The organism is Streptomyces sp. NPDC037401 (assembly GCF_055602345.1).
On record NZ_JBVJWO010000016.1, the window covers coordinates 1 to 54,255 of the forward strand.

Consider the following 54,255-nt stretch of genomic DNA (forward strand, 5'->3'; position numbering starts at 1 on the left):
TCCCCGCGCTCGGGGGACACCCCCCCCCCCCCCCCACCCCCGCGCACGCCCCCCCCCCCCCCCCCCTCCCCCCCCCCCGGGCCGGCGCCCGCTTCGCGGGCTTTGGCCTCGGGGTCTTCCGCTTCGCTCCAGACCCCCACCTCCCGCACAGAGCGCGGGAGGTGACCCCGCTTCACGGGGTCCAGGCCTACGGCCTCTTGGGGTGTCCGCTCCGCTCCCACCCCGGCCTCTCGCCCAGGGCGGGTTGTCTACTGCCGATTGAGCATCTCTGCGTATTGACTTGGCAAGGTGATGAGGGAAGTACCCGTGTCCAGAATGGCACCAGTCGACTCAAGTTCAGCGGTTTCATCCCCGAAGGTAATAGAGTTGAGCTCTACCTCCCAGTAGGCCTTGCGGGAGGTAAGGGCCCCACCCTGGTCGAGAGCCGTGGCCGATGAGGCCATCAGAACGGGAAGGCCGGCTGCAAGAACGGCGGCAGCGAGCAGAGATCGAATATTCATAGCTTGCCTAACCCACTCCGACCCGGTTTGGTCACACCACGACCGGCGACGTCGTCCGCGCCGCCCTCGACCGGGTGCTCGGGCAGTAGGCAGGGGTGCACCTTTGGCTTGTTGGGGTGTCCGCTGCGCTCCCACCCCAGGACCGCCCCTTGATGCACTGTGTTGAATCACGAGACCACCCACCGGATCTGACGAGTAGCCAGCTTCCGTCCTTCGCCAGAATTCGAGGAGAATTCTCGGGGGTTATCGAATTCCGCGTCCGAATAAATTCTCACTCCGCCGAAATTGGCTTCTCCGCCCGAGCCGGATATTAGTCCGCGCACGCCCAAATGGAATGCGGGGCCTGCGGGTTCGGCGGAACCAGGAGAATGGACGGATGAACGAACGTCGTGTCCTGGGCACCGGCCCGCGCCCCGCCACTCCCCCAGCACAGCCCACAGCCGGCCGCCGGGCCCGCCTCGCCGCCGAGCCGACCGAGGCACCGCAGGCGGGCGCCGATGGGTCCGCGGCCGCGCCCCGCTCCCCCGGCCGGCGCCAGCTCGGCACGGGCCCGGACGCCGCCGCGCGCTGACCACACGTCACCGGCCGAGGCCGGCTGTCTGCTTGGGGGGCGGCCCGGCGGTACTGCCCCCGGGAACCGGGCGCCGGGCCTCGCCCGCGCACGCCATACCGGCACGGGCTGAACCCGACCCTAGCCGCCCCTGGCGCGCGCCCTTCACCTCCCGGATACGAGCTCCAACCGTCAATCCCAGGGACGAGTGATCGTTTTTGCGGTGAACTTCCACACCCTCCTGGGTGAATGCCTGAGCGGCGGCGAACCAGGGATCCCCACAGGCAGCTACGACTCATGCAAGCGGAACCTCTGTGCGAGCGAGGAACCTGAGCCAGCCGACTCCCACAGTCGGCGGGACCCGTAGACGGAAGACCCACCCACCGAAGAAATGAGAAGTGATCATGACAAACACCACCAAAAGTACGCTCGGCAATGGGGAATGGCTGATGACCGGCAACTCCCTCTTCTCCGAAGACGGGAGCGTCGAGTTCAAGTGCCAAGAGGACGGGAAAGTTGCCATCTACTGGGGCGGACAATGCCGGTGGCAGAACACGAAAGAGCAGCGTTACGACGTTAAGGGCCTGATCATGCAGGGTGACGGAAACTGTGTGCTGTATACCAAGGATGGCACCGCCGTATGGCACACAAACACAGCGGCACCGTCAGGAAACGACACGTGCGCCGCGACGATCCGGAATAACGGACTGTTCACCATCTACAAAGGCACCTCCCTAAGTGAGACCGGACCCAAAAAGAACTGATCGCGCCTACCAGGTCCTCGACACCGAACCGACCGCATCAAGCCGGGCAAGGAACTCCGAGACCGCGCGCAGGTCTAACTGATCGTTTCAGAATGAGCTGAGCCGTGGGTCTTGCGCTCGACGATCTTGGTCGGCGGGGTGTCCGGCGTGCGTGCTGATCTTGTTCCTGACGACCTGTGGGAGCGGGTGGCCCCGCTGCTGCCGCCCGCCCCCGAACGGCGCCATCGCCACCCGGGGCGGCTGCGTGTTCCCGATCAAGTGGCGCTCGCCGGCGTCATGTACGTGCTGCGGACCGGTGTCGCGTGGCGTGACGTCCCCGCGGAGGCGGTGGGCTGTTCCGGGGTGACGGCCTGGCGCCGACTGCGGGACTGGACCGAGGCCGGCGTCTGGCCGCGCCTGCACGCCGCCCTGTTGACCGAGCTTCGTCGCGCCAGCCTGCTGGACCTGGACGACTGCTCCGTGGACGGATCGCACGTCCGGGCGCTCAAAGGGGGACCACGTCGGACCTCGCCCGTCGATCGGGCCCGCTCTGGCTCGAAGCACCACCTGATCGTCGACCGTCACGGAACCCCGCTCGCCGTCACGCTCACCGGCGGCAACCGCCACGACGTCACCCAGCTCCTGCCCCTGCTCGACGCCGTTCCGTCGATCCGGGGACTGCGGGGGCGTCCCCGCCACAAGCCCCGGCGTCTGTATGCCGACCGGGGCTACGACTTCGACAAGTACCGCCGCCTGCTGTGGAAACGAGGCATCAAACCGCTGATCGCCCGACGCGGCGTCGCTCACGGCTCCGGACTGGGCAAGGTGCGCTGGGTGGTCGAGCGCGCCTTCGCCTGGCTGCACCAGTTCAAACGGCTCCGCACCCGCTACGAACGACGCGCCGATCTCCACCAGGGCCTGCTCGAACTGGCCTGCAGCCTCATATGCCTCCGCCGCCTGCTCACCTCATCCTGAAGCGATCAGCTGGCGACGCTGAACCACCCCGGTCGCACCTCGGTCAGAAGCGGTTGCAGGGACCGCACGGCGGTCCGCAGGTCCTGATCCGTGACGTCAAGAGGCTCAGGCAGGCTCAGCCCGTACCGGCGCAGCCGCCAGAGGTCGAAGATTTCCCTCCCGTCGGGTGCGAAGTCGACATCGACCTCGGTGCCGTTGTCGCTGACGAAGCGGCACCCGGCCCCATGAACCGTGTAGGAGTAGGTGCCGACCTGCCCACTCCGGTTGATGATCCGGTGCGAACGGACCAGGCCGAGGACATCTGCGAGTCGCTCAAGCGAGGGGATCGCCGCCCTCATGGCCTCGTCAACCGCGTTCAGAGCGTCGACGTAACCGAGCGCGAGCCCCCGTGCATCCCCAACCCGTTCCATACGGCGTCATCCCCCCTGAGCCCGTGGCTGAAGGGGAGATTGTTCCATGGGCCGCAAGCGTCTCCGCAGGGCGGCATTCTGAAACGATCAGTAAAGGCCCGTTGGGCAGGTCCTTCCGGGTCCGCCTCCGGGACCAGCCTGCTCCGCGGGCTCCAACTGCAGGAACGTAGGCATGCTGCTGAGGCCGGCTCTGGTCTGCGGGGCTCCCGGGAGCCGGCTGAGCTGATGGCCGGCCCGTCCCTTGCCGGCCATCGAAGGTCCAAGGGGCGGCCGGATAGTCGCGCTGTCGCTGCCTACAGGATGTAGGACACCTTCGAGAAGAGGTGCCGCACCAGGCTGAACAGGTCCGGCCCCCCGTCCTTCAGCGCGGGCGCAAATCCGTCGGCGTGAGCCATCGGCCCGTCACGAGGAAGGCACTGGTCAGGATGAGAGTGGCCAGTGCTCGCTTGTGTGCGTTCATGACCGGATAAACGATCACTCCAGGAACCTGGTGACGATCATGAAACACGATGGAATCCAGATGGACCACCCCGAACGACCAAATGGGTACACCCTCGCGTTCCGCTTCGCTCCACCCGAGCGTGCCCGCTTCGCGGGCGGCCGGCTACGGAGCCCGGGCCTCGCTCCGCTCAGCGAAGGCCCGGAGGTCGGCCCTTCGGTGCCAGGGTCCTGCGCTGACCTCCGGACCCGCTCAGCGCCCGCAGCATCAGAGGACTCGCACCTGATCCGCCTGAGGCCCCCGTTGGCCCTGGGTGACCTCGAACTCAACCCGCTGGTTCTCCTGCAGCTCCTTGAACCCGGTGCCCTGCACAGCCGAGTAGTGCACGAACACATCCGGGCCGCCACCATCAACAGCGATGAAACCGAACCCCTTCTCCGCGTCGAACCACTTCACGATCCCCTGCTGAGGCATTCCCACAACCTTCCCGTACACCCGAAGCCGATCACCCCGGAGCGGCAAGAACCTCCCCCTCCGAGTTGCAGAGAAAACCCGGCCCCCACCTCAGCGAGAGCCGGCTCCCCAAGCAAGGCTGATGCGTTCTCAGGTTGTGAGATGGAGTAGCTCGCACGCGTGGGCGGGGCGTGATCGGTAATGGTCGGTGGCTGCAGCGAGGTTCGCCCAGCCAGCTTGGCGCATGAGGCCGATGGCGATGTTGCGCAGGGTTGCCATGGCGCGGGGTGCGGTGCCGGTGCGGATGCGGGAGGCGTCCTCGGCGAATGTCATGTCTCTGACGTGGTGCAGGGCCTCGACGGACCAGTGTCCGCGGATCAACACGGCGAGCTGGGTGGGACCGGCCTGCTCGGGGCCGAGGCTGGTGACCGCGTAGATCGTCTTCGTGCTGGTCCTGCCCGTTCGGCGGTTGGTTCGGCGGCGCTTGACCTCGATGGCCTGCACGGCATGAGGGAAGAGCAGGCCGGGGCGGACGGTGCAGACCTTCAGGCGGCGGATCTCGCGGCGGCCGTGGCCGGTGTCCCTCGTGCGGTCCTGGAGCGGTATCTCGCGCCACGGCAGCGTCTTCAACTGCTTGCGCAGCTTCTTCTGATTGCCTTTCACGATCAGGATGTAGTGGCCACCCTTGGCGAGGACGTATTCGGCGTGGTCGCGCTGGGTGTGCATGGCGTCGGCGGTGATCACCACGCCGCGCAGATCGAGCGGCTCCAGAAGCGGGGCGAACGCGGGGATCTCGTTGCTCTTGGCCTCGGCCTGTCGCTGGGCGATGACCGTCTGGCTGTCGTGCAGGGCGGCGGCGAGCAGGTGTACGGCCGTGCCGTCGGTGCGGCTCCCGCGCACGGTCTTGCCGTCCACGGCCAGCCCGGTCGGTGCGGGTGTGGGTTCCTCGACGGGGTCGGTGGCAAGTCGGGCGAGCCAGGCTCCCACAGCGTCGTCGAGGGCGTCGCCGTCCAGGCGGGCCAGCAGTCGGCCCAGGGTCGTGGCGGCCGGCGTGCAGGCCGCGAGCCCGAGACGTCGGCGCAGGTCCGGGCCGCTGTTGGTGGCGAAGCGCGCGATGCAGGCCAGCGAGGTTGCGCCGCTGAGCACGGCGACCAGGCACAACGTGAGCAGGACGCCGATGCGGTAGCGGCGACCCCGGACACGTTGCGGCTCCGGAACCCGGTCCAGGACCTCGGCCAGAGTGCGCAGTTCGGACAGCTCTGCAGGCGGGCACGGAAGTACGACGTCCTCGCGGTGGCGCACGAGGACGTCGATCAGGGAGGAGGGCATTCGAACGCGACCCCTGTTCATGATCTTTGGCTTCGACAACCTTGATCATCAGGAGTCGCGTTCGTCGTTTCCAGTCCGGCGGATCACCCGCGAATGACCGCACCTGGGCGAACCACTCATCTCGTCACCCGAGAACGCATCGGCCCTGGACCGCTACGCGCCCGGTGCCCGGTACTGGACTCGTTCGGCTTGGCGCAGGGCATCCATGGTTTCATCGACGGTCAGGAGAACTGTCGTCTCGAACGAGCTAAGCGCGCCGCCTCCACTAATCGCCAGCGCAACCGCGGCCATGGACGCGTTGTCGGGGGCCTCCCACAGGTTGTAGCCGTCGTGCGTGCCGAAGGCGTACCAGAAGCCGTGGAGCTTCCCGCCGACGGACTCGATGTACGCCTGAGCGGCCTTTGCGCGGTCCTCGGGGTGGACGATCAGCCTCGCCCAAGTCTCCGGTGTGTAGCTGAACCTCGATAGATAGAGCGGCATCATGTCTCCCTTTCGTTCCACCAAGGGATGCCCCGGCGGGGCGGGAAACGCGCCGGATGCGGCCCGCGTATCCCCCGAACGGCTGGGGACGATGACCGGCACGGCCACAGCCAACGGGTGAGCGACCTACCCGGGCGCTCTGGCCCTGCTTCGTACACGGTGGCTGATACGTCCGCGTACGGTTCGGTCCGCGTGACCACCACCGGAAACACCCTGCCCACGCGTGCGAGCTACTTCATCTCACAACCTGAGAACGCATCAGCCCTGGCTCCCCAAGTAGCGACAGAACGTGAACCCTTGCCCATGCATCAAAACACAATGCGGATTAACTTTGATCACCATGTGGTACTCCAACTCCCCGCCCGACGCGCGTTCCTGTCGCCGATCAGTGAAACTACGCACCCAACCAACCTGCACAGACACCTCTCACACCCCATGTGACCTGTGGGTTTCGCTGGACACATCAGTGACGCCGGCTACTGACAACACGTGACGCCACCCGCAGAATGTCGCGTCCAGCCAACAGTCCACGGCGGTGACTGAACCGCCCACCGTCCGGGTCAGCACGGGGGGCGACCCGCTCCCACCGGCTGCCCGATCCGTTCTTGCTCGATGAACTCACCGGCGGTATCCGCAAGGGACGGCCGAACGCCAATGACCTTGCGGCGGCCCGCGCGTTCGCGGACGGTCTGCGGTCAGCTTGATCCGGCCCTGAAAACGCCGAAACCCCCGCCGGCCGGGATGCTGACACGGGCATGGGCTTCCGCACTCCTACTCAGCCATCCCGTGACCGCTAAGCCACCCCCGTGCCCTGCGGTTGCCCCTCGCCAGCGTCAAGGAGCTTTCAGCCAAACCTCTCGCCCTGACGGGTGAACCGTTCCGGGTTCGATAGAGACCTCAAGGTCACCGACACAAACCCAGCCTCGCCCTTCCTGAGAGGTGACAGAGCCACTGCCCTGGCTTTGGCAGGGTGACGGCGAGGGGGTCGCGCCCCGGTTCTGGCCGGGGGCCGAGTGGGCTGGTAGTTTCCGCCTCGGCCGCATGGGGCGGCCCGCATTCAAAGGGGGCACTGTGGGGAAGCGGAGACGTCTTCTGGCACGGTTCGCGCTCGTGATGTCCGCTCTGGTATCGGGCGCGATCATCGCGCCAAGCCCGGCCAGCGCCGGGTCCTCGTGCAACTATCCCTACTGCTCGACCACCAAGAACGCATCAGCCACGTACGCCCTCGTCTCACACGACTGGTGCTCCGCCAACAACGGCCCGTGCTCAGGTTCGACGCCGAAATGGCTGGCGCCGAATCAGTCGACGGCCGGCACCGGCGACTGGGACGCCTTCCGGGTCGACGCAGGATGGTGCTACAAGGTCACCTGGTTCGTCCTGAACTCGGACATGAACTACATCCCATACTGGTGGAGCACCTACGACCAGGTCGGCAAGGGCGACCTGTGGAAGCAGGTCCACAACAACGAGATGGCGATGATCACCTCGCAGAGCAGCAGCCACTGCTAGAAGCGACCGAACGGAAATCAGGGGAACGGGGGCGCGCCTCTACAGGCCCGCCCCCTGCTGCCCCACCGTCGCCGCCAGCTGCGGGGGCGCCTGCCCCGGCGCAGCCGTAACGCAACCGACACGACCGACACGGCGGCCTCAAGCGCGCCGTCACGGGGCGGGCGTGAACTCCACACTCGTGCCGCCGCAGCCGGCCGCGATGTCCAGCAGCCGGGCCTTCTCCGCCTCGTCCACCGCCAGACCCCAGCGCAGCTTCGTCGCCGTCCACTCCGCACCGTACCGGCACAACGCATCCGGGGCCGGCGGCAGCCACTGCGCCGGGTCCTTGTCGCCCTTCGCCCGGTTCGACGCCGCCGTCACCGCCACCAGCGACGCCGGCGCACCCTGGTCGTTGTCGTAGGGTTCGCGCCTTTGTGCGGTCCACGAACTGGCGCCCGAATCCCAGCTTTCCGCAAGCGGCACCATGTGGTCGATGTCCAGCGCCCCGGCCGGCGTCACCTCCCGCTCGTCGTAGTACGACCACCACACCCCGCCGCTCAGGGTGCAGCCCGGCCCGATCTCCGGATACACGATCGCCTCGGCAGCAACACCTCCTGGCGGGTGTTGCAGCCGTCGGCGGGAAGGTCACCGGCGTTCCAGTGCTTGAAGGAGGTGCGCTGGTAGCCGGTGCGGCCCTCCGCCGCGACCGGCAGCGCGGACACCGCGACGCCGATCGGGAGGACCTGCGGCACCGCGGCACGCTCCTGGGCGGCGTGCGCAGTCGTGGCGGGCAGAGACAGCGCAAGGGCAGCGGTAGCCGCAGTCACGGCCCACATGAGCAAGATCATCACGCGGCGGTTCTACCGGCCATCCCCACACCGGCGACAGGGCCCGAAGCGGTAGTTCACTCCCCCGGGCCGTCCGATTCACCGCCGAAACGCCACTGCACCCCGCACGGGCCGCGGCTGCGGGCTCAGCCAGCAGCCGCGGCCAGCCCCTCCCCGAACCGGGGCACGTGGGCCACAGTCACGTCCAGGCGCAGCCGGACGAATCTGACCGGATGCCGGAACACACCCCCGTCCAGGGGTGCCCGGCACGGGCCGCGGCCAAGTCGCTCGGCGACCTGCCGGGCCACGTCCGGACGTAGCGGGACCGTGCCAGCTACTTCCGCGACGTCCTGCGCGCCAAGGCCACTGGGCGGCAGCCTTGAGCGAGCGCTACGTCAATGCCTTGCGGACCAGCCCGGCAAATCCGTACTGCGACGTGCTGTCGTCAAGCCGTCCGAGAAGGTCGGTCACGGCAGCCGCTTGGATCGCCGGCGCCCATCGCGATTGGAGCTCCATCAGGGCGGGCGCACTCTCGGCGTACAGCACTTCGTAGAAGCCGCTATTCGACAGGACGACGAGGAAGCAGGGTGCGTTGCCTTCCTTGTTTGTGCCCAGACGGTAGATCTCCAGCCACAGAGGACTGTCGTCACGACGACCAAGGCCGCCCCACCTGTAGTAGCCCGCGTTTTTGACTTCTTCGTCCCAGTCATCGAGGTGTCGGAAGGGAGCAAGCGGGTCGCTTTCCAGCTGAACCCACGTGCCTGCGGTGGTGAGCATGAGTGGCAGCGTCGTCATAGTCACACCGTGCCGCACGTCACCCGCCATGCGCTGGCGTTCTCAGACATCCGTTAGCCGGGCCGGGCCGCCTAAGTTGCCACCTCCGCCAGCAGCACCCAGTCCCGGCCCGGGACAACCGAGTCGAGGGCAGCGAGCGGGGAGCGGCTACCCGCACGAGCGACGTACACCGCCCGCCAGTCCACCGAGGGCCGGACGACGGGGAGCAGGGCGACGTCCTCGGCGGAGTACAGCGGGAACACGGTGACGCCGCCCTGTCGCTTGTAGTCGATCAACCGACCGGTCGGCGCTGACCTCCGCCACCAGCTCCGGCCGCACCAGGACCACGTCCAGGACGTCACGGGATCCCACGCGGAGGCGAAGCGGACCCCTGTCCACGGGTGGCCCGGCTCTGCGGCGGCCAGATGCCCGGCGACCTGCCGCGCCTGATCCGGGCGCAGCGCTACCGTCCGGCCGACCGCCCGGAGCCGGCCCGCCTGGTCGTGGCGGCCGAGGACGAGGAGCCCGCCCCAGCGGGACCAAGCCCGTGCGACGGATGGTGCGGGGTCGTAAGCTGCGGCCCCATGACCGCTCCCACGATCGGGGCAGGGCTCATGACTACTGAACTGAATACGTGATGTCGGGGTGGCGAGGTCTGCTGCCGATCCGCCAAGATGCCGCGTCGTTGGTCCCCTCGAGGTACCAGCCGCCCGGTACAGAGGGGTCTGCCGCACGATCGGGTGGGCGCCGGGTTCCACGGCTCCGGGCAAGGCGGTGCGGGTTCGTAGGGACGGGATTGTGCTAGCGGTGGTTCGTTGACGGCGGTTCAGGGCCGTAGTAGGCCAGCAGTAGAGGAACTTCGTCCTTGTTGCTGGAGGTTGTGATGACCCGTCGTGTGCCGTGTCCGCCCGCGCCGGGTCCGCTGGAGGCTTACGCCGCACAGTTCGATGACCTGTTCTCCACGCTGGCACAGCGTCGTGGGTTCCGGGAGTACCTTGCCGGGCTGTTGCGGCCGCGGGACCGCAACAAGACCCTGACCTGCCTCGCTGGGGTTGAACCCGTGGTCGGGGCCCAGCACCCGGCGGTGCAGCGGTTGCAGTTCTTCCTGTCCGAGTCGACCTGGGACCACGAGCGGGTCAACGCCCGCCGGGTGGAACTCCTGCCCGCCGACCCGGCGACCGCGCCCCACGCGGGCGGGGTGCTGGTGATCGACGACTCGGGGGACCGCAAGGACGGGAACGCGACCGCGCACGTCGGCCGGCAGTGGCTGGGCCGGCTGGGCAAGACCGACAACGGCATCGTCACCGTGACGACCTGCTGGGCCGATGAGAACCTCTACTACCCGCTTCACGCCGTGCCCTACAGCCCCGCCCACCACTTCCCCGCCGGCAAGAAAGACCCCGGCTTTCGCACGAAACTGCAGATCGCAGTCGGCCTGGCCCGCACCGCCAAGACCGCCGGGGTGGCCTTCCGGGCCGTGGCCGCCGACTGCGCCTACGGCGACCAGGACAGCTTCCGCAGGCAGCTCGGCGAGGCGGGACTGCCGTTCGTCATGGCCTTCAAGCCGAGCCACGGCACCTGGGCCTACGGCAAGGACGCCTACACCCCCGTCCATGCCGCCCGCGCCCTGACCTGGACAGACCCTGAGCATCCCGGCGACTGGACCCCGGTCGAGCGGACTTTCCGCGACGGACACGCCGAGACCTGGTGGGCCGCCGACGCCCGCCTCGGCTGGTGGGGCCCCGACGGAAACGTCCGCCTGGTCGTGGCCACTACCGACCCGGCCACCCTGCCCAGGCAGTCCACCTGGTATCTGGCTACCGACCTGCCCCGCCCCGGCAGCCCCCGCGAAGCCGACAGCCCAGAAGCCGCCGCCGATCTGGCGGAGGTGGTGCGGATCTACGGCATCAGGCACTGGATCGAGCAGAGCTACAAACAGATCAAGGACGAACTCGGCTGGGCCGACTTCCAAGTCCGCTCCGACACCGCGATCCGCCGCCACCAGACCCTGGTCACCTGCGCGTTCTCGTTCTGCTGGGACACCTGGTTCAACCCTCCAACCGACGCTGCGGCCGCAACAGCGACGCCGGAACAGCCCAGCGACCCGGGCCGCCCCGAGAGGGGGCCCAGCCAGACCCCACCAGCCTCACCCGACCAGCTGGCCCCGCGCGATCCGCGCCGTCCGGGCCTGGCTCGACCCCTGGACCAGCCTCCAACGATGCTGGCGAGCCTGGACGAACGCACCCCCACCACCAGAACTCCAAGCCCTGATCGACGCCCTCGGAGCAGACCACCAACTTGACCTCTACACCCCGGTTTAACAACCACCGCTAGTGAAGGTGCTCACAGGGTGGGCTGGCAAGGCTAGAAGGCGTGGGCGCCTGTTGTGCTCCACCAGCCTCCGTTGTTCCATTCGGCAGGGTGCAGGCCGCCTGTTCCCAGGCCCCGGTATTCGACGAGGAAGCCGTTGCTCCGCGCGAGAAGGTCAAGACGGCCGTCGTGCGACCAGTCTCCGACGGCGAGTAGCGATTCCATGGCGTTCCAGCCGCCGCTGCCGATCAGCTTTCGTGCCCCGAGGCTTCCGGCGCTGGTGCCCGGGTAGAGCCACAGCTTTCCTGTGGCGGCCTCGCGGGCGATCAGGTCGGGGCGGCCGTCGTTGTTCATGTCGCCGGCGCCTACCAGGGCGTTCATGGCGTTCCAGCCGCCGCTGCCGATCAGCTTTCGTGTGCCGAGGCTTCCTGTGGCGGTGCCCGGGTAGAGCCACAGCTTTCCCGTGGGCTTTTCTACGGCCAGCAGGTCCGCGCGCCCGTCGCGGGACAGGTCTCCGAACGCGACAAGCCGGCTCATGGCGTTCCAGCCCCCGCTGCCGACCAGCTTGCGTACTCCGAAGCTGCCCGTGCCGGTACCGGGGTAGAGCCACAGCTTGCCGGTGGCGGCCTCCCGGGCGATGACGTCCTCGCGGCCGTCACGGCTGAAGTCGCCGTGCCGAGTCAGGGCGTTCATCGCATTCCAGCCGCCGCCGATCAGCCGGCCGTTGCCGACACCGGAGAGGAACCACAGGCGTCCGGCCGTGTCGCGGAACAGGATGTCCGCCTGGCGGTCGCCGTTCAGGTCACCGAAACCAGCAGGCTTCGGCGACGGCGGCGCAGACCACCAGGGGTAAGCCGTGGACTCGCACTCCCGCCGGGTGAGAACGAGCTTCACCGAGCTGGCGTAAGCCGAAGAGGGAGCGGTCGGCCACGGTTCCGGCTCGAACACCCGGAAAGCACCGCCGACGTCGTAGTTCGTCTTGTCGTACAGGCACGCCACCTGGCTAGTGCGGTTGATGACCAGCCGGAAGCTGTTGTCCCAGGTCCCCAACGTCGCCCGGCTCGTGTTCGTCTTGAACATCGGCCCGGTGCCCGCGGAGTCCTTCCACGCACAGAAGTACCCCGACGGGCAATCGCCGACCGCCGCCAGTGCGGGCGCCGAACCTGCCGCAGCCAAAGCCGCCGAGGCCACCCCCAGCGCCACCGATGCAGCAGCCAACCGTCGAAACAGTGATGAACGCATTCCGGTTTCCCCTCCCTGCGGCGTGCACAGACTCCCGAACAGCGCCGTGAGGAGCACCGTATCCCTGCCTCCGCCCACCTCACTGAGGGGGGCATCAGGACCGAGCCCCCACCGACCCCTCCGCGCAGCCGCCGTTCCAGCTGTTACGGCCGTGAGCCCGATCCGCTCGTCCTTCCCGGACGGTGGGTGGGGACCGTCGTCAGCGGACGTCGACGAAGTCGCCGGGCGACGTGGCTGCGGAGGTGGTGCTGGTGCCGGCGAACTGCCACCGCCAGGTGCCGTCGGTGGACGCGGTGACCGTGGTCTTGAGGTCCCCGGTGCTGGTCGTGGTGAGTGTTTTCACGGTGGTGTAGGCAGTCGTGTTGTGCGGGCGGAACTGCAGGTTGACCTTCTGGCCCGAGTACCCGCGGTAGCTGAAGGTCTCCCAGTTGGCCCGGGTGAGTTTGCCGGTGACCGTGAGCTGCTTGCCGCGCGCGATGGGCTCGGGGCCGGCGTTTACCGTGAGCTGCGAGGCCCGCCGGATGGCGGTGGTGGCGGCGACGTCGTCGATGTAGTAGTCCTCGTCCTTGCCGTGGGCGGCGGCCATGAGCTTCCACTGACCGGCGTCGACATTGCGAAGCCAACCGGCTCCGAACCCGAACTCGTGCACGCACTTGGCCACGGTCCGGCTGACAGGGGTGCATACCCGGTCTTTCGCCGAAAGGCCAGCGGTCGGATCTTCAGCCGGGCCTCGGTACAGGAGGGCGTCGGCGTAGTCCACGCCTGCCGGATCCGATGCGACGACTTCGACCTTGAAGGCGGCTGTGCCGCTCGGGCCCACGACGATCGGCTTGCCGCCGTTGACGGAAGCGGAGATCACGCTGCTGTCGCCCTTGTGGGAGTCGGCCACCGCTGTCGGGGCGGCGATCCCCGTGGCGGCGATGGCGACGGCAACGACAGGAGCAATGCGCCTGGGCCTGGATGAATCCCCCACGGGATGACAAGTTGAGGTCCAAGCGTCGACCGGCTAAGCCGGGACGAGCCCCGCGACTTTAGTCGCATCACGTCGGCAGTCTCGCAGGTCGGGGGGCAGCACGATGCTAGCCGATCACCCTTGACCGCTGGCCAATCGCTCGAGCGCAGTGGCGTTGATCACCACCACCTCCCCGGTAAGGCGCGTTAGTGGCCGATTCCACCCTCGATAACTGGATTTGCTCACTCTGGCTGGGTCTAGATCGAGATGTAGGCGCCGGTTAAGGTCGCGTCGCCGATTACTGACCATTTCGGATTGTGAGACTTTCAAATTGCAGACGTATAGGCGCCGTCGGAGACCGGTGCGGGGGGTGGCTACGGCTGCAGCCGTACTGCTGACCGCTGCAGGCTTGACGGCGCAGGCCTTGCCGGCCGTCGCCTCCTCGCCCCCTGTTGCTTCCGATGATGAAGCTGACCGGGGAGTCTCGAACGCTCTGGCCGACCCGAGCACGCGCGGTAAGGCCTTCTGGGGTGATGATCCCCTTCCTGAGCCGTCCGCCGAGCAGAAGGCCTCCGAGCAGGCAGTCAAGGCCGGCCAGCGGGTTGAGGTCGCCAGCCTCACCGACGGGTCTACCCAGGTCTTCGCCAACCCTGACGGCACGTTCACCGCCGAGTCCTCTCCCGTCGTCGAGCGGGTCAAGCGCGACGGCGAGTGGATCCCGATCGACACAGACCTCACCAAGCGGGCCGATGGCCGGCTCGCCCCGGTAGCGGCGCAAGACGTCGTGCTGTCCGGCGGCGGTTCCGGAGCACCGCTGGCTGCCTTCACTCGCGAGGGCAAGTCGTATGAGCTGGGTGCGCCGTGGCCGCTCCCGGTGCCGAAGATCTCCGGCTCCCTCGCCGTCTACGAGTCGGTCCGGCCTGATATCGACCTCGTCGTGCATACACGCAAGGCCGCGGCGGACCCGGCGCTGAAGTCCATCAAGTTCCCCATCAAGTCGTCCGGGCTTTCCGTCACCACGCAGCCCAACGGCACGACCTCCATGGTCGACGGCAACGGCACTGTCGTGTTCTCGAGCAGCGCCGCACTCATGTGGGACACCGCACCGGAAGGAGCACCGGCCCCGCAGCCCGCGACCGTGCAGCGCACGGCCATGCGCGCTGCCTCCATGTCGTCCGCCGCCGCCGACGGGAGCGCGGAGGACGACAACCCCGTGCTGCCCGAACCTGGGTCCCAAACCGCGGTAGCGGCAGTGTCGATGTCCGCGGACGCCCTGTCGGTGGCGCCGGACCAGGCGTTCCTGTCCTCCGCGGACACCACCTACCCGGTCGTCATCGACCCGCCGTCCGTCGCGGGCACCCTGACGGTCGTCGCGGAGATCGTCAGCATTCCAGCTTGAGCCGTTGAGCAGGCGTTGCAGGCCATCGGGGGTGCGATGCCCAGCGAACTCGGCCAGTTGCCAGCCGTTCTTGCGGCCGACCGGGCCAAGCAGGCCACGGACGTAGGCACGCATCCGGGCGCGCAGGTCCGCACGCGGGAAGCGGTGGCCTATGCGGAGGAAGAGATCGTCGAGTTCCCGGGCCCAGACGGCGTTCGCCGAGTCGTCATTCATACCTGGGCACTGCCCGCACCGAGCTTCGAGCAGTGCCCCGACGGTCTCGTTGGTGGGGTCTTCCGCTGAGTTCCAGCCGGGCCCATCGCCCCGCCCCTACAGGCGGGCCCTGTCCCCCCTGTTCTGGACCCACGTGAACCCCTACGGCCGGTTCGAGCTGGACATGAACTCCCATCTCGCCCTCGCCGCCGCGGCGTCCATGGTGCCCGGCCCCCGCACCGCGCCCGATACCCGGACTCCCGAACCGGCGGCAGAGGGTGCGGTCGGGTCGGCATTCTGAAGACCCATTTGCCCCCGGCGTCGCTTTCCGGGCGGCTGGATCGTCACCGGGATGAGGTGCCGGGCCCGGGGAGGGACCGGCCAAGCGCGAGGAGGGGTTGCGGCGCATTCGTCAGGTGTGCGCTGCCGCCGCCACCGCGTCAACTCGGACTGCCCGCATATTCGTTTGTCATATGTGAGTCACGTCGGATAGGAAAGCTGCATGCTAAAGGGCAGCAAGATCGGGCTGAGGGCCCGGCACGAGGACGACATCCCCACCCTGCGGACCGAGCTTTATGACGACGTGGTCAACTCCGCGCGGGCCGAGGCCGGGCCGTGGCGGCCGATCTCACCCGGTTCGAAGGACCCTCGGCTCGTGGCGGACGACACGGCGCAAGGCAACGTCGCGTTCTCCGTGGTGGAGCTGGAAGGAGGCGCCCTGGCCGGCACCGCAACGCTGTGGGGCATCGACGACCACCACCGGTCCGCCCACATCGGCCTCGGGCTGCTGCCCGCGGCACGCGGCAAGGGCTACGGCACAGACGTTGTCGCGACGCTCTGCTACTACGGTTTCGTGGTCCGCGGCCTGCAGCGGCTGCAGATCGAGACACTGGCGGACAACTACGCCATGCTGCGCTCCGCCGAACACAACGGCTTCATCCGCGAGGGCGTACTGCGCTCCTCGGCGTGGGTGCTGGGCGAGTTCCTGGACGAGGTGATCCTCGGGCTCCTCGTAAAGGACTGGAAGCCGAATTCACAGGACTGAAGCCCAAGCGGTCCCGAAAAGGCTGTGCGAGCGGCCGGCTCCCAGCCCAGACGTCTGATGCTCAGCCGGGACGGCGACTGTTCCCGACCCCAGACGTGATCCGAGCCGGTCGAGAGAATCAGCGAACTCGTTCAGGTATTGCGGTGTCGACGGCGAGGGCCACAGGACTCCCGCCCTGTGGCCCTCGCCGTCGTACCGTCGGTTCATGCGCCGCCGCTCGGGCGCGCGGCATCCAGCATCCGTACGCCGTTCACTGCCCGTCCGGCGGTCAGCTCATCGACTGGATGCCGGTGGCCCAGCCACTCGGGGTCACCTCGGTCCTGGCTCCGTCGGTGGTGCCCTGCGTGGTGCCCGAGTAGAAGAGCAGCGCCCCGTCGCCGGTGGTCGCCCACATGTCGGCCTTGCCGTCGAGGTTCGCGTCGCCGCCGCTCGCGATCAACGGGCGGGCGAGCTTGGAGTAGCCGTGGCCGTACTCGACCCGAGCCGCGAACGGGAAGGTGCCCGTGCCGCTGCCCCGGTACAACCACAGCATGCTGTCACCCTCGTCGCGGGCCAGGAGATCGGGCCGGCCGTCGCGGTCGGAATCGCCCGGCGAGGCAGTCATCATGTCCTTCCAGCCCCCGGTACCGATCTCCACCGCCGCCTTCACGGACGGCGCCGTTCCGCGCACGCCGTCGTAGCGGTAGAGCTTGTCCCCGGACACGGCGACAAGGTCGGGGTATCCGTCGCCGGAGATATCGCCGGTGCCTGTGATCCTGGTGTCGTCCGGCACTCCGGTGGCGAGCTTGAAGTGGCCTACGATGGTGCCGCCGCCGTGGTTCCGGAAGAGCCTGAGTTCGCTGCCGACCCGGGCGACGATGTCCTCCTGGCCGTCGTCGGTCCAGTCCCCGCGGTGGGTCACCGACGCGCCGGACCAGCCGGACTGACCGATGACCGCAGGGGCTCCCACACCACCCTTGCCGTCGCCCGGGTAGAGGCGCAGCGTCCCGTCCTTGGTGACGCCGAGAAGATCGGGCAGCGCGTCGCCGCCGAGGTCACCGGGGGTTCCCAGGTAGCTGATGACCGGAGCGTGGTCCGAGACCCCGTTGGGGGGATTGGACAGTTCGGTTCCTCCCAGCTGTGTCGTGTCCATCAGCGACCGGTCGACCTGGCAGCTGGTGAAACGGGGAGCCGTTCGCCTGGTGGTGAAGACGTGGTCCAGCCAGTACTTGTTGGGGGCGGCCTGGTCCGGCGCCCAAGTCTGGTGGGTGTGGGAGTCATTCGCGCAACGGTCGAGCTTCCCCGTGAACGGCTCCAAGGTCGCCGATGCCGCGGTGGCGTTGAGATCCCCACCGAGGACGAGCCCCGTGCCGATGTCGGCGGCGAGGGTGGAGGCGATCTCGCGCGACTCGATCGTCCTGAGTGCCTCGTCCCTGTTCTTGTTGATCCCGCTGCTCCCGGCAGTCAGGTGAGTGGTGCAGAGCTTGTCCGGCCAGCCTCCGACACGGGCACACAGGAGCGGCTTCTGCACCTTCCCGAGCTCGGTAGCCTGCTCCGGCGTCAGCGCGTCGAACCCCGTCCCGCGGAAGTCCTCGACGGTCAGGTCGTCGGGGCGGAGGTCGGTGACCTTGACGTCCGATATTTCGCCCTTGACGGCGAGCAGGACGCCCACCTCGCCGCCGACCAGGTTCGTACCGGCGATCCGGTTGCAGTCCGCCGTTCCGTTGGACCGGGGGGTGGCCGCGTGAACCAGTTTCCACTGCTGTCCGAGCTCGGCGAACTTGTCGGCCAGCTTCCGCATATGGCTGAGCTCGGGCTGCGTCGATGGCGGCGTGGAGCCTTCGGTGTACCCGCAAGCCTCCTGAAGCATCAGCACGTTGGCCTGGTGCTTGTTCGCGAGGGCGACGATCGCGTCGACCTTCTTCTCCGGTGCGTTTCGGTACGCGCAGTAGCCGGTATCTGAGCCGTCCCGCTTGCCGCCCCCGTCACCGCAGATGTTCCACGAGATCACCCGCAGACCGTTCGCCTGCGGGGGCACCGTGGCCTCGGCCTGGGCCTGTCCGGCCGGCAGCAGGGCTGCGGCGGCGGCCAGCGCCACGACCACCCCACTGGCCCCGCGCCACGGTATCCATCCGGTAAAACGCTTCAAAATCCACCCCGTATCGTTCCCGACCACTTCGAAGAGCCCTGCCCGGTCCATGCCGGAGGCGGGAAGTGGTCTTCCAGGCGGCTGCTTTGCGCAGTGCTCTTCCTGGATCTCGACCAGCGTACGAGTAGCCCTCCGGCCCCCTTTGGGCGGTACCGCACCCCGCCGCTCCCGTTGAACTGGTCGACAGCCACCCGGCCCTGCGAGCACTCCTGTCATGGACGGCTCAGGAACAGGTACTCAACTTGTCTTTGAACCACTGACTGTGTGGTCATGGTGACGGCGGACGTTCCTGTGCCTGCTCGTCGGTGGCCTCGGCTTGTGTGAGTGCCCGACGCATGGTCTCGGCGTGCTCGCGCGTCATCTCGTGGAGAGTGGGCGAGCCGGTGGTTCGCTGGGCTGCGGCTTCGGCTGCCTCAGTCCACTTCCTCAGGACTTCGAGGGGACGCTGGTGTCCGCAGTCCACTTCGGTGCCAGTCTGGTCACGAACGACGGCCTCATACCCGATGTTCACCCAGATGCTGACCCCCTGGTCGTGGAAGACGACATCGAAGGGCACCTCGTCGGAGTCCCCGCTCTCAGCGGTCGTGGTGGCGATGGTGAACCTCTCCTCGGGGTTCATCCAGTAATCCTCGCCCAATGGCTCGACCCAGACCGCAAGTATCTGCTCGGTGTCGTTGTTCAACCTGATCTTCGGCATGGCCGCAGCGTAGAGCCACTGACGAAACCGTCACCCGCCCGATCCAGTACGACGGGGTTTGGTGCCGACCTTGTGGTGCGCGGGGCGGGAGTAGGACTCACCGGTTGCGAGGACGCGTCCCACTTCGTAGCGAGCGGCGGGCCGTCGGTTTGGTGATCCGGGAGGTCGTCCGGGGCCGGGCCGGGTGGGTTTCGGTGCACTGGCTGGCGTGCCGGTCTTCGCCCGCAGGCTCCTGAACCCGCGTCGGACCCGAGCGGGGGTGAGTCGATGCGGTTCCGCTGGGCGTTCCCAGGGCCGGCGGAGGTCCCGTGCGAGGGGGCGGGCGAGACGAAGTTGGGCGTGTGCGGCCAGGACAAGCCAGGTCCAGCGGTCGGCCGCTCGGGAGTCCCGCAGCCGCGGTCGGGTCCAGCCGAGGGTCTGCTTGAGCAGCCGGAAGGTGTGTTCCAGGTCGAAGCGCCGCAGGAAGGACTGCCAGCACCGGTCGACGTCCTGCATGGTGGCGTCGGTGCCTGACCACCACAGCCAGACAGGCTTGTTCACACCGCCGCCAGGCAGCTTCTCGACCGACAGGCGGATAACGGTGCCTTCGACGATCGGCAACGGGCCCTCGTGGTCGAGCCACGCGGCTCGCCGCGTCAGCCGCGGGTGGAGCCGGTCCCACGCCTGCGCAGTCGCTGCTCCGTACCGGTCGGTGTTGGTGACGGTGACCACGGTGGCCTCGCTCCATGTGGCCGGGTCACCGAAGACGAACTCACCGCCGTGCTTGGGCGGCCGACCTCCCCGCGGCGGGCAGATCCACGGTACCGGCACAGGCTTGCGCATCACGCGGTCCGAGCGGAGCCGCCCCAGGACCTCCACGGGCAGATCGGCCAGGAGGTGGGCGATGCGGGGCGCGTCATAGCCCGCGTCCAGTACGACCAGGATGCTCGGGTCGCCCGCCCGCCACTGCCCGGCGTCCACCAGCGTCCGACGACGTCGCGGACCTGTCTGGCCGTGACCGCGGCGACATCGGCGCCAGGGTCCAACCGGATCGCGTCCAGTAGCGCGGTCCACGACGTCCGCCCGGTTTCCAGCGCGGCGACGATCGAGTAGGGCCAGCCGGGGACCATCTGGTGCTTGCCCAGGCCCCGGCCGAAGGTATGGCAGAAGGAGCGGTCCGAGGAGGCGTCGACATCGGCCCGCAGCCACGGGGAGACGTCCACCGCCAACACCAGCCGGCCATCGCCGGCCCGGGGCAGCGGCACGCCAGCCAACGCCCGCCGCAGCCGGGCGACGCCGATCCGGCCCCGGTTGATCCCGGCGTACGGGGCCCCGTGGCCGCGCCGGTGTTCCGGGGCGAGCGCCAGGTCCACGAGGGTGCGAACTGGACCCTCGGTACACAACAGCGCGTCGCACAGCTCGAACAAGGCGTCGCTACGGGAAACCAGGCACGCGTACAGCTCCGACCGGAACTCCGCCACCACCGTCAGAGCGTCTCGTTGAGCACCCTGCTCGACCAGTCCCACGATTCCGGCCTCCGTGCTGCGTTGTCGCTGAGCACAGGATCGGGCCACATCCCCTCACGCGTCCGATGAACTGGGAAAACGCCGACCAAGTGCGAGTCTCGTTCGACGCCCGGTGTTAAACGTCAAGCTCAGAGGGCGTTTGATCTAGGCGGATTGCCGCTTATGCCCTAGTAGGTTCCTCGCCAGGTTGGTGTGATCTCGTCCGTTATGCGCTTGGCGAGGTTGTCGATGGAGGCGATGTGGATCATGGCTTCGGAGCTGGTAGTGAGGGTCTCGTAGTCGCGGGCCAGACGGCGGTGCATCATGATCCAGCCGATGCTCCGCTCTACCACCCAGCGTCTTTTCACGACGTGGAAGCCGCGCTTTTCCGGGTTGCGGTTGACGACTTCGACGTCGATTCCGAGGTGGGCGCCGTGTTCGATGACGGCGTTCTTGAAGCTGGTGTCGAATCCTCCGAACGACTCGGGAGGCGCAGGTGGGTAATCGAGCGGACCATGTCCTGGCTCACCGGCTACCGCCGACTCAACCACCGCTACGAGCGCCACCCCCGCAACTACCTGGCATTTCTCGGACTCGCCGCAGCCCTGTGCTGCTACAAGCGACTCGTCCGCCTCACCACATAGGACACGGTCTTAACTACCCGGCATTGGGTCAAGGCCCTACGCCCGACAGGGCTTGATGGGACACGGCCGCGCGGGCTGGTACGCCACGTCCAGGTGCTCCGCGCCTGCGCGCCGCCTATGCCTGCCGCAGCTGCCACTGCTCCTTCGTGATCTCGTACCGCACACCCCCGTGCTCGGAACCCTCGATCCCGCCATCATGTCGTCCGGCGTGGGGATGCTCTCCGCGAGCGTCATCCCCCAGCTTCTCCATGACGTTGCGCGAACGGCGGTTCACGGTCATCGTCTCCGCCCAGACCATACGAATGCCGAGCTCGGCGAACCCCTTCGCCAGCAGCTCCTTCGAGACCTCGGTGGCGTAGCCCCGGCCCCAGGCCGCCCGGCGCAGGCGGTAGCCGAGTTCGGCCTCCTCACGCGGGCCGCTGCGCAGCGGGCGCAGGCAGAACCAGCCGACGAACGCGCCGCCGTCCTTCTCGTGCGCGGCGAACTGGCCGAGGTCGTGATCCCAGCGTTCGTGGCCGGCGAGGATGCCGGGGATGGCGAGGTCGCGGATCTCCTCCGGCGGGGTCGGGGCACCGCCGGTCAGGTAGCGCATCACCGCCGGGTCGCTGTCCAGCTCGATCAGCAGGTCGGCGTCGGCAGCGGCCAGGTGGCGGAGGGTCAGGCGCTCGGACTCGAGGTAGGTGGTCACGTGAGGATCATGGCCGACACGGGTCGGACGGTCCACGGAGGTTTCGGGCCGCGGGCCGTGACCGGGTGGCGTGCTGGAGGAGGGCAGCAGCATGGCACGGCCGCCCGAACCCCCGCCTGGCAGGCGCCGGGCAGCTCCGCCGCTCGAAGTCCTGGCGAAACCCTCGGCAGCCGAGCTCGATCACCCCGAGATCACCGGCAGGGACACAGGTCAGCGCCCTTCGGGCGGGCAGATCCGGTCCGGCAGCCAGCCGGGGAAGCCTCGGCGTTCGTCCTGGGAGAGGTCACGGCCGAGGACGTCGCAGAGTTTCCTCTTCCAGAGCTCCGGGTCGAGGTGGAGGATGTTCACCACCTCCTTGTCGATACGTCGGAGCAGCGTCCTGCCGTCTTGGGACGCCGCCAGGAACTCCTGTTCCTCCGCGAACACATAGGAGTCGCCGCGGTCCTCGGGGTCCGCCAGGTTCTGGAACCGTACAGAGTTCCCGTTGGCCAGGAAGTACTCGGAGGTGTCCGCCCGGAAGCCGTGCTGGAACCCGCCGAACCGGTCCAGCGGTCCGACCGGGCCGAGCACCCTGCTCGGGGCCCGCCCCTCCCTGCCTGCCGACCACACCTCCACCATGGAGCCCTTGGTCTGCACGACGAAGAAATCTCCGCTCCGGTCGAGCACGGCGGTGCTGACATCGGGCCGCAGCGCGACCGCGAGCGCCTTGTTCTCTTTGCCCGTGCGCAGCGAAACGGCATGGACGACCGGGTCTCCGGCGACCAGGAGCTGTACGTGTCCGGGCTCGGGGTGGAAGGAGGCGGTGAACCGAGCCGGATCCTTGCCAGCGAACGCCGGACGGCGGACGTCGAACGGCTTCGAGAGACGACGGCCGTCCCGGGCGTTCCAGTGCTCGACGACGGGGCCGGAGACGGTCAGCAACTGGTCACCCGGGCCGAAGAAGACCCGCACCATCGTGTCCCGGGGTGGCGGCACGGTGACGATGTCGGTGGCCGTCCGCAGGGAGGGGAGTTCCCACACCCGGACCGTGTTCGCGCTGATGAGGTCGGCGGCCAGCGTCGCGGTCCGGTTGCTCGTGACCTGCGGCGGGTCCTGCGAGAACTCGGACCGCGCCTTCCGCGGCGGCCGTTTCACCTCCTTGACGAGGGTCGACCCTTGCGCGTCCATGCGTACGATGCCCAGACCGTCCCCGTCCTCTCCGAGCCGGACCACCGTCTCGCCTCCCTCGCCCCAGGCCGCACCGCTCAGCAGTACGGGAGGGCTGTCGGCTGTTATGGTGCTCCAGCCCAAGGGGCGACCGGTCACCGCGCTCTCGTCCCGGACGATCAGTACGGGCTCCTCCGGATCGCCCACGAGGGACAGGTCCACGTCCCGGAGTTTGAGGCTCGGGGGCCCCAGCGCGTCCCGTACCGTGCTTCCGGGCCGGGTCCCGACGACCTGCCAGGTGGCGCCCACAGTGGGGACGGCGAAATGGTCCCCCGTACCGTCGGCCGCGATGCCCTTGCACGAGCCGGAGAACTCTCCGGTCGCGTGACGGGTGAGCACCCGCCCGTCCGCCACACGGACGGCCTCGTACCTGGGGCCGGCCCCCAAGCGCCCTTCCCGGCAGACGGTCAGCACCGCGCCGTTGCCCGACAGGGCGAGAGCGGGGACCGACGACGCACGGACACCCGTCGCCAGCTTCCGCATGCTTCCCGTGCCGGTGTCGATCGCCACCAGAGAGCCGGTCCCGGACCTCTCCTGTTCGGCGTCGGGGCGCAGATGAGCCACGAGCGTGTCGCTGTCCGGCCCGAACCACACCCGATCGATCGCGGGCGGCCGCCCGGGCAGCTCCCGCATGCGCCTGCTCGCCAGTTCCCGGATCCGTACCGTTCCGTCGGTCGCGGTGACGACCTCGCTCGCGTCCGGGGAGAAGTCCGCGAGGCCGAGGCGTTGGTCGAATGACGTTCCCGGCTGTCCGAACTCCGCCCCGCGGATCTTGTTCTCCCGGCCCAGCACTGCCGTCCCGTCGGCCTTCGCGCGGTTCACGTCGTGCCAGACCAGAGTGCCGCCGTCTTTGGCCGACAGGTAGCCGATCCTGCGGCCGTCCCTGCTGACCATCGGGAAGAAGGCCTGTTCGGCGAGCGGGAGCCGGGCGCGTACGATCCGCTCGCCCGCGCCCCGGACGAAGAGCACGGCGCCGCCCTTCGAGCTCGTCGCCCCTCCGACCTTGGTCGTCACCAGGACCACCCGGCCGTCCGTGCTCGTCGCCATCTGGTCGATCAAGGCTTCGGTCCCCGACAGAGCCCACCTGTCCTGTACGAAGCGGTCGTAGCGCCGCAGCAGCGCGTTGCGGGCCTCCTGGGTGGGGGCGAGGTCGTGGGCCGCCATGGCGAGCAGGGCAGCCCCGCCCGGGTCCCGATGCGCCAGTTCGTCCGAGAGGACCGCCAGCGACCGGGACCGCCCCTCCGCCTCCCGAACGGCGCTGACGCGGGATTGCTGAACGAGAAAGGTGCCGAGCCCGACGACGAGCGCGAGGACGAGCGCGGCGGCGCCCCACGCGACCCGGACGCGGCCGCGCCGGAGCCGGTGACGCCGGTGTGCGAGGTGGAGGAACTCCCTTTCCTGATCTGCCAGTTCGTCCACTCCAACCGCAAGCCGGGCTTCCAGAGCACCCAGCTGAAGCGGTCCGGGCAGCAGGTCGGGGGAACGTCCGGCCGTCTCCCAGCGGTCGACGTCGTAACGCAGCTCCGCGCGGGCCGCCAGCAGCTCGCTGTCGGTCCTCACCTGCGCGGCCAGCGTCGGCCATGTGGTGATCAGGGTTTCGTGGGCGAGCTCGGCCGTCTGCGTTCCGTTCCGGTCGCCGTGCAGGACGAGCAGGCGGCGTCCGGCCAGCGCCTGGGCGATCCGCCACCGCGCCTCGCCCGCCTCCTCGCGGGTGATCATCCGGCGCAGCGGGGAGTCTCCCCCGGGCACCACCCGGACGAGCCCGGTCAGCAGCCGCAGCGCGTCGGCCTCGTCCGCCAGGTCCACGCACTCCCGCCAGGCCTGCTCGGCGTAGCGCGCCAGGGCGCCTGAGACCCCGCCGATCTCGTTGTACGTCTCCAGGCGCAGCCGCCCCCGGGCCCGCCGGTCCCACAGCTGGGACAGGACGAAGCCGAGCAGAGGCAGGATGCCGGGAGCGCCGCCGGCGTCGTCCAGTATGCGCTCCGCCAGCCCGGGGTCGTACGCCACGGCCGGCAGGTGCCTGACCGGCTCGCGGATGACCTCCTCCAACTGGTGCCGGGACATGGGGGTGAGAGGGATGGTGGCTCCGCTGTCCAGAGCCGGGCCCAGGACCGGGTGGCTGAGCGCCGCATCCACGAAGTCGGAGCGGAGGGTGAGCAGGACGCGGATGCCTTCCGGCTGCTGCTTCCGGAAGAGCAGGCCGGCGACCTCCGCCACCTCCGCATCGGAACGGTCCAGGAGGGCCTCGGCCTGGTCGACGACGACGAGGACCCGGGCGGCCCGGGGGCCGAGGGTGCGGTGGAGGGTGCCGGCCAGCCCCTGCTCGGTCAGCAAGGACGCCACGGACTCCGGGCTCCCGACCGGAGCGGGCGTGCCCCTGCCTACTGCCCGCTGTTCTACGTGCAGGTGGTACAGCTCGCCGGCGAGCGCGTGGCGCAGGGACGCGATGTGCCCGGCGTTGACGACCAGGACCGCGCACCCCTCCTCCCGCATCCTCGGCACCACTCCGGCGAGCACCAGCGAGGACTTCCCGCAGCCGGAGGGGCCGTACACGGTGACCGGGCTGTCGCGGCTCACGGCGGCGGCCACCCGGGTGATGTCGCCGCCCCGCCCGAAGAAGACCTCGGCGTCGGCTTCCCGGAAGGTACTGAGCCCGCGGAAAGGGGTGCGCGGGGCGGCCAGGGGAAGAAGCTCGGGAAGGGCTGCCAGGAGTGTGCCCGTCCGCAGGGCGAACGCCTGCTGGGCGCCGCGCCCGGGTTCGGCAGCCACCATCAGGCCGACGACCGCGCCGAGGTCGTCGTCCCAGACGGGACTGCCGCTGAAGCCCTGCTTGACGTACACGCCCTCGCCGTCGCCCCGTGACAGCTGAATCCATCCTTCGCGGGTCGGCCCCCGGAACGTACCGCTGTGCCAGATGCCGCCGGGGTGGTCGTCGGTGAAGCCGACGCTCCGGGCGGGGTGGTGCCAGACGCCCTGCGGGGGGTCGACCAGGGGAAGGGGCCGGGCGCCGGGTATCGGCTCCGGCAGTCGCAGGAGGGCCATGTCGCCGGTCCGGTCGGGCTGAACGGGAATCCAGCGCTGAACCTCGACGGTGTGGTCACCGCCGTCGTACGCGGCCAGCGGCAGATCGACGGCGACCTCGGCCCCGGGCTCCACGGCATCCTCCCGGGGCCGGCCCAGGGCGTCGGAGACCACATGGGCGCAGGTGAGGACGAGATCGTCGGCCACCAGGAAGCCGGCGCCTGCGACGACGCCGTCCCGGCCCTTGACGCGGACGACGGCGGCGACGAGGGCGGCTTCGGCGGAGGCTTCGGGGCCGGGTCGCGCAGACGCGGGTTCCGGAGCCGTCTCACGACTGTCCCGGCCGATCCCATTCCCGGCGTACGCGTGCCCGTCCCCGCTCCGTGCCCCGTCTGCCACTGGTCCCCCGCCCGTGTCAACTTCCCTGCGCCTGACCAGTATCAGCACGGGAGCCCGTCACGTCGCTCCTGTTCCAGGTCAGGCTCACCGAGAAATTGGCCGCCGACGCGGTGCTGGCAATGACGACGTCCGCCCCGGCCGACAGGGACACCCCGAACTGCAGGGTGATCTCGTCCGGCGGGTCGGCCATGCCGGAGAACCGCCCGACGAAGGTCTCCGCCACCGGACGTACGGTGTCCAGCATCTGACCGAGCGTCCGCTCGGCCCGCGCCACCGTACGGCCGCCCCGCCCGACCCGGACGAGGGCCTCGTCCACCTCACGGATCTGGACCCGAACGGTCTCATTGCTGCCGTCACCCAAGGGCACTTCCACCGTGTGGACAGGACGTTCAGTCATGGCGCCACTCCAATGCTCGGGGCTGAAGATCGTAGCGACATTCGCCGGGCGGGGTGGGGGCGTCCGGCGAAGGGGACTGCCGTGTGCCTGTGATGCCGGACACCCGATGCTTGCGCTGCGCCGGCGTGGCGCCGTCGCGGCTCGACGGGCGGCCCACCGCTGCAGCGGGCGCAGCGCGTCGGCGGACCAGCCCGCTGCACGCTTCTCCCCGCCGTCGGCGGGTACGGGCACGCGAAGTACGCCGCAAGGCGGTCTCGGCGGTGAGCACGCACCCGCTGCACGCGACGAGCGCTGCGATGAGACCGTCTCCCCCTGGCACTGTGGACGCTCGGACATCTTTCCAAGACCGAAGGATATTCAGCGGCTCGTTCGATCTTCCCAACGTGGAGGCAGACGAGGGGCGACCGCCCCGATCCCACCACCCCAACAGGGAGTTCACCATGCGTGCTGTCATCCAGACGTCCTTCGGCGGCCCCGAAGTCCTGGAGCTCGTCGAGACCGACAAGCCCGCCCCGCTGGGCGGCGAGGGCTCGTCCGCGTACACGCGAGCGGCGTCAACCCGGTCGACGTGGCGGTGCGCTCCGGTGCCTACCTGCTGCTCGGCGAGCCGCCGTTCGGCGTGGGCTGGGACATCTCCGGTGTCGTCGAGGAAGCCGGACCGGGTGCTCGCTTCAAGGTCGGCGACGAGGTCCTCGGCATGCCGTTCTTTCCGCGAGCAGCCACCGGCTACGCCGACTATGTGGCCGTGCCCTCGCGCCAGGTGGCCCGGAAGCCCGCGACGCTGGACCACGTACAGGCCGCCTCCGTACCGCTCGCCGCCCTCACCGCCTGGCAGGGCCTGGTCGACGCGGCCCGGCTCACCGCAGGGCAGCGGGTGTTCATCCACCGGGCGGCCGGTGGCGTCGGCCACTTCGCGGTGCAGATCGCCAAGGCGCGCGGCGCCACGTCACAGCCCTGGCGAGCGCCGCCCATCACGGTTTCGTACGCGAACTCGGGGCGGACGAGGTCATCGATCACCGCACCACCGACTACACCGCGGCGGTCAAGGACGTCGACGTCGTCTTCGACTCGAGCTCCGAGGGCGAGCGTGCGCTGAGCGTCCTGAAGCCCGGCGGCACCTTGGTCAGCATCATGCAGCGCTGGAACACCGAGCTCGCCGCCCGCGTCGAGGACGAGGGCCGCCGTTTCGCCAGGGTCTCGGTCGAACCGGACTACGCCTACCTGGAGGCGATCGCAGCCCTGATCGACGCCGGCCGCATCCGCCCGCACTTCTCCGCGTCGCTCCTGCTCGAACAAGCGGCGAAGGCCCACGAACTGGTCGGTTCGAGCCGCACCCGCGGCAAGGTCGTCCTGACGGTGGCCTGAGCAAGGCGGGTTAGAGTGCGAGAGAAGGACCGGAAACCTGCGGAGAGAGGCGGGAGTTGGACATCCTCACCGAGGTGCTGGCCTCGATGCGTACCGGCCGGCCGGTCTCCGTCCGGACCACCGGACGTGTGCCCTTCGGACTGAGGCTGCCCCCCGTGGCCGGGGCAGTGGCTTTGTACGTCAGTAGCGGCTCTGGTCCACCTTCTGTGGAAGCTCACGGATAGTGATGTCAGTGGTGTGTGGTGGGATGGCCGGACTCTGCCGTTGATCCGCTGGGAGGCCCTCGTGACGTCCTCGTACCCGTCCCTGAGTCGTGCCTTGGCCGAGGCTTTGGTCGATGTCCTGTGGTTCATCAACGGCAGCGAAGACGAGCAGATGGACCAGGACGATGCGGTCAAGGTGATGGAGGGCGTCGCCCACGTGATCAGCGCGCTGCCAAATGATCAGCAGCAGGAGCTGATCGCCCTGCTCGGGGAGATGGCAGCTGCCGAGACCAACCCCGTTCGCCGTGAGTTCCTGGAGGAGTTCCCGGAGGGCTTCGGGCTCATCGACGATCTGTCCTGAAAGATTTCAGCTTGGATAGGGGCATGGTGAGACGCAAGAAGGAGAAGAAGAAGCGGCCCGCCTGGGGCGTTCCGAAGGGGATCGTTCTGTTGGCGACGCCGGAGGGCTGGCGCACCAGCGTCGTCACCGAGAGAGGAAATCTCTGTGGGCGGCTGGACGTGCCGGTCAACACCGACCCTCAAGACGCGCGGGCGGCGGCGGCGGTGATGGTGACGGAACTCGCGCGCGACTTCCACGACACCGACGTAGAGGTGAGCTGGGATCCGCCCCAGGAGCCCTGGTCATGGACCGCCCAGATCACCCTCGCCGCCGAAAACGAAGCACTTTCGCCGGATGCTGAAGGCTGAACGGCAAGCTCAGGAGTAGAGCAGGACGCGCTTACGGAGGAGTTCGAAGCCGGCGCGGCCGAACATCTGGCGCTTGAGCATCTTGATCCGGTTGACATGGCCTTCGACGACTCCGGAGTTCCACGGCTGCGATAGTCCGGCAGTGACGGCGTCGAGGTCGCGTTCCAGGTGCCGAGCGAATCGCTGGAGGCTGGGCAGGTCGGCGTTTGTTGCCGCTTCGATCCTTGTCGGCAGTTGGTGGCCTTGCAGCTGGGTCAGCATGTGTGCGAAGGAGCGCACATGCTCGGAGAGTGCCTCCAGTTCCGGGCAGTTGGCCAGCACGGCACCCGCCCACGGCCACCACGTCCGCCGGGACCGAGAACACCGGACAGGCCCGTGCCGGGTCGCTTCCCCCGGCCGCAGCCTTCGGTGATGATGTCCGGGTGTCGAACCACTGACCCGAGCCGTGCCCGAAACGTCGCCCTGACGGGCAGGCCAGTAGCCGAAGCCTCCAGAGAGGTCTCAGCGGAGCGTGCGGCGGTGGCGGCCGGAGCGCCGCAGGTGCACAACCAGGTAGATGAGGGCGGCGGCGAAGACCGCGATACCGATGATGAGCAGGTAGAACAGTCCTTCGGCGGCGACGCCGATGATGCCCAGCACGATCGCCAGGATGACGAGGATCAGGAAGAGCGTCATGACGTAGAGCACCTTCTTGACGGGTGGGTCAGCGGCGGGCGAGCTGCCGCTCGCCGTTCGCGCCGGGCTGGTAGGGCAGGCCGTAGTGGGCGAAGACTGCGGCTTCGTCCTCAGCAGGCAGGACGTCGTCGGTGCCGATCGCCGGGGACTTCTTCACGAGCGACTTGTCGTAGTCGACCTTGACGTAGCCAGGCCCCACGACCGCGCCGGCCAACGGTACGAAGACCAGGTGGCGGCGGGTGGGCAGCCCGACCTGGACGGTGATCATGGCCGGCTCGTCGGTGCTGGTGTCCACATAGACGGCCTCCAGCGTGCCGATCTTGTGACCACCCTGGTCGACGACGTCGTGGGTGCGCCACTCCCGGATATCCGCGATCTGGATCATTCCCCGCTCCTTTCGCGTGGCGGGTGCCCGCAGCCGGTACACGTCTCAGCCTGCCCCCAGCAACCCGGCCGCACCAGCCCGCCCCCCTGGCGAAGCCACGAGGCCGGTCTGGCCGGGCTCGCGCGAGCCCAGCAGGTCACCGGCTCACGTGCAGGGAACGCTGATGTCGTCTGCGCCACCGGCGGAAGCGGGCTACGAGCGGCGCCGTCATCAGGCTGTGGGGTCGGGTCCCGGCTACGCTCGGATCATGGGCGGCAGTGCCGAACTATCCCCGAAGCTCCCCGAGGACGACGCGGTTCACGCGCAGCTCACCGCAGTCGTTAAGGACTGGGCGGCTGCGATCGTCTCCAATGACGCCGCGCGGATCGCTGGCTTCATGGCAGACGACTGGGCGATCGTCTCCGAGTCGGGCATCTCCACCAAGGAGCAGTTCCTTGCGTTCGTCGAGTCCGGCGAGTTGACCCACTCGGCGATGGATCTCATCAGCCCGCCCAGGATCCGGGTGCACGGTGATACCGCCGTGTTCACGGCGCGGGCGACGAACACGGCCCACTACGCAGGCCGGCGGTTCGACGCCGACGAGTGGACGACCGATGTCTTCGTGAGGCGGGATGGCCGCTGGCTGTGCGTGCTGAGCCACATCACGGCAGCGGCTCCGTCGCCTTCGCCGACGTGAGCTGACAGCATCCCCCGCGCCCCGCCGGAGCCGCGTGCAGCCTCAGCCTGGCCCGCGAACCGCTCGAGGTGATTCGAACTCGGTGATCTGCCCGGCCTCCGGTGTGGCCCGGGCAATGAGCAGGGCTACGTCGTCGTGGTCTCCCGGGTGGCGCAGCTTGTCCAGAAGCAGGTCGCAGGTGACATCCAGCGATCTGTGGGGGTCGTCGAGGACCTCAAGCAGAGCTTCTAGGCGTTCATCGATCGCCTGGTCGCGGGTCTCGACCAGGCCGTCGGTGTACAGGATGAACTGGTCGCCTGGCTCGATGTCGAGGCAGGTCGTACTGAAGGCGACGCCGCAGCCGCCCAGGGGCGCGCCGGAGGGCAGGTCGAGAAGCTCTCGCCTCCCGTCCGGGTGGAGGAGGACGGGCGGCAGGTGCCCGGCAAGGGAGAGGTGGCACTGCGCCATCTGGGGGTCGTAGACGGCATAGACACAGGTCGCGATGGTCTCGAGACCATCGGTGACGTGGTCGAGGTGGTGCAGGACCTGGCCGGGGTCGAGATCAAGGTCGGCCAGCGTACGGGTGGCGGTGCGCAGCTGGCCCATGGTGGCCGCGGCGGCGACCCCGCTGCCCATGACGTCACCGACGACCAGGGCGGTCTTGTCGCCGCTCAGGGGGATGACGTCGAACCAGTCGCCGCCGATCTCCATGGCGGCCTGCGCAGGACGGTAGCGGGTTGCGATCTCCAGGCCCGGCCGCCGCGGTGGCAGGTGCGGCAGCAGGCTGCGCTGGAGAGTCAGGGCGGTGTGGCGCTGTTCCTCGACGGCACGGTGGCGCTCGGTGACATCCACGCTGGAAGTGGCAACCCCCAGCACTCTCCCGTTGGGGGCCTCGAGCCGATAGAACGAGATCGACCAGGCGTGATCATGGTCCGGGTCCGCCGGCGTCCGGCCGACGGTGTACTGGTCCACGATGGGAATGCCGGTGGCCAGGACCTCCCGCATCGCCGCCTCGAAGGACTCGTCCAGGAACGGCAGCACCTCATGAACGTGCCGGCCAATGTGCTCGGCGGCCGGCACGCCGTTCATCCGCTCCTCCGCCGGGTTGACCGACACGTACCGAAGATCGGTGTCCAGCACACCCAGTCCAGTCGGCGACTGCGCCACCAACCGGGCGGACAGTGCCAGCTCGCGCTCAACCCGCCGTACGGTCGACTGGTCGGTGGCCAGGCCCAGGGCCCAGTAGTCCCGCGCGCCGTCCTGCAACCGCATGTTGCGGAACTCCACCATCCGTGTGCTGCCGTCTTTGTGCCGGACGGGGAAGACGCCCGCCCAGCTGCCGCCGCCCCCCATGACCTCGGCGAACATGTCCAGCACGAGGTCCCGGTAGTCCTCGTGGACCAGCAGATGGCCGGCGAACGCGCCGAGGGCCTCCTGGGCGCTGTAGCCGAACAGGTCCTCGGCCTGCGGGCTCCACAGATCGATCCTGCCCTCGGCATCGAGGAGAACAGCGGCCACGTTCAGCACATCGAGCAGGCCGCCCGGCTCGGACGGAACGGCCCGCGCCGCGCCGGGACCGCTCCGCAGAGGCTCGGTTGCGTTCATCGTCCGGGCTCTCCTTCCGGCCGGCTCAGGCTCCTGCCGCATTGCCGCGCCGAGGCCATGTACCGGCGCCGGTGGTCTCGCCCGACTCCATCGTCTCCCTCGGCTGGCCACTCGCGCACGCCATGCTGTCCCGTGGACGTGCGCGTGCAAGGACCTCGCCACACGGCCGTACCAGAACCCGCACGGCGGGAGCCAATGCCCGACGGTCCAGCTGAGGTCCGGCAGGACCGAATGACCGCCCCACAGGGGCTGGGGCACATGCGGGCAAGGACCTGGCACGGCTAGTACTCCAGCAGTGCCTTGCGGCTTGACCTGGGGAAAACGTCGAGCGGCGGGAATGTAGCTGGCAGGCTGCCGTCACGGACGGCTTCTGCCCGCCTTCCCCTCGAAGGAGTGCCCCCGACGGCAAGATCGTCATGGACCGGGGAAGCCTCGGCCATGACCACCGAGCAGACAGGCGAGACCCGGGACCTCGACCTGGACCGCCCCTTCACCACCTTCGGGCACCACATCGCCCGCGTCGAACCACGCCGCCGCATGCGGGACTACGTGCGCGCACTGCTCGGCCCGGTGTCCCGCAAGAACAGCTGGCAACTTGCCGAACACGCCGGCCACTCCACCCCCGACGCACTACAGAGGCGCTCGAGATCAGGCCGTTGCCCTCCACCGTCCGGGACCGGTACGCCCGGGACTGGGCCAGTGTGCAGGAACAGTTCGTCGACAGCCCCGACCAGGCCGTGGGTGAGGCGGACCGGCAAGAGCACGGTGATGCTAGGCAGGCAGGTGGTTGGCGGGTCAGCGGGCCGGGCGACGGCGCCGTAGTACCGACCTCACGGCGAGGTAGAGGACGTCGGCGATGAGGAGGAGTACGCCGGCGGAGACCAGGTACAGCATGCCTTCGACGGTCGCGCCGACGATGATCAGAGCGATCGTGGCGATCAGCAGGAGGTAGAAGAGGGCCATGGTGTGATGCCTCGGTTCGCGGGTGCGCGTGTCAAAGGCGCGGCAGACGGAGGTGTCCTCGGCGTCGGTGGTCGTGCGCGAACAGGGTGTTCCCGCACGGATCAGGGGCGGCTACCAGTAGTGCCGTCGTCCGCCGACCTTGTGTCCGACGGATCCCAGGATCCACAGGACGATTCCGAGGACGATCATGATGTCCGCCGATCTCACGGAGTGATGCAAAGCCCCTGCTCCCAGGGTAGATCTGCCCCCTGATGGTGGCTTCCCGGGCAGGACAGTCCTACCGTGGAAAGACACCTCTGGAGCGCGCCATGCTCGTCATCCTCGGACTCGTCCTCCTGGTCGCCGCTCTGGTCGTCGGTGTGGCCGGCGTCGTGACCAACGACGGCAGCGTCCACGAGCTGACCGGCGGATTCTCCGTATTCGACTACGAGGTCACCGGCTCCACCGGCACCCTCTTCCTCTACGGCATCATCGTGGGAGCCGTGGCCCTGCTCGGGCTGAGCCTTGTTGTGGCCGGTGCCCGCCGCCGTACCTCTCGCCGCGGCCATGACGCACGCCCCGGACGCACGACGGGAGGCGGCCGCCGCCGGCAACGACCGCGCCGACGTCGTAGACCAGCGCGGCATCGCCCGCCCGCAGGCGACGGGTGCGCGAGAGCCCAACCCGGGCGGCGGGCACCGCAGGGGGCTCAAACCGTTCAGGCACCGATCGGAACCCCGGTAGCCCGCCATGTACCGGCACACGACTTACGAAGGGTGGCGACCGATGAGCATCGGCAAGAAGATTGCGCACAAGGCCGAAGCGGTCAAGGGCGGCGCCAAAAAGACCGTCGGCCGTGTCACCGGCAGCTGGCACCTACGGGCCGAGGGCCGCAGTGACCAGATCAAGGGCAACACCAAGCAGGCCGCGGCGAAGATCAAGGACGCCTTCAAGCACTGACCACCGCGCCCGCCCTGCCGCTTCACGGCAGGGCCCCGGAGGTGCCACGTATGGCCATCAGGAAGGGCAATGTCTCCCATGCCAGGTCCCAGGGGCGGCGTATGTCCAACAGTCGCGCCATGGAGGTCCTGTCCAGGGTCGGACTCTGCGCCCGGGGAGTGATCTACGTGCTGGTCGGGCTGCTGGCCGTGCAGATGGGTTTCGGCGGTGACAGTGGCAAGGAGGCCGACCGGTCCGGTGCGGTGCGGACCATCGGGGAGCAGCCGTTCGGCCGGGTGCTGCTGTGGGCGCTGGTGGTGGGGCTGGCGGCGATGGCGCTGTGGCGGCTGTCCGAGGCCGCGTTCGGGCAGGCGGTGTCGGGCGGCGACAAGTGGACCCGGCGCGTGGGCTCTTTGGGGTTGGCGGTCTTCTATACCGTGATCTGTATCGGGGTGGTGCAGACCGCGCTGGTCGGCGGGTCCGCCGGGGGCCGGCCCGGCGACGAGACGTCGAAGGATTACACCGCGAGGGTGCTGGCCTGGCCCTTCGGGCGGGTGCTCGTCGGCGTGGTCGGGGCCGTCCTGGTCATCGTCGGCGTGGTGATCGTGGTCCGGAGCCTGATGCGGAAGTTCGAGGAGAATCTCCGGACGGGCGAGATGAGCCCGACGACGCGGCGCATCGTCGCGGGGCTGGGCATCGTCGGCGGCGTGGCGACCGGCGTGGTCGCTGCGGTGGCCGGGCTGTTCGTCCTCCTGGCCGCGGTGCAGTTCGATCCCAGCCGAGCCAAGGGCATGGACGAGACATTGCGTTCGTTCGCCACCACACCCGCCGGGCCCGTGCTGTTGATCGCCGCGGCGGTGGGCCTCCTGCTGTTCGGCCTCTATTCGTTCTGCGAAGCCCGCTGGCGCAAGGCTCCTGAGCACGGCGCCTCGGCAGAGCGGCCGACCGAAGCCCCGGGCCCGGAGACGCGCCCAAGTGCGCCCTAGCGGGGGCATCTGGTCCGATGCCGTGGGCCGCTTGGCTGCGTTCGGGCGCTTGCGCAGCGCGATCCGCCGCTCGCGGGCCGGACGCCGGTGGGGGCGGGGCAGCGACATCGACCTGTGGCAGCGGTCGCTGGGTTTCGCGGCGCTCGGGTTCCTGACGCTGGTGCCGCTGCTGATCGTCGTGTCCGCGGCCGATCCGGCGAGCGGGCGGGGGTTCGCGCAGTGGCTGGGACGGGCTCGGCGTCTCGCCGGCCGCCAGAGTGGAGATCGAGCGGTTGTTCGCCCTGCCGGGCCAGGCGTGGCGGACCACGACGGCGTTCGGCCTCGCCGTCCTCGGCGTATTCGGTCTGTCCTTCGGGGCGGCGGTCCAGAGCGGCTACGAGAGGATCTGGGATCTGCCCCCGGCCCGCTGGTGGGCCAGGTGGCGGCACGTGCTGTGGCTCGCCGCCCTCATCGGGATCCTCTTCCTGTCCGCGATCACACCCCTGCGGCGGGATTCCTCGGCCCCGCGGGGTGGTCACGGTGCTGAGCGGCACCCTGTTCTTCTGGTGGTCCCAGCGGCTCCTGCTCGGCGGCCGCGTCGCCTGGGCGACCCTGCTGCCCGGGGCGGTTGCCACCATGCTCGGGCTGCTCGGCCTCAGACTCTTCTCCCGGCTCGTGTTCTCACCGCTGATCGCATCCAGCGCCGTCACCTACGGCCCGTTCGGAACCGTCCTGGTCATCCAGTCCTGGCTGGTCGGCGTGGGCGTCGTCGTCTTCGGCGGGGTGCTGGCCGGCCGATTGCTCCACGACGAGCTCCCCCGCCTGGCAAGGGCGCTGAAACGCCGGGGGTGAGGCTCGGATCTACCGCGTTCTTCGTCCACCTCACCGGGCCGGGCAGCGGCGCGTGTCGCCACTCTCAATGCATCCGGCCGCCCGCGTTCACACCGGTTGGTCCGATTCTGTAAGCGGGCTTTTCGGGCAGATAGGTGGAAGGGCGTGGCGTCTGGGTGAACCCTGCTCGGGTTGTGCACGCAGGCCCATTCGTGCAACGTGACACTCGCCCGCAGGGCTCGTGGATCATTACGGCGAATGCGTTCGCCCGGGCCCGGCCGTGGCATTCCCGCGGCTGGTAGACAGGCCCGAGCCGGAGGTAGACCGCCCGTGGCGGCGAACGGAAACCCCACCGTCAGAAGGCGTCGGCTGGGCGCGGAACTGCGCCGGCTCCGCCTGGCCTGTGGCCTGACGATACGCAGGTGGCCGAGCATCTGTTGATCTCCCAGCCCAAGATCAGTCACTTGGAGAACGGCCGCCGCGCCATCAAGCCCCGTGATGTGAGGGACCTGTGCGGCCTCTACGGCGTCACAGACCCTCAGGTCATCGACGCGTTGATGCGGATGGCCACGGAATCTAACCGACAGGGCTGGTGGGTCGCCTGCGGCGAGGTCCCCTACGCCGTCTACATCGGCCTGGAGACGGCAGCGGCCTCCATCCGCTCCTACGAGCTCCTGCTGATCCCCGATCTGTTGCAAACCGCCGCCTACGCACGCGCCGTCATCGAGGAAACGATCCCTCAGGCCACCCCTGAACAGATCGCCACGCGCCTTGAGGTCCGGCTGCGCCGTCAGCACCGGGCCCGCCACCCGGCCCGGGCTTTCCGCTTATGGGTCGTGCTGGACGAATCGGTCTTGCGCCGCGTTGTCGGCGGCCCGGAGATCATGCGTGAACAGCTCGAGTACCTGAACCACCCCAGCGCGCAGCCGCACGTCACCGTGCAGGTCCTCCCGCACGACGCGGGAGCCCACCCAGGCATCTCGGGACAGTTCTCCATCCTCCAATTCCCGGACGCCCCCCTGGCAGGGACGGTGCATCTGGAGCGGTTCACCAGCGACCTCTATCTGGAAAAGCGATCCGACGTGCAGCCCTACAGCGCCATGCTCGACCGCCTTCAGGCGCAGGCCCTGAACCCAGAGCGAACCCGCCACTTCATCGCCCGCGCCGCCGAGGAGCTCCGGCAGTCGCATCGCCGCCCGGCCGGCCCTGAGTACCGGCGCTAGTCGCGGGTCACCGCGTCGCGTACAGCCGCTCACGCAAGTACAGCAGGGCGGCGATGTCCGCGACGGCGGCCAGATCGGTCGGCAGGGTGCGGATCGCCGCGTCGTTGCCGTCGCGGAGCGCGCCCACGATCTGCTCGACCGTCTCGCGTACGGACGGGTCGATACCTGCCGGACCGGCCGTGGCCCAACCCTGACCAGCCGGTCCGGCGGCCTCGCCCGGCCCGGCACCCGCCCGGGCGCCTGGCACTGCCGACATGTCATCCCCACGGATCGCACTGCTCACAGGTCACGGCCCCGGCGAGGGCCGGCCGCCTTTGTCCTGTTCACCTCACCCGTGGTGCGGCACCGACGGGGCCCATCCCGGCGCGTGGAGCCGACCACCGCCTCCCAACGAGTCAGCGTGGTGGCCGCCGTGGTGTAGCGAGAGCCGACCCCAAGGCCGGGGAGCTCGACTTCCGCCCCCAGGCCCCCCGGACTTGCCCAGTCGATCACACGCCATTCGTGATCCACACAGGCTCCCTGCCACTCCTGCCTCTACGGCATTGCAGATTTCCGCCTCTCGTCGGCGGAGGCGGCTGCTCATTGCTGGGCAGCCCTGAAGGCACTGGATGGTGGCGAGATACCTGTTGGGTCCGGGAGGCTCGGACGTCGGGTACCGTCGCCGATGCCCTCGATCTCGCGGCCGCCTGACCGGCGCCCCGCTGCCGCGACGCAGGGGGCTACATGCATCACACTCGCATATAAGGGTCGGTGCGCCCCGGCACTGGCCTGGATGTCGCAAAGCCATTCATGCCGTGACGGCGCTGGTGATCCTGGACGAACTGGCCGCGGCTCACCAGCGCGTCTCCCCGGCGAAATGACGAGCCGCCTTGCGGAGAACGTCGCGCTTCTTCCTCCAGCTCACGGATCCTCTTCCGGGCCGCGGCCAGCTCTGCCTGAACGGTGTCACCGCCATCCCGGGCAGCAGCCGGCGGTGAGGAGTGAACGCCTGGGCGGCCGTCGGCGGCCCGGATCCAGTTCCGGCAGCGTCTCGGTGTTCACCCCCAGATCGCAGGCGACCGACTTGACCGTCGCTCCCGGCCTCGACCGGTACAACGCGACCGCGTCCGCCTTGAACTCGGCGGGGTAGTGCTCCATCCCCCCAGGGACTCCGTTCTCCTGGCCCATCAAGATCCAAGTCTCTCCGGTGTCCAAAACCCGGGGTCAAGGCCCCACTATGGGACGATCAGCCAGGCCGCGCCTTGTCAACAGTGCCGCCACCCGTTTGACTTTGCTCAGGCACCAGCCTGTCGAGCGGACCCAGGGGGAGGCGACCAGCAGATGTGGATCGACACCACGGCCATGGCGCCTGGCGAGCGGGCGGAGGCGATTCGCGAGGTGATCTGGAGCAGCGTGGTGCGGGTGGAGATCACCCATCAACCCGACCCGCGGCTTATCCGCACTGCAGGGGTGATCAGCCGTGTCGGGCCGTTGACCGTCTGCTCGGTGCGCGCCAACGCCACCGTCGTTCGGCGTACTCCCGCACTTGCCCGGGACGACATGGAGCCGAGCGTGTTCGTCGGGCTGCAGGTCACCGGCAGCAGCGTGGTCGTGCAGGATGGCAGGGAAGCTGTGCTGCGACCCGGCGACCTGGCGCTTTACGAGACCACGCGCCCCTACACGCTCCTGAACAGGGACGGGATCCATCAGCACTACTTCCGCATCCCGCGCACCGAACTCGCTCTACCTGACCGGTTGTTGAATTTGGCCACCGCAGTGCCGTTCAGCCGCCGGGACCCGCTGGCCGACCTTACCGCCACTTACCTGCGGCGGATCGCGCGCCAGCAGGTCCGACCCGCGGCGTCTCCCGCGCACGACCTGCAGGCAGCGGGCAGGCCGGGCATCGAATTGCTGCGCGCTCTCATCACGGCCCGGCTCGGCGACCACCGCACGACTTGTCAGACTGCGGACGAGACCCTGTGCCTGCGAGTCATGGACTACGTCCGGGCTCACCTGGGTGATCACGACCTGACACCGGCGCGTGTCGCTGCCTACCACCACGTCTCACTCCGGCAGCTGTACAAGGTCCTGTCCCGAAACGGTGTGCACCTGGGCGAGTGGGTTCGGTCGCAGCGCCTCGAACGCTGCCGTGCGGAACTTGCGGCCCCCTGGGCACGGCATCGCTCGATCGCGGCGGTGGCGTACCGGTGGGGCTTCCCGAACGCCGCTTATTTCAGCCGCGCCTTCAAAGGCGCTTTCGGAATCACCCCCAGGGACTGGCGGGCGCTACACGCGGGCAGCGGTGGAAGCCCGCTCGCCCTCCACCCGTGACCCGGGGTGGCAGGGGGCCGCATAGATCTCCGGTTGCGGCCCGCTTCGATGGCAGGCTAGTGGACGGCCGGGATCACGTGGCCGTCCAGCGGACCCACCAGGTCGATTGCCAAGACCGAAGCGGAATCCGGCCCGCCAACGGGCACTATCGCGGAGCGGAGGATGGTCACAGGACGCGCTTGTTGACGACCACGTGCCGCGAGAAGGGAGCGGTGTCGTTCCCCCACGAGATGCTGGCGAAGACCTCTCCCCCGGGTGCGCCTTCGATCGACCGGGCGGCGTCGGAGGGCGAGGGGCCGCCGGTGCTGTGGTTCCAGCCCTGCCAGGTGTAGCCGCCGTCGGTGGAGCGGTTGAGCCACAGTTGGTGGTCGTTGGGGCTGATACAGCCGAGTACCACGTTCCGCTGCGCCCGCCAGGCCGGGTTGTTGCGGTCGGTGACCAGTTGCTCCGGGCCGCCACGGCCCAGGCTCACGGACTCGCACCGGGCGTTGCCGGGTACGGCGGCGTAGGTGGCATTGGTGAAATTTTCCAGACTCGTGTGGGAGATCCAGACGTTGCGGTCCCACCCGATGATGGCATCCATGAGTTCGACCTCGCGTGCGATCGACACGCCGTCGTTGGTGATCACGGGGGCATGGATGTAGCGGGAGGCGGTGAAGACCCGGGGATGTGTCTGCGGGCGCCAGTACGGGCCGGTGGTGATCCGGCCGTTGGACATCGTCATCTCCGCGACCCATACCCGGTCGCCGACGACGGTGGTCAGCCGGGCGCTGTTGCGGAATCCGGCGGCGGAGATGCCGTTGCTCGTGCCGACGTGGCCCAGCTGTGTCCAGGGCGACCAGATGTTTCCGGCGGCGCCTCCCAGGAGGCTGTAGTAGACCTCCCCGTTGTCGCCGGTGTGGAAGACGACCAGGTGGGGGCCGGCTTCGTCCTCGATCACCGTGACCTCGGGGCGGTGGTGGGTGCGGCCGTTGCCCGGCATGACGCGCCAGCTGCCGTTGGCGTAGCGCCACCAGATCTGGTTGTCCTTGCCGCGGACGAACTGGTAGTTGTCGCCGCGGAACCAGTCGGAGGCCATGGCTTCGGGAGAGCGGGCCGGGCCTCCCTCGTTGAGCCGCTGTCCTTTCGGTCGCCGTCGCGGGCGAGAGCCCTGCGGTGAGTAGCAGGGTGAGGGTGGTGAGCGCCATGATCGGCAGGCGCGCCGCCCGGCGCGCTCCCGGTCGCCTGGCTGCCGGCGGCTGACTGGGCAGGTCCATCGGTTCTCCTTGTCATGGTTGTTCGGCCACCGGTGCGCCTTGTGGAAGGTCCGGTGGGCGGGGGCCGGCACCGTGTGGGTCCGGCTTGGTCGGTTGTGGTCGGGGGTGTCTCAGGTGGTCGGGTCGACGAAGCGGCGGACGAAGGTGAGCGCGGTGTCGGCGACCTCGCGCCAGCCGCTGTCGATGGTCAGGGAGTGGCCTCGGCCGGGGATTTCGGTGATCTCGGTGACGGCGTGCTCGTTCTGCGCCTGCTTCTTGTAGGCGGCGTTCGCAATCGCCCAGGGCACGGTGTTGTCCTTCTGGCCCGAGATGATCAGCAGCGGTCCGCGGCTGGCCGCGTGGGTGTCGACCTTCGCCTCGGTCCGGGGGTTGAGGTTGGCGGCTGCGGCTTGGAAGAGCGGCTCGCCGGGGGCGGCCACCGCGAAGGTGCCGTACAGCCGCAGGGCCTCTTCTTCGCTGACGGCGTTGGCGAAGGCGTAGCGGAACTGGTCGAAGGTCAGCGGCACCGCGCGATGGTAGTTGGCCGGGTTTCCGAGCACGGCGCTCGCGGCGCGCAGGGAGGACAGCGGCAGAGGGAGCACGCCCCGGAAGGGCGCCGGGTCGATCGCCACCGATGCCTGGGACAGGCCGCGTCCGGCGGTGATCTGGGTGATCAGCCCGCCGAAGGAGTGGCCGATCACCACCGGCTTGCGCTTCAGACGGCCGATCAGGTCGCAGAAGTGGTCGGCGACCTGTCCGACGCTCTTGCCCGCGAAGACCTCGGGGTGCTCGTGCGCCTCCTCGACGGTGGCCGGGTCATCGGGCCAGCCCGGCAGGACCGGGGCGAAGCCGGCCTGCTCGAAGACGGTGGCCCACCGGTCCCAGCTGGTGGGCAGCAGCCACAGACCGTGGATGAAGACGACGGGGATGCGGCCGGTGGCGTTGGCGGCCTCGACCTGGGCGAGGTCACGCGCGTGAGGCGCGGTGGATTCGGGGGACGGCACGGGGAAGCTCCTCGGAACTGCGGGGGTCAGGGGCGGACGGTGCGGGCGGCGGCGCGGATCAGGGCGGTGACGGCGTCGGGCCTGCTGTGCATCGGCAGGTGGGAGGTGGGCACCTCGGTGGTCCAGGACCGGGCTCGGGCGGCCTGGAACCGCTGGAGGGCGGGGACGATGCCCCGGTCCTGGGTGGAGATCAGGTTCCACGACGGCAGGGCGCGCCATGCGGCGGCGCTGACCCGGTCGGTGAACGCGGAGGCGCTGAGCGGGCGCTGCCCGGCGGCGAGCACCCGGGTGGTGGAGCGCGCCACGTCCTGGGCGAAGACGTCGTGGTAGCGGTCGGGGCGGATGTAGAGGTCGGTGGCGGCGGTGCCGTCGGCCCCGGGGACGGGGACGGGGGTGAGCGCGGCGTCGAGCTGTGAGCCGGGGAACCGGACGGCGAGTTCGCCGAGGAGCTCTCCGGCGTCGGGGACGAACGCGGAGACGTAGACGAGGGCCTTGACGTTGGGCGTGTCGGCCGCGGCCTGGGTGATGACGGCGCCGCCGTAGGAGTGGCCGACCAGGACGACGGGGCCCGGAATCGCGGCGAGCCGGGCCGCCACGTGGGTGGCGTCGTGGGCGAGGCCGCGCAGCGGGTTGGCCGCGGCGGTCACCGTGTAGCCCTGGTGCTGGAGCCGTTCGGTGACGGGATTCCAGCTGGCGGCGTCGGCGAACGCGCCGTGGACGAGGACCACGGTCGCCTTTCCGGCCCCGTTGGCCTCGGTTCCGGCCCCGTCGGCAGCCGAAGCCGACGGGGCCCCGGTGGCCGAGGCGAGGGTGAGGGCGGCGGCGGCACCGACGGCGCCCTTGAGGGTGTGGCGTCGGCTCGGCGGACGGCCGGTCATCATCGGAATCCTTCCGGGTACGGGGCGGGCACCAACGCGTGGTGCGTGGGTGGGGTCACGGGGACCTCGGCGGAGTCTGGGGTGAGGGCGGGTGGTGGAGCAGGGCGCGCACGGCCAGGCCGCCGGCCACGCCGAGGGCCAGTGCGGCCGGGGCGGACCAGGCGGGCCAGTGGGGAAGGTTCAGGGCGTGGTCGGTGGAGAGGCGGCCGGGTCCGGTGAGGGCGAGCGTGGTGGCGGTGCCGATGAGGACGAGGGGGTACTCGTAGCCGTCGTGTTGCACCCACAGGCCGTTGGGCCATTTGACGGTGAGCGCGACGGTCATCACGCCGATGGCTCCGGCGGCGGCGAGCGGGGTGAGGGCTCCGGCGGCCAGCAGCAGGCCGGAGCCGATCTGGCTGGCTCCCGCAGTGAGGGCGGTGAGGGTCCCGCCGCGGAAGCCGTCGTGCCGGAACTCCTCGGTGCCGCCCGCCAGTCCGCTGCCGCCCAGCAGGAAGCTGACCTTCTGTACTCCGTGGGCGGCGATCAGGAGACCCACGAGGAGGCGCAGCAGGAGCAGTCCGGTGTCGGTGTCCATGGTCGGATGGCTCCGGTCAGCCGGCGGCGTGCGGATCGACCATGGTGTGGGCGTAGACGATGCCCAGGCCGTAGGCGCCGCCGTGCTCCTTGACCACGTCAGTGGTGGCGGCGTAGGTCTCGGTGCGGGCCCAGTCGCGCTGGAGCTCCAGGAGCACCTGCAGCCAGGTGACGGGGACGGCGCCGGTGGCGGTCATCCGCTGGATGGCGTGTTCGTGGGCGGCCGGGGTGACGCCGGCGGAGGCGTCGGCGACGACGTACACCTCGTAGCCCTGGCTGAGCGCGGACAGGGCGGGCAGGACCAGGCAGACCTCGGTCCACAGGCCGCTGAGCACGATCTTGTGGCGGCCGGTCGCCTTGACGGCTTCCACCAGGGCCTCGTCCTCCCAGGCGTTCATGGAGGTCCGGTCGACTATGTCGTGCTTGGGGAAGACCTCGCGCAGCTGCGGCAGGATGGGGCCGGAGAAGGAGGCAGCGGCCACGGTGGACAGGACGACGGGGACGTCGAAGACCTTGGCGGCCTTGGCCAGGCCCACGGTGGCGTTGATGACGGCGACGCGGTCGGCGCTGGCGGCGCCGAAGAACATCTGCGGCTGGTGGTCGACGAACAGCATCATCGCGTTGTCGGGGGTGAGCAGGTCACGGCTGGGCGCGGCAGTGACGGCGTCGAGATCGAAGTTGAAGTCCGACATGGTGGGTTCCTTCCCTGGGTGAACGGTGGGTGAGGTGGTGCGAGAGGCGGGCGGGTAGCAGCCGCGGTCGGGTCAGGGGCCGAAACAGGGGTCGAGGGCGGCGGGGGGCTCTTGTGGTGCGGCGAACCCGCGGGCGGCCCTCCACTGCCGGTGCTGCTCGCCTTCCGCGACGGCTTGTGCCAGCAGGCCGGCCTGACGGGCGCCGGCCGATGGCGGCAAGGTGGCCTGGTAGCCACCGAAGCGGGCGACCGGACTCCAGGCAGGGCTGAGCGGCGGGAGCGCTTCGTCGAGGCCTTTGTACTCGCCGCATGCGTAGACGATCCGGCCGCCGACGACGGTCAGGACGGCCTCGATGTGCGCGATGTCGTCCGGGTGCACGGCGAAGAAGTCGTGGCTGAGGACGGCGAAGTCGGCGTACCAGCCCTCCTTGAGGACGCCCTTGACGTCGTCCTCGCCGGTGATCCGGGCGCCGCCGCGCGTGTACAGCTCAAGGGCGAGCTCGCGGGAGACCAGCCGGTCCGGCGGGTAGAGCGCCAGGTCGCCGACGGTGCGGCCGGTGACCAGCCAGTGGAGGGCGACCCAGGGGTTGTAGGAGGAGACCCGGGTGGCGTCGGTGCCGGCCGCCAGTGGGATGCCGCAGGCGAGCATCTCCTTGAGCGGCGGGGTGTGCGCGGCGACCTGCGGGCCGTAGCGGTCGGTGAAGGCTTGGCCCTGGAAGGACATCCGGTTCTGGACGCTGATCGCGCCGCCGAGCGCGGCGATCCGCTCCAGGCTGTCGGGGGTGACCGTTTCGGCATGGTCGAAGAGCCAGCGGTTGCCGCCGGGGAACAGGCCCTCGGCGGCGAGCTTGTCGAAGACGGCGAGGTCCCGGCGGATGGTCTGGTCGTAGGTGGCGTGCAGCCGAAATCCCCAGCCGTGCTCCAGCAGCAGCCTCACGGCCCGCTCGAACTCGCCTTCGTAGCCGGCGGACAGCTGGGGGCGGGGCTCGGAGAAGTTCTCGAAGTCGGCCGCAGCCCAGGTCAGGTTCTCCCCGGCGCCGTTGAGCCGCAGCCACTCGTCGCCGTCGCCGGGCCGCACGCTCTCCACCCAGCGGGTGAGGTCGGCGATCTCCTGCCCGGCGGTCTGCGGGAAGAGGTGGTAGCCGATCCGCACGCTCAGCTCGCCCTCGCGGGCCAGGTCGATGACGGTGGCGTAGTTGTCGGGGAAGCTCTGGAAGCCGCCGGCGGCGTCCACGGCGGAGGTGAGGCCGAAGCGGTTGAGCTCGCGCAGGAAGTGCCGGGTGGAGACCTTGCGGTCCGCCGCGTCCAGGGTCGGCGCGGCGGCGAGGGTGGAGTAGAGGATCAGCGCGCTCGGCGCTGCCAGCAGCACCCCGTTGGGCCGGCCGTGACGGTCGCGGACGATCTGCCCGCCGCGCGGGTCGGGGGTGTCCCGGGTGAAGCCGGCGGCTTGGACGGCGGCCCCGTTGAGGATCGCGGACTGGTAGAGGTGCAGGACGAACACCGGGGTGTCGGGGGCGGCCTGGTTCAGCTCGGCGGGCGTGGGCATCCGCCGCTCGGCGAACTGCTCGGCCGACCAGCCGCCGACCACCCGGATCCACTGCCCTTTCGGGGTGCGTCCGGCCTGCTCACGCAGCATCGCCAACGCCTGGCGCAGCGAGGCGACGCCGTCCCAGCGCAGCTCCAGCACGTAGTTGAGGCCGCCGCGGATGACGTGCAGGTGCGAGTCGTTCAGGCCGGGGACGACGCGTCGGCCCAGCGCGTCGACGACTCTGGTTCGGGGCCCGACGTGGGCGGCGACCGCGGCGTCGTCGCCAATGGCGGTGATCTTGCCGGCGCGGACGGCGAGCGCGGTGGCGGCCGGGGACAGTGGGTCGCCGGTGTGGATCCGTGCGTTGCGCAGGACGAGGTCGGCGCGCTCGCCGGTCCCGGGTGCGGGGGTGACGCCGCTGACCGGCATCGTGGACATGGGGCTCTCACTCTCGGTGGGGTCACGTCATAGGGGCGCGGGCACAGACACGGCCGCGCGCTGCTCGGCCGGCCCGGTGGCGGGCTCAGAGGGTGCGGCGGACGCCGGCGTGGCGTTCGAGGTTGCGCAGCTGGACCGTCAGGTCGCCGTCGACGGCTTGGCGGGCGGGGCCGGTGCGGCCGAGCGGCAGCACTTCCTGGCCGCGCATGTCCTCCAGCATCAGGGCGAAGGCGGCGTACATCGAGACCGCGGCCAGGAGAAGCCCGAGCGTGCCGGAAAGGTTGAGGAGCCAGTGCACGCCGGTCAGGTTGGCGGCCGCGGCCACCGAGAAGCGCGGCACGGCGGTGCACAGCACCAGCCACAGCGCACGCTTGGGCTTGGCGACACCGGCCATCAGCAGGGCGAACAGGGCGAAGCAGAGGTTCAGCACGCCCAGCACCCGGGAGCCGCCCGTCGGCGCGGTGGCCAGGACCAGCGAACTGGCCAGCCACATCCCGGAGAAGCAGGCCATCAGGGTCGCCGCCAGGACATCCCGGGCACCGAACGCCAGCCATCCGACAAGGAGTTGCAGGACAAACGCGGGGAGGATGGTCAGTGCGACGGCGCGCTCGGCACCGTCCTCGAACAGGCCGAGCTGGAGGCAGCCGACGATGGTCGAGGCGATGGCCACGGTATAGAAGCCGAGCGGCATCGGCGAGGCGATGGGCCGCAGGGTGATGCGGGTCATGCCGCGCAGATCAGGCTCGTGGTGGCGGCCTCCGGCGGGCCGGATTGGAGCCGCGGGTTCCTCGGGGCTGTTGTCGCTGGTGACCATGGGGTCTCCTCGGGCTTGGCACGGGCGCGGTCGGCGGCCGGGGCCCGGGCCGTGGCGGCGCTCCGGTCCCCTGCCCGCCGTCCGCCCGGGGGGTGTCAGTGGGCGGCGAGGGCCTTGCGCAGCGTGGCGATGGCCAGCGCGATGGCCACCTCGGCGCCCTGGGTGCCGCGCAGGGCGTTGAGCAGGACGAAGTCGTGGATGACCCCCTGGACGCGGACGGCGGTCACGGCCACGCCGGCCTGCCGCAGCTTGGCGGCGTACGCTTCGCCCTCGTCGCGCAGGACGTCCGCCTCCGCGGTGATCACCAGCGCCGGGGGCAGGCCGGTGAGCTGCTCGACGGTGGCTCGCAGCGGGGAGGCGGTCATCTCGGCGCGCTGGCTGTCGTCGGTGGTGTACTGGTCCCAGAACCACCGCATACCGTCGCGCCGCAGGAAGTAGCCCTCGGCGAACTGGCGGTAGGAGCCGGTGTCGAAGTTGGCGTCGGTCACCGGATAGAACAGCACCTGGTGGGCGAGCGCCAGGCCGCCGCGCTCCTTGGCGAGCAGGGTCAGCACCGCGCTCATGTTGCCACCGACCGAGTCGCCGGCCACCGCGATCCTGCCGGCGTCCAGCCCGTGCGCGCCACCGTGGGTGACAACCCAGCGGGCAACGGTCCAGACCTGCTCGACGGCGACCGGGTAGCGGTGCTCGGGGGAAAGGTCGTACTCGGGAAAGACCACCGCGGCACCGGTTCCGACGACCAGTTCACGCACCAGCCGGTCGTGGGTGTGGGCGCTGCCGAAGACCCAGCCGGCGCCGTGCACGAAGACGATCACAGGCAGCTCACCCTGTGTGCCGGCGGGCCGCACGATCCTGGCCCGCACCTCGCCGGTCGGTCCGCCCTCGACGGTCACCCACTCCTCGTCGACCGCGGGCAGCTCGACATCGCCGGACTGCACCTCCTCGACGGCCTTACGGCCCTCCACCGGAGCCAGCTCGAACAGGAACGGCGGCGTTCCGGTCGCCTCGGCGAAGGCTGCGGCCAGCGGCTCCAGAACCGGCGCGACAAATGCGTGGTCAGTCACGGATCGGACCTCTCTGCGGATCGAGGGTGCACGCCGCGCGGATCAGGCGGCGCACATCCGAAGCTAGAGGCCAGGCGAGAGGACCGGTTGCCTGTACGTGCCGGCCTGCTGCCCCTCGACGCAGGCCTTCACAGCCGTGCGGGCACGAAAGGAACAGACCCGTGCACGGGAAGGCAACCGGGTGCCCGGTGTCACCGGGAGGATGGGCGCCGCCGCACCCGAACACCGCGCTGGAGGGCTGGTTTGTGCTGCTGCTGGACCTGGAGGACCTCGCGCCACGCGACAGGGTGGACGCGTTCCACCACGCGATGACGGACAACTCCGTGCCGAACGAGATCGTCCACGAGGAATGCGAGACGGGCATCAGCGCCCGCATCGAAGGCTGGCGAATGGGCGGCCTGGACCTCTTCGACATGCGGAGCTCCGGGCTCGAGGTCCGCCGCACGGCCAAGCACGTGCGCCAGCACCGAGACCGCCCCGTGGTGTCGGTCTCGCTCCAGACCCAAGGCATCCACCGAGCCGAACAGGCGGGCACCCGGTTCACCCTCGGGCCGCAGGACATCTGCGTCTTCCACGAACTCGCACCCCGCACCTACGGCTGGTCCGGGCACGGCGCCTCGCAGGCCCTCACCGTCGACATGGAACATCTCGGCCTACCGGTCGACACCGTGATCCGGGCCTCCGTACGGCTTCGTTCCAGCCCCGTGCACGACCTGCTGCTGGGGCACTTGCGGTCGCTGTTCCGGGATCCGGGCCGTCTCGGAGCGGACCCCGGAGCCGGCGCCCTCGCCAACGCCACCACCGACCTCGTACGCGCCCTGCTGACCTCGGCTGCACACGACGAACGGGACCAACGGGTCAGGGAGGCCATGGACAACTCCCTGGCTACCCGGATCATGGCGTACGCACGCCGCCACCTCACAGATCCCGATCTCGGGCCGGAACGCATCGCTGCCGAACACGCCATCTCCAAACGGCAGCTCTACGTTGTGCTGGCACGGGCGGGCCTCCGGCTCGAGCAGTGGCTCATCGCCGAGCGGCTGGAAGCGGCGTGCCAGCTCCTGGCCTCACCCCGTCACGCGACACTGCCCGTCTCCGCCCTGGCGGCCCGGTGCGGCTTCACCAGCCCCAGCCACTTCACCCGGCGCTTCCGCGCCGCTTACGGGACCACGCCGAGTGAGTGGCGTCGCCACCGAGCCCGTCCCACCGAATACTGATCGTTTCAGAGCAAGTTCGGCTGCGGGCCCGTGCGCTTGTCGATCTTGGGCGGTAGGGGTTCCAAGTGCGTGCTGATCTTGTTCCTGAGGGCCTGCGGCAGTGGGTGCCCCACTGCTGCCATGTCCGGCAGCGGCCCGTACGCGGCCTCGTAGGCGGTGACCCGGGCGATCGGGCCGTGGCCGTTGTTCGCGACGTGGCGAATCGGCCGGCCGGCGGCCTCCTGGCACAGGGCCGCGTAGGCGGGGGTGTCGAGCATGTCGTGCCAGGCGGCGTCCACGGCCGGGGAGAACATCTCGGGCGCGGACTGGCCGTTCTTGAAGCGCTGGCCGGTGATGGTCAGGAGAAGCGGCGCAGCTCGATGGTTGCGGTGGTCACGATGGTGCCCCTCTCGGTGTCGAGTGGTGCTCGCCCGGCCCGGTCGGGTCGGCCGTCGTGCCGTTCGACGCCGCGCACCCGAGGATCCCCAGGTCTCGTCCGGGTGCGCGGCGGGTTCAGAGGGCACTGGCGGGCCGGGATGCGGCGGCTTCGGTGAGGCGGTCGAGGCGCTCGTAGAGGGCGCGGATGAGGCGGGCGCGGCCCTGCGCGCACCGCACCGTGCCGTCCGGGGCAGCGGACAGGCGCCGGTCGGCTTCGTCCAGGACGACGTCGGCGAGGGCGCGGGCGGCGTGGTCGGCGAGCAGTTGGTCAGCGGCGCGGCGTACGTCGGCGGCGACTGCGCGGGCGGCGCCGGTCAGCTGCAGTGCGATCTGGTGGTGGTCCGCCGGCTGTAGCCCTGTCTCGCCGGTCCGGCCAAGCGCGGCCTTGGCCAGGCGCTCGTGGGTGCCTCGGTCGAGGGGGAGTTCACCTTCGAGGAGCCCTTCGGGGTCGCGCAGGGCCAGGTGTCTGCTGCTCATCAAAGCCTCGTTGGGGCGGTCTCGCGGGAGGGCAGGGGCGGGCAGAGCCTGGCCGCCGTCGTGCTCATGGTTCTCGGGCTGCCGGGCGAGGAAGCGGGACAGGCGCGCGCCGGTGATCTCGTGAAGCGGCCTCAGCGCCAGAGGCTCACTCGAAGATCAGCGGCTGCCGGGTGGCATCGAAGTCGGGGCCGGCTGTCAGCAGGAAACGCCGAGCTCGGTACACCGTCAGGCCCCCGGCATCGTCGTCCCCGGCCGCCGGCTCGCGACCAAGGCGTCGACGTCGTCTTCGGTGAACCAGCCAGGCAGCCGGCGGTGATCACGGCCGTGTAGGACGGTGCCTCCCGGCGTGCACATCCGCAACGTGCAGACCCAGTCGCATGGCAGCAGGGCGCATCCACGGGCCTGGCCGGGCGCTAGCTAGGGCGTTTCCTGGTGGGAGGCGTAGCGGACCCAGGCGTCGGTGAGGTTCTGCAACGTCGCGCGGGTGGAGCCGAGGTCCTCCAGGTAACCGGTGAAGGTCTCCAGCCGGTCGGGACCCTGAGGCCACTGCGGATCGGCCGCGGCCGACCTGGCCAGCTCGCCGAGTACGCCGCTTGCTGCCACGTGCCCCAGGAGCCACGTCGTGAAGCCACCCATCGGGCCATCCCCATATCGCCACAACACCCTCAACGGGCCCACGGTGCGAGCCCCGGGCGCAACCGGTGGCCGTCCCGCGCTGGAGCCGGATGCCGATGCCCGGGCGCACGATACGCGAACACCACCGGCCCCCGGAACGGGCGCGGCAGGTTTCGGCCGACCAAGGCCCGCAGCCAGCGGCCGACATCGGCGGAAGATCGACTTCCGGGCATGGGCGGAGTCAGCGAGACTGGAAGGAATGCAGCCCGGAACGCGACCGAACCGAGGTGCCTGATGGCGGAAGCGGAAGAGGATGCCCCCACCCTCCGCCTGGTGGCCGAACGCCTGATGAAGGCGCACCCCCATCTCGATGTCGACCTGGTGCGCGGCTCGGTGCAGACGGCGTACGAAGAACTCCGGTACGCACGCGTGCGGACCTACCTTCCCGTCCTCATGGAGCGCCGGGCCCGGGACCTGCTGCCCGACGGCCAAGGCGAGATCGACACCTGACCCCCGCCGCACCCTGAGGTGGTGACTGTTTCCCGGTGAGGCTGGTGTGGGGCTGCTGGTCGCGGCGCTTGACGGCTACTGCTTCCTGGTAAGGCTGCCGGTGTTGGGCTCGGTGACGATGTCGAGCGTGACCAGGCGTTTCAGTTTGGCGCGGGTGCCTTCAATGTTCTTCGGCAGCAGTTCATGGTCGAGGGCTTCGCAGACCTCCCGGGCCGGGTCTGTCAATCGAACGGTGTAACGAGGGTAGTTGGGGCTATTGGCTGGCTGAGGAGAGTCGGCCCTATTGGCGGGCTGAGGAGAGTCGGCCGTCGAAGGTGATGTCGAAGGCGTTCAGGGCGGTCTTCCAGCGCATGGTCCAGCGGGCCTGGCCCTTGCCCGTGGGGTCCAGGGACATGATCGCCATGTAGACGCACTTCAGAGCGGCGGTCTCGTTCGGGAAGTGCCCGCGGGCCTTGACCGCCCGCCGGATCCTCGCGTTCACGGACTCGATCCGGTACACCGTGGGGCGGGTCGCTTACGCGCTCGGTGGTGTCGTGCGCAAGCCTTCGAGGAGGGCTGCGAGGTAGCGGTGTGCGGTGTCGGCCCGGTTGGCGGGGGTGCCGCCGTGGACGCTCACGGCGTGGGCGATGCCGCACATGAGCGGGACGAGGTCGGCGGCGGCGAGGTCGGGGCGGACCACTTCGGCATCGCGGGCCCGGGCGAGGAGGGTGGCGCCGGCCGATGCCAGTGACTTCTTGAGTTCCGTGGTGCGCGGCAGGGCGTCCGTGGCCGCGGCGGCGACGGGGGGCAGGGCGGCGTCGGTGACCTGCGCCTCGACGGTGTGGAAGAGGAAGCCCGTCAGGCTGCGCCAGGGGTCGGCATCGGTCAGCGCCTGCTGGCCGTGGGCGGCCAGGGCTTCCAGGCATGGCGCGGCGACGGTCTCCAGCAGCGCTTCGGGGGTGGCGAAGTGACGGTAGACGGTGCCGACGCCGAGCCCGGCCCGGCGTGCGACGTCGTTGAGCTGCAACGGTGTGCCCTCGTCGACGAGGTCGCGGGCGACGGAGACGATCCGCTGCCAGTTGCGGGCCGCGTCCTTGCGTAGAGGCGTCGTCATGAGGCCATGTTAATCGGATGGTTCATCCGGATGCTTCCGCCGCCCGCCGGGTGCCCGCAGCGCCGCGCCGCCCGTACGACGCTCAGGCGGGGGCGAGCGGTGCGTGCCGTTCGCTGAGTCGGCGTACGGCCTCGGCGACGCGGGGGTCGGCCGCCGCCCGGTGTGGGGCGACCGGGTGCGCCTGGGCGCCGATGACGATGCCGGTTCGGCCCGTCAGCGTCTCGTCGGTGGCGGCCGCGATGGAGGGCCTGGCTGCCGCGGACGCCGGACCCGAGGTCGAGCGTTCGAATGTGCGGCGCACCAGGGGCCACAGCAGCCGCAGGGCGGGCGAGACGATCTTCGGGTCGGTCATGGTGCCGTTGGTCATGTCGGTCGCGGCCCCTCCGGGATCGGCGGCGAAGACCGAGACGCCGGTGCCGTCCAGCCGGTCTGCCAGGTCCAAGGTGTAGGCCAGGTTGGCGAGCTTGGCGCGACCGTACCAGTGGAAGCCGTAGTAGCCGCCCGGCGGCTCGACGGCGTCGAACACGCGCTTGGCCACGGCGACCGCGCCCGACGTCACGTTCACGATCCTGCTCGGCGCACCGGCCGTGAGCGTGGGCAACAGCAGTTCGGTCAGCAGGTAGGGCGAGAGGTGGTTGACGACGAACGACGCCTCGACACCGCCCCGGGTCTGGCGCTCGGCGAACATCGCCCCGACGTTGTTGACCAGCACCGTCAGCGGTTCCCCCGAGGCGGCGTGGTCGACCGCGATCGTCCGGGCGAGCGCACGCACCTGGTCGAGCGAGGCGAGGTCCGCGGACAGGAACCGGGCCGGGTGCACCGAGCCCGCCGCGTTGATCCGCGCGACGGCCATGGCTCCCCGTTCGGCGTCGCGCCCGATCACCGTGACCGCGAACCCTGCGACGGCCAGCCCCAGCGCCACCTCCAGGCCGATGCCCCCTGTTCCGGCCGTGACCACTGCTGTCTTCTTCATGCGCTCCTCCACTCCGGCAGCCAATCGGATAGATCATCCGCTTAACCCCGGACGGTAGCACGCATTCGGATGAACTATCCGCTTGGGGCTTCGGCCGCAGCGGCGGTCCGCCCGCCGACAGGGGGCAGGCGGATGGCTGGGGAATTGCGTGACCGTCGACACCACGGTCACAGAACTGCTGGAGGAGCTGGCGGCCGGCCAGCTGACGGTCGCCGAGCAGGAGCAGCGCGCCCGGGCCGCGGCCGCCGAGCTGGGGCTGACCTACAGCGAGCAGGTCCAACAGACCGGCCAGTCCGCCTGGGATCGGATCCGAGCCCACCAGGACGGCGCGGCCGCGTGACCTTGACCGCGGTCTTCGGCCACACCGCGCTGATCGACTTCTACCAGGCCGACCCCTTCTTCACCGGCCCCGACATCGAGTCCTCCCGAGGCACCGGCCAAGTCCTCGTCCCCGCCCTGTCGCTCCTGGCCGCCGAGCGCGCCCTCCCCGGCGCCGGCGCGCACGCCGGCAGGCTGCGGTTCACCACCACCGTGCCGTTCACCGCGGACCACGCCGCGGAGGCAGCCTCCTGGCCGCAGGCCCCTGGGCCGTCACCCGCCCCGCCGCCCTCGCCTGGGCCGCCGCCAAGACGGGGCAACCCGTCACGGTGCAGTCGCTGGAGCCGGAGTTGTACGACGGCACGGGGATCCAGCCGCTCAGCCCGCTGCAGTAGGACTGCAGCGGTCCACGATGGGGGCGGCTTCGCCTTGCCCGTGGCCCGGCAGGCCGCGCGTGCGGGGGACGACCTGCCACGGAGCTCCGGGCAGGACGAGGGCGCTGGCGCTCGGCGTTGCCGTGGAGATCAGGGGAGCGGCGCGCCCGCCTCGCACACAGTGGCGGCCGTCGCTGGTCGCCTTGGCAGGCTTCAGTCGGCGCAGGGGGGCAGCCCGGCCGGTGGTCCGGCCGGGCTGCCTGGTCGTCGGGCGGGCGGGGTCAGGCGGTGGGGCCGCCGATGCGGGTCCAGTTGGCGCCTTGGCCGGTCCAGCGGTAGACCGCGTCATGGCGGGGCGAGATGCCATAGGCGGTGCTGCCGCTCACGACGAAGGTCGCGCCGGGACCTCCTACGCGGGTCCAGGAGTCGGCCCGACCGGTGTAGCGGTACAGGTCGCC

General features: G+C 69.8%; 53 protein-coding genes and 12 pseudogenes (1 of these 65 only partly in view). 22 read left to right on the forward strand and 43 right to left on the reverse strand.

All coding sequences use genetic code 11. The features are described 5' to 3' along the window. Positions 1–248: 248 nt before the first annotated feature. Positions 249–500 carry a pepsin-like aspartyl protease gene (locus tag ACZ7H1_RS18700; RefSeq protein WP_470787957.1) on the reverse strand — a complete coding sequence of 84 codons (252 nt, stop codon included), beginning with the start codon at positions 498–500 and terminating at the stop codon, positions 249–251. A gap of 376 nt (positions 501–876) precedes the next feature. Here ACZ7H1_RS18700 and ACZ7H1_RS18705 point away from each other — a divergent pair, with 376 nt between their 5' ends. From ACZ7H1_RS18705 to ACZ7H1_RS18715, 3 genes are all read left to right on the forward strand, one after another. Continuing rightward, positions 877–1,071 carry a hypothetical protein gene (locus tag ACZ7H1_RS18705; RefSeq protein ID WP_470787959.1) on the forward strand — a complete coding sequence of 65 codons (195 nt, stop codon included), beginning with the start codon at positions 877–879 and terminating at the stop codon, positions 1,069–1,071. Between the two features lie 383 nt (positions 1,072–1,454). Then, on the forward strand, positions 1,455–1,814 hold the full coding sequence (locus tag ACZ7H1_RS18710) for a hypothetical protein (RefSeq protein ID WP_470787961.1): 360 nt from the start codon (positions 1,455–1,457) through the stop codon (positions 1,812–1,814). Positions 1,815–1,961: 147 nt separating this feature from the next. After that, entirely contained in the window at positions 1,962–2,768 is an 807-nt protein-coding gene (locus ACZ7H1_RS18715; protein ID WP_470787963.1) for an IS5 family transposase, read from the forward strand. Positions 2,769–2,773: 5 nt separating this feature from the next. On the opposite strand, the gene ACZ7H1_RS18720 is transcribed toward ACZ7H1_RS18715, so the two are convergent. The 4 genes from ACZ7H1_RS18720 to ACZ7H1_RS18735 form a co-directional block, all read right to left on the reverse strand. Then, positions 2,774–3,178 (reverse strand): DUF6896 domain-containing protein, encoded by a 405-nt coding sequence (locus ACZ7H1_RS18720; RefSeq protein ID WP_470787964.1) that lies wholly within the window; start codon positions 3,176–3,178, stop codon positions 2,774–2,776. Positions 3,179–3,884: 706 nt separating this feature from the next. Then, on the reverse strand, positions 3,885–4,091 hold the full coding sequence (locus ACZ7H1_RS18725) for a cold-shock protein (protein ID WP_358894128.1): 207 nt from the start codon (positions 4,089–4,091) through the stop codon (positions 3,885–3,887). A gap of 129 nt (positions 4,092–4,220) precedes the next feature. Further along, on the reverse strand, positions 4,221–5,399 hold the full coding sequence (locus tag ACZ7H1_RS18730) for an ISAs1 family transposase (protein ID WP_470787965.1): 1,179 nt from the start codon (positions 5,397–5,399) through the stop codon (positions 4,221–4,223). A gap of 153 nt (positions 5,400–5,552) precedes the next feature. Then, entirely contained in the window at positions 5,553–5,879 is a 327-nt protein-coding gene (locus ACZ7H1_RS18735; protein ID WP_470788199.1) for a GYD domain-containing protein, read from the reverse strand. Between the two features lie 1,113 nt (positions 5,880–6,992). Between ACZ7H1_RS18735 and ACZ7H1_RS18740 the strand changes: the two genes are divergently transcribed. Next, positions 6,993–7,388 carry a hypothetical protein gene (locus ACZ7H1_RS18740; protein ID WP_470787967.1) on the forward strand — a complete coding sequence of 132 codons (396 nt, stop codon included), beginning with the start codon at positions 6,993–6,995 and terminating at the stop codon, positions 7,386–7,388. 150 nt (positions 7,389–7,538) lie between these two features. On the opposite strand, the pseudogene ACZ7H1_RS18745 reads toward ACZ7H1_RS18740, so the two are convergent. The 3 genes and pseudogenes from ACZ7H1_RS18745 to ACZ7H1_RS18755 all read right to left on the reverse strand — a co-directional run bounded on the left by ACZ7H1_RS18745 (position 7,539) and on the right by ACZ7H1_RS18755 (position 9,264). Then, positions 7,539–8,215 (reverse strand): annotated as a pseudogene (locus ACZ7H1_RS18745) (HNH endonuclease family protein). A gap of 369 nt (positions 8,216–8,584) precedes the next feature. Next, on the reverse strand, positions 8,585–8,971 hold the full coding sequence (locus tag ACZ7H1_RS18750; RefSeq protein ID WP_470787969.1) for a hypothetical protein: 387 nt from the start codon (positions 8,969–8,971) through the stop codon (positions 8,585–8,587). Between the two features lie 89 nt (positions 8,972–9,060). Further along, positions 9,061–9,264 carry a hypothetical protein gene (locus ACZ7H1_RS18755; protein ID WP_470787970.1) on the reverse strand — a complete coding sequence of 68 codons (204 nt, stop codon included), beginning with the start codon at positions 9,262–9,264 and terminating at the stop codon, positions 9,061–9,063. A 587-nt stretch (positions 9,265–9,851) separates the two neighbouring features. Here ACZ7H1_RS18755 and ACZ7H1_RS18760 point away from each other — a divergent pair. Next, positions 9,852–11,270, forward strand: coding sequence for an IS701 family transposase (locus ACZ7H1_RS18760; RefSeq protein ID WP_470787971.1), 1,419 nt, complete (start codon positions 9,852–9,854; stop codon positions 11,268–11,270). Between the two features lie 62 nt (positions 11,271–11,332). Here the strand turns inward: ACZ7H1_RS18760 and ACZ7H1_RS18765 are convergent, their stop codons facing one another. From ACZ7H1_RS18765 to ACZ7H1_RS18775, 3 genes and pseudogenes are all read right to left on the reverse strand, one after another. Next, entirely contained in the window at positions 11,333–12,520 is a 1,188-nt protein-coding gene (locus ACZ7H1_RS18765; protein ID WP_470788201.1) for an FG-GAP-like repeat-containing protein, read from the reverse strand. A gap of 199 nt (positions 12,521–12,719) precedes the next feature. After that, positions 12,720–13,409, reverse strand: coding sequence for a calcium-binding protein (locus ACZ7H1_RS18770; RefSeq protein ID WP_470787973.1), 690 nt, complete (start codon positions 13,407–13,409; stop codon positions 12,720–12,722). A gap of 1,324 nt (positions 13,410–14,733) precedes the next feature. Then, positions 14,734–15,024: pseudogene (locus tag ACZ7H1_RS18775) on the reverse strand (transposase); the annotation flags it as partial. Here ACZ7H1_RS18775 and ACZ7H1_RS18780 point away from each other — a divergent pair. Then, complete coding sequence (locus ACZ7H1_RS18780) at positions 14,908–15,153, forward strand: hypothetical protein (RefSeq protein WP_470788218.1); 246 nt, start codon at positions 14,908–14,910, stop codon at positions 15,151–15,153. The pseudogene ACZ7H1_RS18775 and the gene ACZ7H1_RS18780 overlap by 117 nt on opposite strands. Before the next feature lie 412 nt (positions 15,154–15,565). Further along, positions 15,566–16,108: a GNAT family N-acetyltransferase gene (locus ACZ7H1_RS18785; RefSeq protein WP_470787975.1), complete on the forward strand. Its 543-nt coding sequence runs from the start codon at positions 15,566–15,568 to the stop codon at positions 16,106–16,108. Between the two features lie 268 nt (positions 16,109–16,376). Here ACZ7H1_RS18785 and ACZ7H1_RS18790 read toward each other — a convergent pair whose 3' ends face one another. The 4 genes and pseudogenes from ACZ7H1_RS18790 to ACZ7H1_RS18805 all read right to left on the reverse strand — a co-directional run. Continuing rightward, positions 16,377–18,185: an FG-GAP-like repeat-containing protein gene (locus tag ACZ7H1_RS18790; RefSeq protein WP_470787976.1), complete on the reverse strand. Its 1,809-nt coding sequence runs from the start codon at positions 18,183–18,185 to the stop codon at positions 16,377–16,379. Between the two features lie 319 nt (positions 18,186–18,504). Beyond that, positions 18,505–18,933: a hypothetical protein gene (locus ACZ7H1_RS18795; protein WP_470787978.1), complete on the reverse strand. Its 429-nt coding sequence runs from the start codon at positions 18,931–18,933 to the stop codon at positions 18,505–18,507. 30 nt (positions 18,934–18,963) lie between these two features. Next, positions 18,964–20,438 (reverse strand): annotated as a pseudogene (locus ACZ7H1_RS18800) (NF041680 family putative transposase). 167 nt (positions 20,439–20,605) lie between these two features. Continuing rightward, positions 20,606–20,884 (reverse strand): annotated as a pseudogene (locus ACZ7H1_RS18805) (transposase); the annotation flags it as partial. On the opposite strand from ACZ7H1_RS18805, the pseudogene ACZ7H1_RS18810 reads away from it, so the two are divergent. Next, positions 20,879–21,061 (forward strand): annotated as a pseudogene (locus tag ACZ7H1_RS18810) (transposase); the annotation flags it as partial. The pseudogenes ACZ7H1_RS18805 and ACZ7H1_RS18810 sit on opposite strands and share 6 nt — an antisense overlap. 115 nt (positions 21,062–21,176) lie before the next feature. Here the strand turns inward: ACZ7H1_RS18810 and ACZ7H1_RS18815 are convergent. The 3 genes from ACZ7H1_RS18815 to ACZ7H1_RS18825 form a co-directional block, all read right to left on the reverse strand. After that, positions 21,177–21,749 (reverse strand): GNAT family N-acetyltransferase, encoded by a 573-nt coding sequence (locus tag ACZ7H1_RS18815; RefSeq protein ID WP_470787979.1) that lies wholly within the window; start codon positions 21,747–21,749, stop codon positions 21,177–21,179. A gap of 210 nt (positions 21,750–21,959) precedes the next feature. Beyond that, on the reverse strand, positions 21,960–26,375 hold the full coding sequence (locus ACZ7H1_RS18820; protein ID WP_470787980.1) for an nSTAND1 domain-containing NTPase: 4,416 nt from the start codon (positions 26,373–26,375) through the stop codon (positions 21,960–21,962). Between the two features lie 16 nt (positions 26,376–26,391). Beyond that, entirely contained in the window at positions 26,392–26,772 is a 381-nt protein-coding gene (locus tag ACZ7H1_RS18825) for a CU044_2847 family protein (RefSeq protein ID WP_470787982.1), read from the reverse strand. Between the two features lie 440 nt (positions 26,773–27,212). Between ACZ7H1_RS18825 and ACZ7H1_RS18830 the strand changes: the two are divergent. The 4 genes and pseudogenes from ACZ7H1_RS18830 to ACZ7H1_RS18845 all read left to right on the forward strand — a co-directional run bounded on the left by ACZ7H1_RS18830 (position 27,213) and on the right by ACZ7H1_RS18845 (position 29,048). After that, a pseudogene (locus ACZ7H1_RS18830) lies at positions 27,213–28,137 on the forward strand (NADP-dependent oxidoreductase). A 56-nt stretch (positions 28,138–28,193) separates the two neighbouring features. Continuing rightward, positions 28,194–28,304 (forward strand): annotated as a pseudogene (locus tag ACZ7H1_RS18835) (AraC family transcriptional regulator); the annotation flags it as partial. Between the two features lie 151 nt (positions 28,305–28,455). Beyond that, complete coding sequence (locus ACZ7H1_RS18840; RefSeq protein ID WP_470787984.1) at positions 28,456–28,701, forward strand: hypothetical protein; 246 nt, start codon at positions 28,456–28,458, stop codon at positions 28,699–28,701. A gap of 23 nt (positions 28,702–28,724) precedes the next feature. After that, on the forward strand, positions 28,725–29,048 hold the full coding sequence (locus ACZ7H1_RS18845; protein WP_470787985.1) for a hypothetical protein: 324 nt from the start codon (positions 28,725–28,727) through the stop codon (positions 29,046–29,048). A gap of 9 nt (positions 29,049–29,057) precedes the next feature. Here ACZ7H1_RS18845 and ACZ7H1_RS18850 read toward each other — a convergent pair. The 3 genes and pseudogenes from ACZ7H1_RS18850 to ACZ7H1_RS18860 all read right to left on the reverse strand — a co-directional run. Next, positions 29,058–29,369, reverse strand: a pseudogene (locus ACZ7H1_RS18850) (transposase); the annotation flags it as partial. Between the two features lie 180 nt (positions 29,370–29,549). Continuing rightward, complete coding sequence (locus ACZ7H1_RS18855; protein ID WP_470787987.1) at positions 29,550–29,723, reverse strand: hypothetical protein; 174 nt, start codon at positions 29,721–29,723, stop codon at positions 29,550–29,552. 28 nt (positions 29,724–29,751) lie between these two features. Then, positions 29,752–30,108, reverse strand: a complete 357-nt coding sequence (locus ACZ7H1_RS18860) for a PRC-barrel domain-containing protein (protein ID WP_470787988.1) — start codon at positions 30,106–30,108, stop codon at positions 29,752–29,754. Positions 30,109–30,355: 247 nt separating this feature from the next. Here ACZ7H1_RS18860 and ACZ7H1_RS18865 point away from each other — a divergent pair, with 247 nt between their 5' ends. Then, on the forward strand, positions 30,356–30,784 hold the full coding sequence (locus ACZ7H1_RS18865) for a nuclear transport factor 2 family protein (RefSeq protein WP_470787990.1): 429 nt from the start codon (positions 30,356–30,358) through the stop codon (positions 30,782–30,784). A gap of 42 nt (positions 30,785–30,826) precedes the next feature. Here the strand turns inward: ACZ7H1_RS18865 and ACZ7H1_RS18870 are convergent, their stop codons facing one another. Beyond that, positions 30,827–32,368: a SpoIIE family protein phosphatase gene (locus tag ACZ7H1_RS18870; RefSeq protein ID WP_470787992.1), complete on the reverse strand. Its 1,542-nt coding sequence runs from the start codon at positions 32,366–32,368 to the stop codon at positions 30,827–30,829. Between the two features lie 438 nt (positions 32,369–32,806). On the opposite strand from ACZ7H1_RS18870, the pseudogene ACZ7H1_RS18875 reads away from it, so the two are divergent. Continuing rightward, positions 32,807–33,004 (forward strand): annotated as a pseudogene (locus ACZ7H1_RS18875) (IS701 family transposase); the annotation flags it as partial. Positions 33,005–33,163: 159 nt separating this feature from the next. Here the strand turns inward: ACZ7H1_RS18875 and ACZ7H1_RS18880 are convergent. From ACZ7H1_RS18880 to ACZ7H1_RS18890, 3 genes are all read right to left on the reverse strand, one after another. Continuing rightward, on the reverse strand, positions 33,164–33,331 hold the full coding sequence (locus ACZ7H1_RS18880; protein ID WP_470787994.1) for a hypothetical protein: 168 nt from the start codon (positions 33,329–33,331) through the stop codon (positions 33,164–33,166). A 111-nt stretch (positions 33,332–33,442) separates the two neighbouring features. Beyond that, entirely contained in the window at positions 33,443–33,538 is a 96-nt protein-coding gene (locus ACZ7H1_RS18885) for a DUF6131 family protein (RefSeq protein ID WP_470787995.1), read from the reverse strand. Then, complete coding sequence (locus tag ACZ7H1_RS18890; RefSeq protein ID WP_470787997.1) at positions 33,535–33,879, reverse strand: hypothetical protein; 345 nt, start codon at positions 33,877–33,879, stop codon at positions 33,535–33,537. The genes ACZ7H1_RS18885 and ACZ7H1_RS18890 overlap by 4 nt, the downstream gene beginning before the upstream one ends. Positions 33,880–34,096: 217 nt before the next feature. On the opposite strand from ACZ7H1_RS18890, the gene ACZ7H1_RS18895 reads away from it, so the two are divergent. From ACZ7H1_RS18895 to ACZ7H1_RS18910, 4 genes and pseudogenes are all read left to right on the forward strand, one after another. Beyond that, positions 34,097–34,270, forward strand: coding sequence for a CsbD family protein (locus tag ACZ7H1_RS18895; protein WP_470787998.1), 174 nt, complete (start codon positions 34,097–34,099; stop codon positions 34,268–34,270). Between the two features lie 50 nt (positions 34,271–34,320). Beyond that, positions 34,321–35,235 carry a DUF1206 domain-containing protein gene (locus ACZ7H1_RS18900; RefSeq protein ID WP_470787999.1) on the forward strand — a complete coding sequence of 305 codons (915 nt, stop codon included), beginning with the start codon at positions 34,321–34,323 and terminating at the stop codon, positions 35,233–35,235. A 49-nt stretch (positions 35,236–35,284) separates the two neighbouring features. Continuing rightward, a pseudogene (locus ACZ7H1_RS18905) lies at positions 35,285–36,066 on the forward strand (ribonuclease BN). A gap of 309 nt (positions 36,067–36,375) precedes the next feature. Continuing rightward, positions 36,376–37,268 (forward strand): annotated as a pseudogene (locus tag ACZ7H1_RS18910) (helix-turn-helix domain-containing protein). A gap of 7 nt (positions 37,269–37,275) precedes the next feature. On the opposite strand, the gene ACZ7H1_RS18915 reads toward ACZ7H1_RS18910, so the two are convergent. Together ACZ7H1_RS18915 and ACZ7H1_RS18920 are read right to left on the reverse strand one after the other, a co-directional pair. Continuing rightward, positions 37,276–37,524 carry a hypothetical protein gene (locus ACZ7H1_RS18915; RefSeq protein ID WP_470788001.1) on the reverse strand — a complete coding sequence of 83 codons (249 nt, stop codon included), beginning with the start codon at positions 37,522–37,524 and terminating at the stop codon, positions 37,276–37,278. Between the two features lie 689 nt (positions 37,525–38,213). Continuing rightward, positions 38,214–38,405, reverse strand: a complete 192-nt coding sequence (locus tag ACZ7H1_RS18920; RefSeq protein ID WP_470788003.1) for a transposase — start codon at positions 38,403–38,405, stop codon at positions 38,214–38,216. A 183-nt stretch (positions 38,406–38,588) separates the two neighbouring features. Here ACZ7H1_RS18920 and ACZ7H1_RS18925 point away from each other — a divergent pair, with 183 nt between their 5' ends. Then, complete coding sequence (locus ACZ7H1_RS18925; RefSeq protein WP_470788005.1) at positions 38,589–39,578, forward strand: AraC-like ligand-binding domain-containing protein; 990 nt, start codon at positions 38,589–38,591, stop codon at positions 39,576–39,578. Between the two features lie 166 nt (positions 39,579–39,744). Here the strand turns inward: ACZ7H1_RS18925 and ACZ7H1_RS18930 are convergent, their stop codons facing one another. The 8 genes from ACZ7H1_RS18930 to ACZ7H1_RS18965 form a co-directional block, all read right to left on the reverse strand. Continuing rightward, complete coding sequence (locus tag ACZ7H1_RS18930) at positions 39,745–40,656, reverse strand: hypothetical protein (protein ID WP_470788006.1); 912 nt, start codon at positions 40,654–40,656, stop codon at positions 39,745–39,747. 288 nt (positions 40,657–40,944) lie between these two features. After that, on the reverse strand, positions 40,945–41,817 hold the full coding sequence (locus ACZ7H1_RS18935; protein WP_470788007.1) for an alpha/beta hydrolase: 873 nt from the start codon (positions 41,815–41,817) through the stop codon (positions 40,945–40,947). Positions 41,818–41,843: 26 nt separating this feature from the next. Continuing rightward, the gene (locus tag ACZ7H1_RS18940; protein ID WP_470788009.1) at positions 41,844–42,698 is read right to left on the reverse strand and encodes an alpha/beta fold hydrolase; all 855 of its coding nucleotides are present in this window, start codon (positions 42,696–42,698) and stop codon (positions 41,844–41,846) included. Between the two features lie 52 nt (positions 42,699–42,750). Next, a complete protein-coding gene (locus tag ACZ7H1_RS18945; protein ID WP_399523199.1) occupies positions 42,751–43,269 on the reverse strand; it encodes a DoxX family protein in 519 nt (172 codons plus the stop codon). 16 nt (positions 43,270–43,285) lie between these two features. Beyond that, on the reverse strand, positions 43,286–43,960 hold the full coding sequence (locus ACZ7H1_RS18950) for a hydrolase (RefSeq protein WP_470788010.1): 675 nt from the start codon (positions 43,958–43,960) through the stop codon (positions 43,286–43,288). A gap of 72 nt (positions 43,961–44,032) precedes the next feature. Continuing rightward, entirely contained in the window at positions 44,033–45,925 is a 1,893-nt protein-coding gene (locus ACZ7H1_RS18955; RefSeq protein ID WP_470788012.1) for an amidohydrolase, read from the reverse strand. An 85-nt stretch (positions 45,926–46,010) separates the two neighbouring features. Further along, positions 46,011–46,739: a GPR1/FUN34/YaaH family transporter gene (locus ACZ7H1_RS18960; protein WP_470788014.1), complete on the reverse strand. Its 729-nt coding sequence runs from the start codon at positions 46,737–46,739 to the stop codon at positions 46,011–46,013. Between the two features lie 95 nt (positions 46,740–46,834). Further along, entirely contained in the window at positions 46,835–47,803 is a 969-nt protein-coding gene (locus ACZ7H1_RS18965) for an alpha/beta hydrolase (protein WP_470788016.1), read from the reverse strand. 161 nt (positions 47,804–47,964) lie between these two features. Between ACZ7H1_RS18965 and ACZ7H1_RS18970 the strand changes: the two genes are divergently transcribed. Beyond that, entirely contained in the window at positions 47,965–49,020 is a 1,056-nt protein-coding gene (locus ACZ7H1_RS18970) for an AraC-like ligand-binding domain-containing protein (RefSeq protein WP_470788018.1), read from the forward strand. A 5-nt stretch (positions 49,021–49,025) separates the two neighbouring features. Here the strand turns inward: ACZ7H1_RS18970 and ACZ7H1_RS18975 are convergent, their stop codons facing one another. From ACZ7H1_RS18975 to ACZ7H1_RS18985, 3 genes are all read right to left on the reverse strand, one after another. Beyond that, a complete protein-coding gene (locus ACZ7H1_RS18975) occupies positions 49,026–49,313 on the reverse strand; it encodes a hypothetical protein (RefSeq protein ID WP_470788020.1) in 288 nt (95 codons plus the stop codon). A gap of 199 nt (positions 49,314–49,512) precedes the next feature. After that, positions 49,513–49,914: a restriction endonuclease gene (locus ACZ7H1_RS18980; RefSeq protein WP_470788022.1), complete on the reverse strand. Its 402-nt coding sequence runs from the start codon at positions 49,912–49,914 to the stop codon at positions 49,513–49,515. Between the two features lie 417 nt (positions 49,915–50,331). Next, entirely contained in the window at positions 50,332–50,550 is a 219-nt protein-coding gene (locus ACZ7H1_RS18985; protein ID WP_470788023.1) for a YozE family protein, read from the reverse strand. Between the two features lie 273 nt (positions 50,551–50,823). Here ACZ7H1_RS18985 and ACZ7H1_RS18990 point away from each other — a divergent pair, with 273 nt between their 5' ends. After that, entirely contained in the window at positions 50,824–51,039 is a 216-nt protein-coding gene (locus ACZ7H1_RS18990) for a three-helix bundle dimerization domain-containing protein (RefSeq protein ID WP_470788024.1), read from the forward strand. A 75-nt stretch (positions 51,040–51,114) separates the two neighbouring features. On the opposite strand, the gene ACZ7H1_RS18995 is transcribed toward ACZ7H1_RS18990, so the two are convergent. From ACZ7H1_RS18995 to ACZ7H1_RS19010, 4 genes and pseudogenes are all read right to left on the reverse strand, one after another. After that, positions 51,115–51,264 (reverse strand): hypothetical protein, encoded by a 150-nt coding sequence (locus ACZ7H1_RS18995; RefSeq protein ID WP_470788025.1) that lies wholly within the window; start codon positions 51,262–51,264, stop codon positions 51,115–51,117. A gap of 55 nt (positions 51,265–51,319) precedes the next feature. Further along, positions 51,320–51,529, reverse strand: a pseudogene (locus ACZ7H1_RS19000) (transposase); the annotation flags it as partial. A 24-nt stretch (positions 51,530–51,553) separates the two neighbouring features. Continuing rightward, positions 51,554–52,132 carry a TetR/AcrR family transcriptional regulator gene (locus ACZ7H1_RS19005; RefSeq protein WP_470788027.1) on the reverse strand — a complete coding sequence of 193 codons (579 nt, stop codon included), beginning with the start codon at positions 52,130–52,132 and terminating at the stop codon, positions 51,554–51,556. An 82-nt stretch (positions 52,133–52,214) separates the two neighbouring features. Beyond that, entirely contained in the window at positions 52,215–53,105 is an 891-nt protein-coding gene (locus ACZ7H1_RS19010; RefSeq protein WP_470788028.1) for an SDR family NAD(P)-dependent oxidoreductase, read from the reverse strand. A gap of 148 nt (positions 53,106–53,253) precedes the next feature. Between ACZ7H1_RS19010 and ACZ7H1_RS19015 the strand changes: the two genes are divergently transcribed. Continuing rightward, positions 53,254–53,445 carry a hypothetical protein gene (locus ACZ7H1_RS19015; protein ID WP_470788029.1) on the forward strand — a complete coding sequence of 64 codons (192 nt, stop codon included), beginning with the start codon at positions 53,254–53,256 and terminating at the stop codon, positions 53,443–53,445. 633 nt (positions 53,446–54,078) lie between these two features. On the opposite strand, the gene ACZ7H1_RS19020 is transcribed toward ACZ7H1_RS19015, so the two are convergent. Next, positions 54,079–54,255, reverse strand: the 3' end of a protein-coding gene (locus tag ACZ7H1_RS19020; protein WP_470788030.1) for a hypothetical protein. Its footprint extends 1,038 nt past the window's final position; 177 of the gene's 1,215 nt are visible here — the last part of the coding sequence; its start codon lies beyond the right edge, outside the window — the gene reads right to left on this strand; it ends in the stop codon at positions 54,079–54,081.

Coding starts and splice junctions, on each gene's coding strand:
- ACZ7H1_RS18700 (WP_470787957.1), bottom strand. CDS start 500: ATGAATATTCGATCTCTGCTCGCTGCCGCCGTTCTTGCAGCCGGCCTT.
- ACZ7H1_RS18705 (WP_470787959.1), top strand. CDS start 877: ATGAACGAACGTCGTGTCCTGGGCACCGGCCCGCGCCCCGCCACTCCC.
- ACZ7H1_RS18710 (WP_470787961.1), top strand. CDS start 1,455: ATGACAAACACCACCAAAAGTACGCTCGGCAATGGGGAATGGCTGATG.
- ACZ7H1_RS18720 (WP_470787964.1), bottom strand. CDS start 3,178: ATGGAACGGGTTGGGGATGCACGGGGGCTCGCGCTCGGTTACGTCGAC.
- ACZ7H1_RS18725 (WP_358894128.1), bottom strand. CDS start 4,091: ATGCCTCAGCAGGGGATCGTGAAGTGGTTCGACGCGGAGAAGGGGTTC.
- ACZ7H1_RS18730 (WP_470787965.1), bottom strand. CDS start 5,399: ATGCCCTCCTCCCTGATCGACGTCCTCGTGCGCCACCGCGAGGACGTC.
- ACZ7H1_RS18735 (WP_470788199.1), bottom strand. CDS start 5,879: ATGCCGCTCTATCTATCGAGGTTCAGCTACACACCGGAGACTTGGGCG.
- ACZ7H1_RS18740 (WP_470787967.1), top strand. CDS start 6,993: ATGTCCGCTCTGGTATCGGGCGCGATCATCGCGCCAAGCCCGGCCAGC.
- ACZ7H1_RS18750 (WP_470787969.1), bottom strand. CDS start 8,971: ATGCTCACCACCGCAGGCACGTGGGTTCAGCTGGAAAGCGACCCGCTT.
- ACZ7H1_RS18760 (WP_470787971.1), top strand. CDS start 9,852: ATGACCCGTCGTGTGCCGTGTCCGCCCGCGCCGGGTCCGCTGGAGGCT.
- ACZ7H1_RS18765 (WP_470788201.1), bottom strand. CDS start 12,520: ATGCGTTCATCACTGTTTCGACGGTTGGCTGCTGCATCGGTGGCGCTG.
- ACZ7H1_RS18780 (WP_470788218.1), top strand. CDS start 14,908: ATGCCCAGCGAACTCGGCCAGTTGCCAGCCGTTCTTGCGGCCGACCGG.
- ACZ7H1_RS18785 (WP_470787975.1), top strand. CDS start 15,566: ATGCTAAAGGGCAGCAAGATCGGGCTGAGGGCCCGGCACGAGGACGAC.
- ACZ7H1_RS18795 (WP_470787978.1), bottom strand. CDS start 18,933: ATGCCGAAGATCAGGTTGAACAACGACACCGAGCAGATACTTGCGGTC.
- ACZ7H1_RS18825 (WP_470787982.1), bottom strand. CDS start 26,772: ATGACTGAACGTCCTGTCCACACGGTGGAAGTGCCCTTGGGTGACGGC.
- ACZ7H1_RS18845 (WP_470787985.1), top strand. CDS start 28,725: ATGGTGAGACGCAAGAAGGAGAAGAAGAAGCGGCCCGCCTGGGGCGTT.
- ACZ7H1_RS18855 (WP_470787987.1), bottom strand. CDS start 29,723: ATGACGCTCTTCCTGATCCTCGTCATCCTGGCGATCGTGCTGGGCATC.
- ACZ7H1_RS18860 (WP_470787988.1), bottom strand. CDS start 30,108: ATGATCCAGATCGCGGATATCCGGGAGTGGCGCACCCACGACGTCGTC.
- ACZ7H1_RS18865 (WP_470787990.1), top strand. CDS start 30,356: ATGGGCGGCAGTGCCGAACTATCCCCGAAGCTCCCCGAGGACGACGCG.
- ACZ7H1_RS18870 (WP_470787992.1), bottom strand. CDS start 32,368: ATGAACGCAACCGAGCCTCTGCGGAGCGGTCCCGGCGCGGCGCGGGCC.
- ACZ7H1_RS18880 (WP_470787994.1), bottom strand. CDS start 33,331: ATGGCCCTCTTCTACCTCCTGCTGATCGCCACGATCGCTCTGATCATC.
- ACZ7H1_RS18890 (WP_470787997.1), bottom strand. CDS start 33,879: ATGGCCGCGGCGAGAGGTACGGCGGCGGGCACCGGCCACAACAAGGCT.
- ACZ7H1_RS18895 (WP_470787998.1), top strand. CDS start 34,097: ATGAGCATCGGCAAGAAGATTGCGCACAAGGCCGAAGCGGTCAAGGGC.
- ACZ7H1_RS18900 (WP_470787999.1), top strand. CDS start 34,321: ATGGCCATCAGGAAGGGCAATGTCTCCCATGCCAGGTCCCAGGGGCGG.
- ACZ7H1_RS18915 (WP_470788001.1), bottom strand. CDS start 37,524: ATGTCGGCAGTGCCAGGCGCCCGGGCGGGTGCCGGGCCGGGCGAGGCC.
- ACZ7H1_RS18920 (WP_470788003.1), bottom strand. CDS start 38,405: ATGGAGCACTACCCCGCCGAGTTCAAGGCGGACGCGGTCGCGTTGTAC.
- ACZ7H1_RS18925 (WP_470788005.1), top strand. CDS start 38,589: ATGTGGATCGACACCACGGCCATGGCGCCTGGCGAGCGGGCGGAGGCG.
- ACZ7H1_RS18930 (WP_470788006.1), bottom strand. CDS start 40,656: ATGGCCTCCGACTGGTTCCGCGGCGACAACTACCAGTTCGTCCGCGGC.
- ACZ7H1_RS18940 (WP_470788009.1), bottom strand. CDS start 42,698: ATGATGACCGGCCGTCCGCCGAGCCGACGCCACACCCTCAAGGGCGCC.
- ACZ7H1_RS18945 (WP_399523199.1), bottom strand. CDS start 43,269: ATGGACACCGACACCGGACTGCTCCTGCTGCGCCTCCTCGTGGGTCTC.
- ACZ7H1_RS18950 (WP_470788010.1), bottom strand. CDS start 43,960: ATGTCGGACTTCAACTTCGATCTCGACGCCGTCACTGCCGCGCCCAGC.
- ACZ7H1_RS18955 (WP_470788012.1), bottom strand. CDS start 45,925: ATGTCCACGATGCCGGTCAGCGGCGTCACCCCCGCACCCGGGACCGGC.
- ACZ7H1_RS18960 (WP_470788014.1), bottom strand. CDS start 46,739: ATGGTCACCAGCGACAACAGCCCCGAGGAACCCGCGGCTCCAATCCGG.
- ACZ7H1_RS18975 (WP_470788020.1), bottom strand. CDS start 49,313: ATGTTCTCCCCGGCCGTGGACGCCGCCTGGCACGACATGCTCGACACC.
- ACZ7H1_RS18980 (WP_470788022.1), bottom strand. CDS start 49,914: ATGAGCAGCAGACACCTGGCCCTGCGCGACCCCGAAGGGCTCCTCGAA.
- ACZ7H1_RS18985 (WP_470788023.1), bottom strand. CDS start 50,550: ATGGGTGGCTTCACGACGTGGCTCCTGGGGCACGTGGCAGCAAGCGGC.
- ACZ7H1_RS18990 (WP_470788024.1), top strand. CDS start 50,824: ATGGCGGAAGCGGAAGAGGATGCCCCCACCCTCCGCCTGGTGGCCGAA.
- ACZ7H1_RS19005 (WP_470788027.1), bottom strand. CDS start 52,132: ATGACGACGCCTCTACGCAAGGACGCGGCCCGCAACTGGCAGCGGATC.
- ACZ7H1_RS19010 (WP_470788028.1), bottom strand. CDS start 53,105: ATGAAGAAGACAGCAGTGGTCACGGCCGGAACAGGGGGCATCGGCCTG.